Below are 57,671 nucleotides of genomic sequence, written 5' to 3' on the forward strand. Positions count from 1 at the left end.
CTTGCCAGAACAGAAAGCATCCGATTCACTGCCTTTCCTCATCAAAATAGAAACCATTTCCCAAAGATTATTCAAAAAACATATGTAAATTCCACAGATGCCGTTACAATCATAATAACAGAAATTGTTCATCATCCACTATGCATGACCACTCCGTCATCTCAGCCAGCAATACGAACAACAGATTCCAATGACAAATTGCTTGATCATCTTATTAGGGGAAGGTGTCACATGTCGAAGCACAGCACGGGAATACAACGAAGAATTACATGGATCACAGGAACCATCTTGGCGGCAATCGTACTGCTAACTGCCTGGATGCTGCAATCCAGAGCATCGGAACAGGCATACGCAGCGCCGACTGCTCATTACGTCGCTCCTACTGGCAAAGATACCAATAGCGGCACGTTGCAATCACCATGGCGCACGCTGCAATACGCCGCCGACCATGCCGAAGCAGGCAGCACGATCTATATTCGCTCCGGTACGTACCGCGAACGACTAAACATTACCCGCTCCGGTTCGGAGAGCGCGGGCGTTATTACATTTACAAACTATAACAAGGAACAACCGATTCTGGATGGCACCGGTCTGAGCGTAGACGGCATCCAAGGGCTGATTGAGCTGAACAATGCCAGCTATATTACCATTAACGGTTTGTCAGTACGCAACTATACGACAACCAGCCGCGATAATGTACCGGTGGGTATGTATGTGCACGGTGCCGGGAAGAAGATCAGCTTGCTTAACAACAAGGTCTATAACATCCGTAATACTGCTACACCGGCAGGCAGTGATTTGTCGGGACGGGATGCGCATGGTATCGCCGTGTACGGCACGGCAGCTCCAGCTTCCATTCAGCAGTTAACCATCAGCGGCAATGAACTGTACAATCTGGTACTTGGCTCCAGCGAAGCGATGGTTATTAACGGCAATGTAGAGCAATTTGAGGTTACGAACAATGTTGTGCATGATAGCGACAATATCGGCATCGACGTGATCGGCTACGAAGGTACATCGCCCAATGACCAGTACGATGCTGCACGCAATGGCACCATCGCTGGCAATACCGTATACAACATCTCTGCCAACCAGAACCCATCGTATGGCAAAAAGCTACCGAACAATTGCAACTGCGCAGGCGGCATCTATGTGGATGGTGGCAAAAGTATTGTCATCGAACGCAATACCAGCTATGCGAACGATATCGGCATCGAGCTGGCATCTGAGCACAAGGGCAAAGTGACGAAGGATATTACCGTGCGCAGCAATGTCGTTTACCAGAATCGCTATACCGGCATCGCCTTTGGCGGATATGACGAAGAGCGTGGTACGACAACTGGCTCGGTTATTATTAACAATACGCTGTTCGGCAATGATAGATTGTCTAGTGAGAGCGGCGATGGAGCTGGGCAATTGCTGATTCAGTACGGCACCTCTGGCAATACTGTGCTCAACAACATTATGGTATCGTCCGCATCTGGCGTACTGATTCGCAACGATTATCCATCCAGCAACAACAAAGTCGATTACAATCTGTACACGCTGAATGCTAACGCTGACACCGCCTATTGGATCTGGCAGGGCGATACGTACGAAGGGCTACCAGCATATCAAAAGGCAAGTAAGCAGGATGCCCACTCTCGTCAAGCAGCACCGCAATTTATCAATGCAAGCACAGCCGATTTTCACCTGCAAGCTACGTCACCCGCACGGAATAGCGGCATGTGGAATGATATTCTCAAAGGCACTTCGGATCGCGACGGCAAAGCATGGGTACCATCATCCACCGTTACAATTGGCGCATACCAATAACGTTTCGGATGATCCAAACGCTACTGCAAGCATGAGTCTGTGCTAATCCGCATATGATCTACACCTTTGCTCCGTCTATGATCTCCATATAAAGTGGTATAATGGACAGCGACATACAGGAACACATCATCAATCGATGAACACAATCGGCAAAGCAAACATCAATCAAGGAGGCAATCACAGTGGCAATGAATCCGGCAGAAACGGCAGTAGGTTTTATCGGTATTGGTGTGATGGGCAAAAGCATGGCGCGTCATCTCAAGGAAGCGGGCTATCCGCTGCATGTGTATACACGTACCGCAGCTTCGGCGCAGGAATTGGTAGATGAGGGCGCAATCTGGCATGAATCACCGGGCAAGCTGGCATCGGCAAGTAACGTGATTATCACGATGGTCGGCTATCCGCAGGACGTAGAGGACATTTATCTCGGTCAAGACGGTATTCTGAACAATGCCGCCTCTGGCTCGTATGTGATCGATATGACTACATCCAGTCCGCAGCTGGCACAGCGGATCGCCGAGCTGGCAAAGGACAAGGGCATTCATGCGTTTGACGCTCCGGTATCCGGCGGCGATGTGGGCGCGCGCGAAGCCCGTCTGTCGATTATGGTAGGCGGCGAGCAGGCAGCATTTGCAGAGATTCAGCCATTGCTGGAAAAGATGGGCACCAACATCGTGCTGCAAGGCGGTCCCGGCGCTGGTCAACATACGAAAATGTGTAACCAGATCGCCATCGCCTCGAATATGCTTGGTGTATGCGAAGCGCTGGCGTATGCCAAATTCGCTGGTCTGGATGCGGAAACGGTGCTGAAAAGTATCGCCACTGGCGCAGCAGGCAGCTGGTCGCTCAGTAACCTCGGTCCACGTATGATCAAGGGCGATTTTGAGCCAGGCTTTTATGTGAAGCATTTTATTAAAGATATGGGCATCGCTCTGAACTCGGCAAAAGAGATGGGATTGGATACGCCGGGACTCGCATTGGCAGAGTCGGTCTATCAACAGCTGTCCCAGCAAGGATATGACGAGAAAGGCACACAGGTGCTATACCGATATTTCACGGCACAATTTCAATAAGCACAGAGAAGATATCGTTGGAAACGTAAAATCTCTATATCGCAAACGCTCAACACAATCGCAAACGCTCAACACAAAGCCGCTGTTCCTCCCAAAGGACAGCGGCTTTTATCGTTGTTATAACTGTACTCATACTAGTTTGTCGCTATCATGAGTCTGTTTACACTCAATCGTTCACACATCATACTACGAATTTCCGTTCAAAATCTCATCCACCAGCTCACTCATGCCCTGCCATGAATCCTTCATGACAAATTCGGATTGGATCGGCTGGTTCCACGGGCGCGGAATGCCAATCGTCTGTTTGCCAGCGTCACGCGCGGCGAGCAGATTATGCGGACCATCGTCGATCAGCAGATCGAATTCTAGCAAGTATTTGCGTTTGGCGACAAAGAAATTATCGTACGTAATAAACGGCAAATGCTGCTGCAACCAGCGCCACTTTTCAGGTACAGATGATGGGCGCGCAGCGGTAACGATAATCAGATCGTGCTTGGCATGGATTTTCTCCACTTCGCCAATCGTATATTCATCAAAAATCTCCAATTCCTCATACAAGCCCGGTCGTCCGAAAAAGATCTCCTCCGAGCATTCATGATGCCAGATGCGGCTCATATCAAAATTCACAATCTGCTCCATACTGAGTAGCAGATCGGGATACAGCGCATTATGATAATGAATCGCCCGCGGCAGTAGATGGCACAGCGTATCATCCATATCGATGGCGACAATTTTCCTATCCAATGGAACGTCCTCCTTTATACCGTGAACAAGCGGTCTGCCATCTTCAACGTGACAGACAATATCCAAATTGTAGCGGAGCCTTTGGGAAATAGCAAAACGAATGAGGAAAGGCAAACAAAAAGCAGGCTCGCTCAGAGCCTGCCAGTATATACGTGAATGATTGCTCTACTCAGTCGGTTCTTTTTACACCTGTCCATTGTTCGCCGGACAGATATTTTTCTGTGAGGATCGACAGCAGTTGAATACCAACTTCGTTATGTCCGCCTTCAGGAATGATCAGGTCGGCATACTTTTTGGAAGGCTCGATGAATGCTTCGTGCATCGGCTTCACCGTCGTCAGATATTGCTGGTGAATCGACTGGATGCTACGTCCGCGTTCTTCGATATCGCGCAATACACGGCGCAGGATGCGAACATCCGGGTCGGTATCGACGAATACTTTGATATCCAGCTGTTCGCGCAGTTTCTCGTCGGACAATACATGCAGCCCTTCTATAATAACGATATTGTTCGGCTGCAATTCCAATGTCTGGTCAGTAAAGCGTGCATGCATCGTAAAATTATACACCGGCGCATGTGCGACCTGACCTTGCTTCAGCTCGCCGAGATGTTGGATCAGCAGCTCATTGTCAAAGGCAAACGGGTGATCATAGTTGATCAGCGCGCGTTCTTCCAGATTCAGATGCGTATGATCCTTGTAATAATTGTCCTGCGAAATAAACGTGACTTCCTTGCCTGCACTCAAGCGTTCAATGACCGAGCGTGCGACTGTTGTTTTGCCTGAACCGGTGCCACCGGCAATACCAATAATGAGCATGGCGTTAACATAAACCTCCCTGGGATAAAAACACAATATAGTGCGGCGCGTAGATTATATCATTCGGTTATGGATATTTCCGTGATCCGGTGATCGTTCAGAAGCCTGCCAGCTGTCGAAAATGGACATGATACTGGCGAAACCGGATTTTACACACTACTAATATTTTAGAATAGCACAGCTGGCGCGATTTTTCACCTGATTTCAAAAGGTTTGCACTGGAAATATTACATTTTGTCAAATGACATTCACAACGATTGCTTTAGTATAGAAGATATGGAAATCGGCGGGACCTTGCGTTTCGGCATCCCAAATCTGGAGAGCGGAGTGATACAGATGAAGCAACAGCAACAATGGTTGGTCAATGTGCAGCGATTGGAGCAGACGATTGAGCGATTTGCAGATTACGGACGTACCGAGCAGAACGGGGTCACCCGGCTGGCGCTGAGCGAGCAGGATCTTGCAGTGCGTCAGTATTTTCGGGAGTGTTGTGAGGAGCTGGGGATGCAGGTTGTTGTGGACGATATGGGCTGCATGTACGCTACACTGGCAGGTACAGAGCAAGCACCGCCGATTGTGATCGGGTCGCATATGGACACTGTCAAAAAAGGCGGGCGCTTTGATGGTATACTCGGCGTGCTGGCGGGGCTTGAGATCGTGCGCACAATGAAGGATTACGGCATTCAGCCGCGCATTCCTATTACGATTATGAATTTTACCAATGAAGAAGGTGCGCGCTTTGAGCCGTCGATGATGGCTTCTGGTGTGTTGGCAGGACGCTTTGATAAGGCAATCATGCTAAGCAAAACCGATCCCGACGGGATTACATTCGGCGAAGCGCTGGAACAGAGCGGGTATGCCGGCGATGTCGCCCACCGGATCAAAGAAGCGACTGCCTATCTGGAGCTACATATTGAGCAAGGACCGGTACTGGAGCGAGAACAGCTGAGCATCGGGCTGGTGGATTGCGTGGTTGGCATGGTTTGTTATGAGATTGAAGTGATTGGCGAATCGGATCATGCGGGAACAACTCCGATGGATATGCGGCGAGATGCCTTTTTTGCTATGAACGATCTGGTGACGATATTGCGAGGGCAGCTAGAGCCGCTGGATTCGGAATTGGTATATACGATGGGGCGCGCCAATGTGTATCCGAATATCCACACCGTCATTCCGAACCGGGTCGTCTTCACGCTGGAAGCACGGCATAAGGACGAGCAGATTGTGCGGAAGGTCGAGGAGATGATTCATGCGCTACCGAAGCAACAGGGCGGCTGCGAGGTGAAGGCAATGCGGCTGTGGAATCGCGATACCGTCTGGTTTGACGAGCAGGTATGTGCTGCGCTGCAACAGGCAGTGCAGACGCTCGGATATTCACACAAAACGATGGCAAGCGGCGCGGGACACGATGCGCAGTTTGTAGCTGATTTCCTGCCGTCGGCAATGGTATTCGTACCGAGTGTGAACGGTAAGAGTCATTGTGAAGAGGAATTTACATCGTATGAAGAATGCGCACAGGGCGTGAATGTGCTGCTAGAAGCGATCATGATGTTGCAGAACGATGCCAAGCTCTAATTCACAGTAGCTCGTTGAAGGTCGCTTATTTTGGACGCACCACTACCACTATCCACCATATCATACAAAAGAGGTATAACCGCAGCTATAGGAGCCGGGTTATACCTCTTTTAAAATAATACAATGCCCATGATCGCTGAGCCGAGGATGACCAGTAAAGGATGTGCTTTGTATTTGATAATCGCCAGAAATACACCCGCGCCGATGAGTAGTGTTAGCCATGTTTTCCATTGCAGCAGTGCATCCCAGCCGCTACCTAGTCCAAAATGGATCGCCGCGTAGACGATCAGCCCGGTTACAATCGGACGTAATCCGTAAAAGGATGACTTCACCATGCGGCTGCTGCCCAATCGGTAAAATAGCCCTGTCAGTGTAATGACCAGCACTAGCGATGGCAAGACGATCCCGGTCGTTGCGGCAAATGCACCAGCAATCCCGGCGACATCATAGCCGATGAGTGTGGCGCTGTTCGTTGCAATCGAACCGGGCGCCATGCCCGCAATGGATACCGTCTGGCGAAACGTATCCGCACTCATCCAGCCGAACTGCTCCGCATCATGCTGAATCAGTGGAATGACCGCATAACCGCCGCCAAAGGAAACAAATCCAATTTTCAAAAAAGATAAAAATAGCTGCCATACCAGCATGGGTACACCTTCTTAAATATAATATTCAATATACGCCTGTGACGATGCATTCGCATGACGTTGCTTTTCCGTACGTGTTTGTAAACCAAGCGCTTGTTTTACGCGAATCACGACCCAGCCGATGACCAGCCCAGCAAGGATCAGGAACACTGGATTCAGACCAGTCAGCAGTAGAATCATTAGCGATCCGGCAGCTACGACAATCGTCGTCCAGTCAAACAGTGAATTCCTGCCCATCCGGTACGCAGCGACAGCAATCAGCCCGATGACTGCACCACGGATACCTTGGAATGCCGCCTGTACCTTCGGCTCATTCTGGAAGAACGAGTAAAACAGACTTAATCCGAATACGATCAAAAAGGTCGGCAGCGTAATGCCCAGCGTCGCCGCAATCGCCCCACCAATACCTGCCATCCGGTAACCGACAAAAGCAGACGCATTCACACCCACACCACCGGGTGCCGAACCAGCAACTGATAGCAGATCATTCATCTCCTGCTGTTCCATCCAACGTCGCCGCTCCACCACCTCGCGTTCAATCATCGGAATCATCGCATACCCACCGCCAAACGTCGCTGGTCCAATCTTGAAAAAGACTACAAACAGCTCAACCAGCACGCTCAAACGCTCCGACACCCGCGTCTGCCAGGAACTAGCAATTTTCATCATCATCCGCCCTTTCTATATACATCTAGTATATCATCTTTTTTTCAAAATGAAATTAACTTATTGGTGAACAAGCACAAGGAGATGGATTCATCAAGTGAACGAACAGTTATATCCTGCCCAATATCGTGTCTCACGTTCCAATACGTAGCATTGTGCTGCAAATGAGTGTTTTTATTTGAAATATACGTACACCTGCTGTCTCATACTGCCTCGTAGCGGTACACCGTCATTCCTTTTCACGAAAATCAAACAGAAGGATCGTAAGTTTTTTTGTTTCTGGTAAAAAGTCGTCAAATTTGACAAGCGCTTGTGGCGGCACGTATCATAGAACCCAAAATCCAGCGAGATCTATATACAGAAAATGATGAAACCGCAGATCGTCAGTGCTGCTGCCATATAGTAACCAACCATCTGCTCTCGTCATCACAAGGAGGAAGCAACCATGCTGTCATTTTTCAAAAAAGGTAAGATTGAACAGATTGAGGCACTATCACCGATTACAGGTCAAGCCGTTGACCTATCGAATGTTCCTGATCCCGCATTTGCTGAGAAGTTGATGGGACAAGGTATCGCCATTGAACCAAAAGAGGGCAAAGTACATGCCCCATTCGATGGCAAAATCGCACAGCTATTCAAAACCCGCCATGCCCTGCTAGTAGAACATAGCTCTGGCGTACAGGTGCTCATCCACGTCGGCGTCGATACCGTTTCGCTCAAAGGCGAAGGCTTTACCGCTCACGTAGCAACCGGTGACAAAGTAAAACAGGGACAATTGCTGCTGGAATTTGATATTGCACATATTCAGGCGGCAGGCTATCCGGTCATCACACCGATCATCGTACCGGATGGACAAGAAGCGGTGAAAAGTGTTGAAGAATACACCGGTAGCGTAACTGCGGGGCAAGATAAAGTCGTACAGGTGAATCTGTAACTTTTATTCATCAGACCACCTTATGTCTTGTTCGCTCTGCTTGTTACTGCATAATATTCGTCTCACCTATATTGATGTGAATACAAAATCCTGCTCTTGCCGTTTAGGCTGGCAGGATTTTGTATGTATATATACAAGAGAGCATATTGCCGAATCGGTATTCTTAATCTATACCAAGAAAAAGGGGGCAAGCATCGTGGAACCTATGCCGCATTATGATTCATTGTCTGGTGCGTCCGTGAGTACTCCTACGCAGCGCATTACGCTCGGATTGGGCTGCTTCTGGGGACCGGAAGCATGGTTGGGCGCGCTGGAAGGCGTGGTGCATACTTGTACCGGATATGCTGGTGGAACGACGCCACACCCGGTCTATCGACAGATGGGGGATCATTCAGAAACGATTCAGCTGGACTATCGTCCAGACGTATTGCCGCTCGAAACACTGCTTCAACTGTTCTGGGAACGACATCGTCCCGAAGGGATTAACACCTATAAGGACAGCCGCCAATATCGTTCGATCATTCTGTACGACCAGCCGTTTCAACTGGATATCATCCAGCGTCTGCAAAATGAACAGCAAGCTCGTCAATCTACCGAAGTTCAGTTATGCACTGCCTTTTATCCAGCAGAGGAGCGGCACCAGAAATACTATTTGCAGCGTCGACCGGATGTACTGGCAGCGCTGGAATCTCTATTTACCAACCGGGAGCAGGCGCTACAATCGCTACTCGCGGCACGATTGAATGGATGGAGCCGGGAAGCGTTAACGGCAGCGGACATCATCGCGGAGCTGGATCACTGGCAGGAACCGCTGGATGAACAGCAGCGGGAACAATACCGAGCATTGCTGTTATCGCTTACGTGATCTTCATGCTGCGATATCTCTGGATATATAGTGGTAACGTTTACCATTATTCCTGTATAATAAGCACAACTACAGGCACGGCATGTCGGCATTAGCGGCTGTGCCTTACATAGAACTCGTTATCTCTTACATAGAGTTAGTCAGGAAACAAACGTATGAGCAAGAACGTACACATGCAATTATTTAGTGATACAAGCATTCAAGCATAGAGCAACGGTATGACACGCTGTGACGGAACATGCAGCGATGCTCTTGCCTGTTCGCCTATATACAGTTTCAAATGAAATATCCAGCCTGTATTCTTAGCAATGGGAGCGTATACCATGATGAAACCGAGTATTTTTGATGTAGCGAAACGGGCGGGATTATCTGTCGTGACCGTATCCCGTGTATTGAACGGAGCAGGAACGGTACGGGAGAAAAACAGGCTCAAGGTGCTGGAAGCGATCCGTGAGCTAGATTATCGCCCTAGTGCTGCCGCGCGCTCGCTGGCACGCGGGCGGACAGGCACGATTGGATTGATTTTGACGACATTGCACGATTCCTTTTTCGATTCGGTTGCCAAAGAGATTAACGATCTACTTGCCCTGCAAGGATATTATCTAGCGATTTCGGTATCGACCGGGCTAGGTGAGCAGGGTGAGCATTATATGATGCAGGAGGATCGGCTGGATGGATTGATTCTACTCTCGCCGGTAGAGGAGAAGGAGTTTGTCGATGAACTGGCAAAACGGGACATTCCGTATGTACTTATCGACAACCAGCTGCCGCAGCATAGCGCAGAAGCGATCTCCATCGACAATGCGTATGGCGGGTATATCGCTGGACAGCATTTGCTAGAGCTGGGGCATCGGCGGATTGTGCATGTGTGCGGGGATGAACTGTTTTTGAGTACCCGTGAGCGGCGCAGCGGATTTGTTCAGGCGCTGGCGGAAGCTGGAGTGGAGCCGATAGTAGAGCAGGGAACGTACAGTATTGGCTTTGGATATGAAATCGGTCAGCGTTGGTTGCGAGAGGGAACATTGCCGGAAGCTGTATTCGCCGGGGATGATTATATTGCAATTGGACTGATCAACGCGCTGACGAATGGCGGTGTTCGTATTCCGCAGGACCTGTCGATTATCGGTTATGACGATCAGATTATTGCGTCCCAGCTGCATCCGCTACTGACGACAGTACGTCAACCGGCAGACGAGATTGCCCGCACGGCGGTCGAGCTGCTATTGAACAAAATGAATCAACAAGAGCAATCAGTGCAGGGCATGCGCATTCGTCCGCAGCTGATGATCCGTGAATCGACCGCTGTCCGCTGACAGCGGTTTTTGACGTTGAGGCATCGTATTCACGTTCAGACTGCCTACATTCTGCGGGTGGAAAAAGGAATATGGTATGATGGGAGACAGCGAAGTTACAGTGGCAACACGATATAGAAAGAGCAGGTGGAGAGAATCATGAAACTGTTAACCTTGAATGCGCACGCCTGGCATGAAGAGAATCAATTGGACAAAATCCGCGAATTGGCGGCTTTTATTGATCAGCATTCCTTTGATCTGATCGCCATGCAGGAGGTCAATCAGCCTGCCGCTCAGCCGCCGTTATCGGTAGAGAAGCTGACTCGTTATTTTGCTGCAGATCACGATGCAGTGATCCGCCGGGACAACTATGCGCATATACTAGTATCGCATCTTCAGACCGCGTATTATTGGACATGGGTTCCGGTGCATGCCGCGTCCAGAGGTCGACTGGATGAAGGATTGGCGATTTTGTCGCGGACACCGCTGACAGAGGCGATACTCGGTCACGTCTCTACGCAGCATATTTATGAACATTACAAAACGCGCAAAGTGCTGGCGGTGCAGACGGAATATCAGGGACAGCCGCTATGGTTGGCGGATGGACATTTTGGCTGGTGGAATGATGAGGTAGAACCGTTCCGTCCGCAATGGGATCGAGCAGAGGAGTTGCTGGCGCCGTGTCTGGATGATCAGGTGTTTTTCTTGGGCGATTTTAACAATGTGGCAGAGATTCGCGGCGAAGGCTACGACTATATGATGAAGCATATTTGGCATGATACGTATACACTCGCAGAGGAAAAAGACGGCGGACATACCGTAGTGAAATCCATCGCTGGTTGGGAAGGCAACGAACGTCCGCTGCGTATTGATTACATTTACAGCAATCGTCCAATGCGAGTCCAACGTTCTCAAGTTGCATTGAACGGGGCAAACGGAGCTGTCGTATCCGATCATTTTGGTGTGATGGTAGAACTGGATTGCACGAATGCAGAGTAACGATGCTAGGCAAACATAGCTGCAAGCTCAATAACCATACAAAAGAGAAAAAACGCTGATTCCTCGAAATGTTTAGCCAACAGGCAATCATTAGGAAACAGCGTTTTTATTTGATCAAATACTAAGTGAATAAGAAAAGCAAAACCAGAATACGCGTGTTCGTCTACATCACCATATCCTGCTTCATAGTCAACGACAACATCCTCCCTTTCATCGCTACAAGCAACCATAAACAAACAGACCAATACAATCATGGCAACACGAAAGAAAACCTTCATCAAAAGCTCCTCTCGACCACTTCATGTCTAAGACCTGCTACTCCAACAAAGTAGGAAATTGCGTTGGTGCTGCGATGAGCACGGAGCGGAGGGGAGGGAATAAGGGGAACGGGACGACTTTGGAGGTGCGAGAATCTACCTGCACTCCTAATCCATAGATTCTCGTACCTCCACTCGAGTCCCGTCCCCTTATCCCTTCCCGCAGCGGACTCTCACCCACCACCACCGTCAATTTTCCCCACACCACCTCACACATCAACCCACTCACGCCGCAAGCTGAACAAGCTCTGCAACTCATCGTTCGACAGTTCCGTAATCCAGCCTTCCGAAGTGGAAATAATATTGTTACTTAGCTGCTGCTTACTCTCCAGCATCTCGTCAATTCGCTCTTCCAGCGTTCCGAGCGAGATGAATTTGTGCACCTGCACATCTCGCTGCTGACCCATCCGGTACGCCCGGTCGGTCGCCTGATTCTCGACCGCTGGATTCCACCAGCGATCCACATGGAACACATGGTTGGCTGCGGTCAGATTCAGACCGACGCCGCCCGCCTTGAGCGACAGGATGAATATATTCGGCTCGCCCGGGCTTTGGAATTGCTCAATCATACGGTCGCGCGCCGTCTTGGACGTACTGCCGTTCAAGTACAACACCGACTCGTTCATATCCTCGCTCAATACTTTCTGGATGATCTGACCCATACCAATATACTGGGTGAAAATCAGACACTTCTCGCCTTCCGCACGCAGCTCACGCACCATCTCCACCAGTCGTTCCAGCTTGGCAGAGCGACTGATGAGCGTATCGATGCTCCAATCTGTCTGTTCTTCCTCGCCATCCTCCTGCGGCGACACAGTATGCACGAGTGCCGGATGGTCGCAGATTTGCTTGAGCTGCGTGAGGGCAGACAGAATAGCACCTTTGCGCTTCATGCCCTGTAGCTGGTTCATCTGCTGCATCAGCTGATTGACCGCCTGATCGTACATGACGCCCTGCTCCGGGGTGAGGTTGATATACGTCTTCATCTCGTTCTTTTCCGGCAGATTGAGCTGGATATTCGGATCTTTTTTCGTCCGGCGCAGCATGAATGGCTTAACGAGCTGTTGCAGATTCTGGGTACGTTCCTCGTCATGCTCCTTCTCAATCGCCGTTGCAAAACGATCCTGAAATCCCTTCATACTGCCCAGATAGCCGGGAGTGATGAAGTCGTAAATGGACCATAGCTCGGCAAGCCGATTCTCAATCGGTGTACCGGTCATAGCGACCCGGTGCAAAGCGTGTAGACTGCGTACTGTCTGCGATTGGCGGGTTTGTGCGTTTTTGATATTTTGTGCTTCGTCCAGACAGATCGTTGCCCATGTAACAGTCTGTAATAGCTCCTGATCTAGTGAAGCCGTCGCAAAGGACGTTAGAATCACATCGTTCTCCTCAACCGCTTGCTGAAAAGCATCGCCGCTCAAGCGTTTGCTACCATAATGCAGGGCAACACGCAGAGAAGGCGCGAAGCGAAGGATCTCCTTTTGCCAGTTTCCGAGTACGGATGTCGGACAGACAACTAGCGAAGTCGGGCTGGACACCGAATAACTGACTAGCAGCGATGATTCCGTTTCCGACATACTGGGTGTAGAGTTGGAAGAAGGAGGATGTGAAAATTGTGCTTCCTCGCCGCTCTCTTGCATCGTACGCGTAAGATCCTGCTGTTGTAGCGATTGCTCGGAAGAGATCGCTGCACCGCTCATATCTGGTGCATGGATATTTTCGTTTACAGCAGTTGTCTTCGTATCGATTGGCGGCTGCTTCATTACTGCTGCCAGCTGTGTATGCTGTAATTCCTGCGCATCATTTTGCTCCATACTTTGCAGCACGATCTGGTGTAATCGCTCTGCTTCGGTTTCAGCATCTTCCTTAATATGCAGCAGATACGTGATGAGCTGGATCGTTTTGCCGAGACCCATATCGTCCGCCAGACAAGCGCCAAGCCCAAAGCGACGCAAGAAGCTGAGCCATGAGAAGCCTTCCTGCTGATATGGTCGCAGCTGTGCATGCAGCCCAGCAGGAACCGGAATGAGCGGCATATCGTTCTGCTGACTAATCTGGCTAATCAATCCATTCAGATGCTCGTTCAATTCCACTTCGATCTCAATACGTTGAAATTCTTCCTCTTCGGTGTCAATTTCTTCTTCTTGTTCGCCATTTTTCTTGCTACGCCGCATCAGATGCAGTTGCAGCACATCTTGAAATGACAACCCGCGTCGCCGATCGATTCCTTGCATTGCGCGGCGAATCTGCTCTAGCAGCTCGGGATCTAGTACGATCCACTGACCGCGGAACAGAGCAAGCCGTTCTTGCTTTTCCGCTAGTTCGAGGAATTCATCCTCGGTCAGCTCTGTCTCGCCGATCGCGATCCGCCAGTCGAAGTCGATTAACGCGTCCAATCCGAAAAAGGACTTGCCGGTACGCTTTTCCTCTTCCTCGCTCACTTTGGCTTTTAGCTTCGGACGCTTGCGGCGCGCCGCTTCCCACCATGCAGGCAGCAGCACGAGCCAGCCCGATTGCAGCAGTCGATTGCTGTACTGCGACAGAAAGCGCCACGCCTGCTCATTGTTCAGACTGCGCCCGATCATGTCCTGCTCGGTGCCAAACTGGTTGATCGGCAGTACAGCGCGCAATTGCTCACGCCAAATGGCAGAGCGATCTAGCACATGCTGCTGCCATGCTGTCGGCCAATCCCCATCTGCCTGACCGCTCATACTCAGGCGCACTGGCACCAGATGAGTTTCATCCGTTTTATCCTGTAAAATCAGGCGCAATTGCCAGCCGTTATTCTCCTCTTCCGGCTCGACTAGCTGCAATGCCGGACGGAAAGGTGCAGAATCACTTTTCCAGCCAATCGATACGAGCCAGCTATTCTCATCCATTCCCGCCGTGCTGTTGTTCCGGTCAAATAGCTGCGGATATTCGCGCCGCAGATCGGCAGCCTCGGCTTCGGTATTGTAATACCGCTCCGACACATTGGCGGAAAAGGACGCCTGCAACCCTTCCAGCAGCTCCGGCTCCACGCCTGTTTGCAGCAATCGCTGCAATTCCTGCCGCTTCGTCCGCGATACCGATTTGAGCAAATAGTCCGGGTCCCATTTCCACTGCAATTTGCCACGTCGGTATGCGCCGAGCGATGGCAGATACTTTTTATCGTTCAGACAATTCAGTAGCGCAGGGGCAAGCTGGCGCAGGGCATCGGCGTCACCTTCCCAATTCCACTCCACATGATGGAGCAGCTCTGCCTCTGCGAAAAAGGGAATTACCTGCTCGGCAGGCAAGACGATCAGCTCCACCTCTGGCGTCTGCTCGATCTGTAGCTGAGTTCCGTAAAAGGAAGGCTTGTGCCACGCAAACAGCAGATGCTTGAGGTACAGCGCTGGTACGAAGCCGTATGATTCCTTGGTGCCATAGATTAGCGCATCGCCGTATTCGCTCATACCGACGCGGATTTGAATATGTTGTAGATGATGACTCATGGAATCAGCTTTCCTTTCCGTAATTCTTCCTGTAGCGCCCGCAAGCGGCTATGCTGGGCGGCGAATTGCTCTATATACTCTCGCCAGACTTCATCCTGCTTCAGCTTGGCATATAGCTTGGATAGTCGTTTGAGCAGCTTTACCGCTGCTTTGTAGCCATCCCGGTTTTTGTGCGACATATGCCGTTCTACCGCCTGATGGTAAAAGGGCAATAGCAGCTCCGGTGCATTGCTTTCCAGCGGTTTCAGTTCGGTCACTTTGTAATTGGCAGGGTCCTTGCCTGCGGATAACTGATAATCCATCCACTCCCGGTACTTCCCATACGCCAGCAGGCGCTCTTCATAAATACGTCCACCAAGCGGTAGCATACGTCCCAGCGCTTGCCACATCTGTGACTCACGATCTGGCAACTGCTGGATTACCAATTCCCAGTAGTCGCCGTAATGCTGGAGGTCGGAATACTGTCGGCGCAGCACCGGAACAAGCTGCTCCAGCCACCATGACAGCCGTTCCCATTGCTCAGCTGCCGCCAATTCGCCCATTAGATCAGGCATCCGTTCCGGGTAAAAGTCATGCCGCTCTGCCGCTTGGCGAATCCAGTCCAGCGCCTGCTCATCTTCATTGGACAGAAAATATATATAACTGCGCGCCAGCATCCCGGAATTGTAAGCAAAGCGTGGCGCCTGCCGATTGTCCTTTTGCTGATCTGCCTGAGCAAAGGCGCGTTCCAGCAGCTTCAATTCGCGCTCTAATAGCGGCACCGCCTGTGGCAAGGACATCAGCCAACCGCGCCAGAGCAAATAATAGCAAGTCAGCAGTACATGCGTATCTCGTACTTCGTACAGCATACTTTGCCGTAATTCCTTGAGCAATCCGCCCAGTACGACGCGTTCTTCCGCTTGTTCCAGTGGAGCGAGTGGCGCGGATAATAAATGCTGTAACCGATTCTGTACTTCTGTTGCCGCCAGTCGGGTATGATAACCGAGCGATAGCGTAGTGGAGCCGGTCGTGCGATGCAGTGGCTGCATGACCCGGCTATATATCGTTAATTCCACCAGTAGCCGATACAATTGCGCGGCAACCGGAGTTAGATTGGGCATGATGCGAAGACATTGCTCCAGCGCCTGCTCGGTATACGTAACATTGCGAATCTCCTGTTCCAGTGGAATCAGTTGTTGTTCAATCTGACGACGCCACCGATCCAGTATCGAATCCGCAACGGATTCATTGGAAGGTTGGTTCATATTTATCGTTCTCCTGCATTCCTAGGCTTTGTGGTATCCCTTTATTATACCATTTGCCTGTAACACGACGACTGTGTTTTCATGAAAATTTATTGTTTTTCCCGTCAAAATGGGGCTTTCAGCGCTGTAAACTGTTATGACTGCCGCCGATATAATATATATTATTGATGTGTTTATCTTTTCTGAGTCGCGCTGATCCATTTTTCTTCATTCCCTAGCGGCGATTCAGGATCATTTTGCGGAAAGGAGGATTCTTATGGAATTCTCCAATGAGCTTCTGGTAGGTTGCGAGAATGAGTCGCAGCTACGCTTGCTGATTGATATGATACCGGAGCTGATTGTACTCAAGGACGGCGAAGGTCGCTGGCTGCTATGTAACCAGATGGTACGAGAGGTTCATAAGCTGACCGAGTCTGAATATATGAATAAAACCGATCTGGAATTGGCGGAGATGCGTCCGGAATTACGATCGATTTTTGAATTTAATACAATGACTGATGAACAAACGTGGCAAAAAGGCTCCACGTTAATCGTGGAGAAGTCGTTTGTCGGGTATGACGGGGTAGAACGTACGTGGGAAGTCATGAAGACGCCGATCTTTTGCGGTGTGCATGAACGGAATCGTCTCATTATCGTGAGCCGCAATATCACCGACCGTAAACTTGCCGAAGTTGCGCTGCAACAGAAAAAGGAACGTTACCAGCTGATCGCCGAAAATATGACCGATGTGATCACCATTCTCGGATTGGATCGTACCGTGCAGTACGCATCGCCGTCCATTTCGCGTGCGCTGGGTTATACGCCGGAAGAGTTGATCCAAACCGAACGCTTTCAACTGGTACATCCCGAAGATATTGGGAAGTTTGCCGGTTTATTGAACGAAATACTGGTAGAAAAGAAAGTGCATGTCGTGCATGAATGTCGCTATCGTCACAAGGATGGTCATCATATCTGGTTTGAGATGAATATGTCGTATGTGCAGCAGGAAGACAAAGACGATTATCTGCTGACCGTAGCACGCAATATCGAGGAACGTAAAATGCACGAGCAGCAGCTCAAATCGCTTGCCTATATCGATCCGCTGACCGGCGTGCCGAATCGTCGCTATTTGCTGACTCAACTACATCAAGATATTGAACTGGCACATCAGAATCAGACGATGCTAGGTATATTGTATCTGGATATCGATCGATTCAAGCAGGTAAACGATACACTTGGTCATGAAGCGGGCGATTCGCTGCTCATTCAGATGGTTCAGCGAATCGCGAGTGAATTGGGTCCTATGGATACGATTGCTCGGATTGGCGGCGACGAATTCATCGTTGTATTGCCACTCGTGAGCAGTCGTGGTCAGATTGGCTGGATGGCAGATACGATCTGTCAGGCTTTGCAAAAACCGTGGCAACTGGACGATCAGGAAGTGATCACTGCTTCGTCGGTCGGCGTTGCGATGTATCCGAATGACGGAACAGGGGCTAAACATCTGTTAAGTTGCGCCGATCTAGCGCTGTACGAAGCGAAGCGCTCTGGGCGGGCACAGGTTGTGTTTCATGAAGATATAGAACATACGCAGTAAAGTGGTTTTTTATATTTTTTGCGTAATAATTATACTTTTAAATGAATATTTATGTATATTGATTTCAAGTCAACCCTGTCGTAATAGCTATGAGTAGCTTATAAGGTAGGGTTGACTTTTTGCGTTGAAGGATTATTATTCAATATAATGTATAAGAATGGAATACATAGTACAGGAGGGTGAAGCATGCTGGATATGACAACGGTGATTGGCTTTGCACTGGTGGCGCTTGGTATGGTATGTGCGCCTGGACCGAATATGATCTATTTGTTATCGCGTTCAATTACACAGGGGCGAATGGCAGGCGTAATCTCATTAATGGGCATAATGCTGGCATTTACCGTGTATATTACAGCAACGATGTTTGGACTGTCCGCGCTTTTTCGTGCGGTGCCGCTGTTGTATGAGCTGATTCGCTGGGCAGGCGCTGGTTATTTGCTCTGGCTCGCTTGGAAGTCGATTGCACGAGGTCAATCATCGCCGCTGGAACCGCAGCAGCTATCGGTGGATTCCCCGCGCAAGCTATTCATGATGGGCTTTATGACCAATCTGCTCAATCCGAAAGCAGCGGTACTGTACATATCGTTATTGCCACAATTTATCGATCCGTCGCGTGGGTCGGTATTGCTGCAAAGTATGGAGCTGGGACTGATTCAGATCAGCGTTAGCTTTATGATCAATCTGCTGATCGTTCTCACTGCCAGTGCTGTAGCGGCATGGTTCTCCACGCGTCCACTCTGGTTACAATGGCAACGCTGGCTTATGGCGGGCGTGCTGACCGGGCTGGCGGCACGAATGGCGCTAGATCGTAGCAAATAACATCAACTCCTACTTTATATGTACTGCCAATACCCGTGATGTGCTCAAGACGACATGACGGGTATTAGCTATGTATCGGTAGCGATGTACAATCCTGTGCCGCTAGTGACCATAAAACATTTTGTGCCGCAAATCCCCGTTTTGTGATAGCATAAAAAGACAAAATCAGACAAACATTATCCCTCTTTTATGAAAACGTTATCAGAAATAACTTCGCAAAACGCCATATTCGCGATCCATCCCATATAATGAAGATAGATGATGAGAATCACAGCAACGCTAGCGTAACATCCAGTCTTATAGGGAGTGTCCTAATGAAAGAATTATGCAAAATAGTAATCGTCGATGATGAGGTGCTGGTTCGGCAAGGAATCAAGCATTATCTTGTCTGGGAGCAATATGGATTCCAGATCGTGGGCGAGGCGTCCAACGGACGCGAAGCATTGGAGCTGATGGACGAGCTGCGCCCGCATATCGTCATTACCGATATCGTGATGCCTATTATGGATGGCGAGGAATTTACCCGAATCGTCAAGCAGAATTATCCTGCGATTGAAGTCATCGTGCTTAGCAGCTACGGTGAATTTAATTATGTGCGCTCCACCTTCCAGAACGGAGTAGCAGACTATATTCTCAAGCCCAAGTTAGAAACACAAGAGTTGCTACAAGTGCTGCAAAATACCGCCCGTCGCATCCCGGCGCTCCAATATGACGAGCAAACGGGCGGCGAACAGATCACCGTCGACCATGTACTGGAAAAGCTCATCGCTGGCTTTGACGCCGACTATGAGCCGGAATTGTTAACGACACAGTTTCCATATGCTCACTGTTATCTCGTTGGTGTGCAGCCGCGCCTGACGCATGGTGGCAATGGCGATGCGTCGAGTCAGCAGCGCAGCAACCAGATTGCCAATATCAGTTCCAGCATAGCGGAATGTCTGGAACAGTGCGGAGTGCCCCTGGCGTTCCGTCCAGTAGCTACCGATCCGCAGATTGTTGTCTTTTTGCTGAATACGGATGATGCACATGCTGACGAGCTTATTCATGTATTGCGGAAGCTGGCATCGCACGGCGAGCAAGAGGTCGAGACAGCGCAGCATGCGTGGGCGCTAACTGAACCATTTGCACAGCCACAGCAGATTGGTGAGATGTACCAGCATTTGCTGACATTGCTGGAGTACCGGTTTTATTTTCCCGATCAGGCGTTGATGATTGAGCATGAATTGCCAGAGCCGATAGAGGTGAAGGGTGGCTTCAATCTGAAGCAGTTTACCGAGGAATTGCGGCGGGAGCAGTTTGACAGCGCCTTTGCAGCGCTACAGGAATATGTGCAGACGCTGGCTGGCAATTACCGGGCAACGCCGTTTGAATTGAAGTCGTTTCTTGGCAATATTATTTTTAACATTATTACGCTGCTGGGCAATCAGGATTACGATGTACGGCAGCTGGATCAGGAAAAATATGATTATTTCCGCGATATTAACGATGCGCTGGACGTACAGCAGACGCTGGCGCTACTGAACGGCTTTCTGGAACGGGTGCAGGCAAGCATCGCTGAGCGTTCTGGTCAGCAGAGTGGCTCCAATATGAAGATGCTGCTGGAATATATACAGCAGCATTACGCTGAACCGCTCAGTCTGACCGGATTAGGGCAGCATTTTCATTTTAATCCGTCGTATTTGTCGAGTTATTTTACGACTCATAACAAGGAAGGCTTCAGTGAGCATTTGAACAAGATTCGGGTGCAAAAGGCTGCCGAGATGCTGACGGATGATCGGTATGCGATCTCCGAGATCAGCGATAAAGTGGGCTATTCCGATCATAGCTATTTCACCAAAGTATTCAAAAAGTGGACCGGTCTGTCGCCCAGTCAGTACCGCCGGCAGCATATGCGCTAAACGGCAGGATCTTATGAAGATGAGTGGGAATGAGAAATGAATATCAAAAACCATATGCGCCGTTTTGAGCAAAAGGGACTGTTTTTTAAGCTGTTTATCGTTATGGTTGTCAGCATCATCACCGTCTGTCTGTTCACTTCATTAGTGACGATTCGAATGTCGGAGCGGCTGTTTACCGAGACGTTCAGCATTACCAATTCCAAAGTGCTGAATCAGATCAAGAGCAGTATGGAGTCGTTCAACGATTCCATCGTTAATGGCGTCAGCCATGCGTCGCAGAACGGGACGGTGAAAAGTTACCTGACTGGCGGTGAAGGGGATTCGTTGAGCGCGTCTGTGACCTATTTTGGCATGGGACAGCAGATGAAGCAGATCAAGTCGAATGTGGATGCGTACGATGTCGGTGTGACGCTTGTCGGTGTGAACGGGCGCAGCTATACGTCGGACTGGTCATATTGGCCCGTGCCGACCGAACAATTGGCGAAAAGCCGGATTACCGAGCGTACCGTAGCAGAGCCGAAGCGGCTTATGTATCAGTATGACGAGGAGACGGCGAAGAATGGCAAGGAAGATTATATTATCGCGTCCAAAGCGCTAATGGAGCGCACGAGCGATTACCTGTATGGCACGATCTATGTGGCGATTCGAGAGCAGGAGTTCAAGCGCTTTTACAGCAATTTCACGAGTACGGGCAACGATGTACTCATTCTCGATGCGTACGGACGGATCGTGTCGTCCAACCGCGAAGACCTGATCGGCACCTTTTCCCCGGAATTGTTAAAAGATGTGACCGACATTCAGGATCAACAGCTGAGCTACAAGAACGACGATGTGATGGGCAAAAATCATATCATTCTCGCCAATTACATCCCGTCGTACAATTTCTATCTGGTGAATCTGATCGACCGCGAATATGCCGTCGGACAGATTATTAACGTGCGCGATATCGCCCTGATTTGTATCGGCATCGTACTGGCAGCACTGCTGACCGTGTTCCTGATCTCGCGTCGACTCACACAGTCGCTCACCCGACTGGTGCGCCAGATGTCGACTATTACCGAAAAGGACTTTGGCAACTATGTGCATGTGACAGGCAGCTATGAGGTGCAGGAGCTGAGCCGGGCGTTCAACTACATGCTGGATGAGCTGAACGAGTACATCGCTCGTCTGTTGGAAACGCAAAAAGAACAGCGTAACGCTGAACTGGCGGCACTCCAGCGGCAGATCAATCCCCATTTCCTGTACAATACATTGGCGTCGATCAAGATGCTCGTGCAAAAAGGCAATAAAGAAACTGCCGCCGAGACGATCAATGCCCTGATCTCCCTGCTGCAAAATACGATCAGCAATGTGAGCGAGACGATCACCATCGAGCAAGAACTGAACAATATGAAAAATTATGTATTCATCAACCATGTGCGTTACGGCAATAAAGTGCAGGTCAATTATTTCGTCGCACCAGACTGCATGGACTATCAGGTGCCAAAGCTGATCATCCAGCCATTTATCGAAAATGCCTTTTTCCATGCGTTTAATGAAAAAGGAGCAGGCGTCATCTACATTATGGTATCGCGCTTGGATGACATGCTGGTATGCGAAGTCGTCGACAACGGCGACGGTATCGACGGTTTGTCCGATGACGAAGATAGCCAACTGCCCAATCCGAAGTCCAAACGCCAACTATTCACCGGCATCGGGATTCAGAACGTCAACAACCGTATTACGTTGCTGTACGGCGATCAATACGGCGTGAGTATTTCTAGCAAGAAGGGCGAGGGGACGAAGGTGAAGATTACGTTACCGCTGATTGTAGAGCAGCAGGAGTTGTTTGATCGTTCTTGATAGTGATTGGTAAAGATGCTTGTTCATGCCGATGGTTGCTAATAGTTGGTTTCCCTTTTGTTCTCATTTGAATATTCAACTACAAGTAGGATACGACGTTCTGAAGTGGAAATTGTTGTATTTTATATGATACTTTGGATATAGATTATGGCAAAAAGGGGGAGGAAGATGAACATCGGACGAATGAATACTCGCAAACTCATCTGGAGCATCGTTGCTGCTGTAGTGATCCTGGCGGTAGGGTTTGAATTGTTCATGCTGCTTGGGTACGCGATGGTGACTAACAATCCGTCGAGTTAATGTTTAACGGTAGCTACAAGTATGGTGGCAGCTTGCTATTGGCAACGATGTTGTAAGCCACCTGCTACTATAGACCAAGTGCAGAATCATAATCATGCAAAAAAGAGCCGTATGGAAAAATCCATATGGCTCTTTTGCATACATAAATGGAATGATATGAGACTGTTTTGGAATATTTAGAATGTAAGATGTATATAATAATCGAATGACATACAACGCACGGAACGGAGGAAAGGAAATAAGGAATAAGGGCGACTTTGGAGGGGCGGGAATCTTCATTCCTTCCTCATCCTAAGATTCCCGCGGCTCCATCGGAGTCCCGCTTCCTTATTCCTTTTCGGAGTGGTTTAACCACAATCAAGCTACACTATTCATTTCGCCTGCGCCTTCTTATGCCGTCTCACATACCAAACGATAAACCCAATCCCCACCACAGCAATAATCGCATACGCAATATTCGAATACACATCCATAAACTCCGTAATCCGATGCCAGTTCTCGCCCAGACTTGCTCCAATAATGACTAGAATCGAGTTCCAGATCACCGTACCAATCGTCGTAAATAATAGAAACAGTCCAAATTTCATATTAGACATGCCCGCTGGAATGGAGATCAGGCTGCGTACGAGTGGCACCATGCGGCAGAACAGCACTGTCCAGTAGCCATACTTGTCAAACCACTTGTCCGCGCGGCGAATATCTTCCTTTTTCACTCGCAAAATATGACCCCAGCGGTCGACAATCTTCTCCAGCCGCTCCACATCAATCAACAGCCCCACGCCATACAAAATCACTGCACCCGCTACCGAACCAATCGTAGCCGCGATAATAACACCAATCACGGTTAGCGACGAGTTGGTCGTCATGAATCCGCCAAACGGAAGTACAATCTCCGATGGAATCGGCGGAAATACATTTTCCAGTGCAATAATTAGCGCAATACCGACATAGCCGAATTGCTCCATGAAATTCGTAATCCAATTTTGCAAAGTAATCCTCCTCCAATATAGTCTCTACACATCCTATTGTCTGTTTGTCATTCTCTCTATTACGTCATCCGTGCATATGTCATACTTATTTGTACAAAATGACATATACAGAATGGAATTCACTTTATATCTCTTCTGTTTATACACCGAAAGTCCCGCACTTGAAGCGCGCAAATACAGTCATATCAACATAATCATAAATAAAAAGTGTCATATTCCGATCATTTTGCTGAGATATACGGTTTGCATAAAATATACAGCATCGCTTCTCCATATGCAAAGTTTGCAGCGAGCGGAACATTTCAATATAACTGCATGTACGTATGTTACGCATGTATCGTTTCTATTATTATTCATCTCATGTATTTGTCTCACCACTACCACTTTTCCAAACGATGACAGAATTGAAATTTTATGAATATGGCATAGCGGGTAAGGATACATAAGCAGGAGCGCGGTTCCGCCATACCTTTGCCAGCTCGCTTAGTTGGCAGTCGGGGTATAAAAGATGATAAGATAAAGCTGGACAGTGGAATGCTCCGTTTCTGTATACACATGGGCAGCAAAGGATAGAGCTGCGGCAGAATCGGGCGACTTTCGGCATACGGATGGAGCGGGAACCGCAAAACACGGCGTTGGCATACAAACAGCATGTGCAACATTTACGTGCACGGCAGTGTATTGGTTTGTATGACGATCAATGGAGGAATAGAATATGATGAAAACATTTTCCAGGCTGATTTTATCGATCGCGCTCGTTTTTAGTATGGGAGCCGGTACGGTTCAGGCAGCAGCGGCATCACCGGACATTCAGGTTATCGTCAACAATTCGACCGTTTATGTCGGTGTGACCGCTTACGTGGACCGCGGTACAACGATGATTCCCATCAAGGCGCTACAGTACATACCGGGCAATTCAACGATATGGAACAATATTAATCAAACGGTAACCGTCAGTCAGGACGGCAATGTGATCACGCTGGTCATCGGGCAGACGACCGCAACGATCAACGATCGCACGATTCAACTGCCGGTTGCGCCGACGATTCGTGACGGACGGGCAATGGTGCCGCTGCGCTTCATCGCAGAAGCCGCACAAGCGACGGTGTACTGGAATGCGACATCGCGCATCGTCTATGTTGCCAAAACACCGGATCAGAATTTGCGTCAACTGAGCGGTACCGATCTGGCAACAGCGCGTGAGGCAGCAGTGACAATCCCGCGCATTAACCGACTGAAGAGCTTCACTCCGTCTGAGGAGAGCGGCGGCATCTACCGCTATTATTTCCCAGAAGGACAATACTACCCATTCTTTGAACAACGTGGAGATGTCGTTTCTTACTATGAAATGAAGGACAATCACAGCGAGCTGGTATGGACAGCCAAGCTGGATCTGACCAAACAATCATCGAACAATCTGTTCTTCTTGCCGTACAGCATTGAGCAGGAAGATGGAACGATGCCGAGCATTTTGAGTAAAGTGGTATTCTTCGACAATCTGACAGCTAACGGCGTATCGCGTTACGGGTATATCGATAATCCGATTCAGCCGTCAACAACAACGACTCCTACTGGCACGACACAGACAGAAAATCGCTTTACCAACATACCGGAAGAGAAGCCGGTCAAATAAGCATAGCCAGTATCTACCTCGTGTTCGCTTCCTGCATAATGTAGACGGGGAAGCCGAACAGACAGACAGCGCTAGCAATACTGGCAGCATATACGATCCGCCGCGCCCGGCGGTTCATCATTCATCCGATTGTCCTGATCACAGCCGAACCTGCGCAGCAGTATGCAGGTTCGGCTGTTTTTTGCTGCCAAAGCCAGATGCAATTCTTGTAATCGCCAATATTCAGTCTGTCATTTCCACATCTGTAATGAAAAAGAAAGATAAAAGCGGATACAAAGTCATATCTATTTTAAAATATATCTAAAAAATGTACCAAAAAGTAAATATAGTACCAAATGATAACGCTACCAATAAAAATAGAACCAATAATATCACAAATCCGCATAAAGATATTCCTAACGACCGACGGAACGGGAATGGTAAGATAAATTTGTCAATAAGCAAGCGCTTTCAATCAAGTTGGTATTCCATCATATAAGAGCAGGGGTTGAACAGAAATGAAAAAATGGATGTTCCTTTTACTAGCAAGCGTACTGTTGTTGTCCGCATGTTCCAGCGGTGGCGGCAGCAGCGCAAGCTCCGATCCGGGCAAAAAAGAAATTACTGTCTGGGCATGGGACCCGAACTTTAACATCGCCGCATTGAATCTTGCCAAAGAAAAATACATGGCTGACCATCCAGACGTAACGATTAATATCGTCGAAAATGCACAAGCGGATATCGTACAAAAGCTGAACACCGGCTTGAACTCCGGTACGACCAAAGGTTTGCCAAACATCGTACTGATCGAGGACTATCGTTCCCAAGGTTTCTTGCAAGCGTATCCTGACGCATTCCGCGACATGTCCGATTCCATCAAAGCATCCGACTTCGCAGATTACAAAGCAGGTCCTACTAGCTATCAAGGCAAACAGTACGGTGTACCGTTTGACTCTGGCGTAACTGGTCTGTATGTACGTACCGACTATCTGGAAAAAGCAGGCTACAAAGTAGCTGATCTGCAAAACATCGATTGGGATCAATTCATCGAAATCGGTAAAAAAGTCAAAGCCGCTACTGGCAAAGACATGCTGACCCAAGATCCCAATGACCTCGGTCTGATTCGTTCTATGATTCAATCCGCAGGCTCTTGGTATCTGAAAGAAGATGGTACTACACCGAATATCGCGAACAATGCTGCACTGAAAACGGCACTGGAAACATACAAAGCGATGTACGATGCTAACATCGTCAAAGCAAACTCCGACTGGAGTCAATTCCTGGCTGCCTTCAACAAAGGCGATGTAGCCAGCGTTCCAACTGGTAACTGGATCACACCTTCTGTAAAAGCTGAAGCGTCTCAATCCGGCAAATGGGCAGTTGTTCCTTACCCTGTACTGAAAGGCGTAGCTAATTCCGTACACGCTTCTAACATCGGTGGTGCTTCTTGGTACGTCATGAATATGGACGGACAAGACACAGCCGCAGACTTCCTGAAATCCACGTTCGGTTCTGACAAATCGCTGTACAACGATATGCTGACCAAAATCGGTATCATCGGTACACTGAAAACCGCTTCCGAAAACGAAGCATATGACAAACCAGACGAGTTCTTCAGTGGTCAAAAAGTATATGCGGACTTCGCAAAATGGACGAAAGAAGTTCCAAACGTAAACTACGGTCTTCACACGTATGCAATTGAAGACATCATGGCAGTCGAAGTTCAAAACTACCTGAACGGTAGCAAAGACGTCGATACGATGATGAATGATGTACAAGCACAGGCTGAAGCCCAGCTGAAATAATCGCAACACGCAATGAACGAGAGATAAAACCTTGGGCTTAACGGTTCAAGGTTTTATTTTTCCGTATCGATAGGTTGAGATGGATATACCGAAGGAAACCGCAGGCGAGCCACTACACATAGACAAGCAGCAAACCGGCGATATGAGGGAGATGAAACCAGATGAAGACAGCAGAACCCGCTCTGAATCCGAGCAAAAAATCCACCCGTTCCCGCATGGGCAATCGGGTCAAAGAAGGCGTAACCGGCTGGCTGTTCGTTGGCGTAGCCGCCGCTATGATTGTGATCTTTTACTTCTATCCGATGATCCAAGCGCTGATCCTGTCGTTCCAGACGGGAACCGGCATGAATTTGAAATTTAACGGTATCGAGAACTATACGCGTCTGCTAACAGATAGTATGTTCCTGACCGCCGTCAAAAATACATTTATTTATCTCATTTTCCAAGTGCCACTGATGGTACTGCTGGCACTGTTTATCTCGGTGCTGCTGAATGACAAAAACCTGAAATTCAAAGGCTTTTTCCGTACGGCGATCTTCCTGCCGTGTATCACATCGCTCGTTGCTTATGCAGTTGTATTCAAATACCTGTTCGCACCGGATGGACTGGTCAACTCGTTGCTGATGAATATTCATGTCATCGGCGCACCCATTCAATGGATCACTGATCCGTTCTGGGCAAAAGTAACGATTATCCTCGCGATCACATGGCGCTGGACGGGTTACAATATGATCTTCTATCTGTCTGGTCTGCAAAATATCGATAGCTCCATTTACGAAGCGGCACGCATCGACGGTGCTTCGGCAGTACGTCAATTTTTCAGCATTACGGTTCCGCTGCTCAAACCGATCATTCTGTTCACGTCCATCACATCCACCATCGGTACACTGCAATTGTTCGATGAGGTTGTGAATATTACGAAGGGCGGACCGGGTAACGCGACGACGAGTATTTCGCAGTACATCTACAATCTGTCGTTTAAATATTCACCGGACTTCGGTTATGCGGCAACGGTATCGTATTCGATCGTCATTATGATTATTATTCTTTCCTTTATCCAGTTCAAAGTGGCAGGTGAGCGCAATGGCTAAAACGAAATTAACCTTTACGTATGTGTTTCTGATCATCGCCGCATTTGTCTCGATCTTCCCGTTCTTCTGGATGATCGTCAGCTCGACGAACTTATCGGTGGATGTGACTGGCGGACGACTACTGCCGGGCAGTCATCTGATCGAGAACTTGAGCAAGCTCGCTAGCTCGGTCGACATCTGGAATGCAATGTGGAACTCGGCGAAGATTGCGGTATCTACAACGATTCTGGCACTGCTGATCGCTTCGCTGGCAGGCTACGGCTTTGAAGTTTATCGCAGCAAAGCGAAGGATATCGTATTCAACATCTTGCTGCTGTCGATGATGATTCCGTTCGCGGCGCTGATGGTGCCGTTGTACCGGATGTTCGGCAAAATTACGAATGTAGTTTCGTTTATCGGGATCGATACGCCAGCGGCTGTCGTGATTCCGACGATGACGACTGCGTTCCTGATCTTCTTTTTCCGTCAAAGTACGAAGATGTTCCCGAAAGACTTGCTGGAAGCGGGTCGGATGGATGGGCTGAGCGAGCTAGGATTGTTCTTCCGCGTATATATGCCGACGATGAAAACGACATATGCGGCTGCGGCAATCATTACGTTTATGTCCAGCTGGAACAACTATCTGTGGCCGCTCGTTATTCTGCAAACGCCGGAGAATCAGACGATTCCGCTGCTGATCTCCAACCTCGGATCAAGTTATGCACCGGATTATGGTGTGATTATGATTGCGATTGTGATTTCGACGATTCCGACAGCGCTGGTGTTCTTCTTAATGCAGAAGCACTTTGTGGCAGGTATGGTTGGATCGGTGAAATGATGTTGCGCTGGTTTTATGGAAAAGATGGGTTGGGGGTGTGAGCTGGAACGCTCCGGGGAAGGGATTGTCCTGAAGTGTCGCCGTTAAGGACTGGATATTTTGAATTTCCGCTTAGGCGGAGAATATCCAGTCCTTACATGCGAGCGCTTCGCTCTTTTCAGGACAATTCCCTTCCCCTCCGCTCCGGCGCACACTCCCAACCCTTTTCCATGCACAGCGTAAATGATTTCACTCTGGGTGAGGAAGTAGGGAAGGGTGTTAAGGGCTAGAGCTTGGAGTTGGGTTTGGGATTAGGTAGTTTTTTGGCTGGCGGGGAGAGTTTTTTGTTTTGGTTGTTGGGTGGGAGACACTTTTTTTGTGTGGCTGTGTGGCTGTGTGGCTGTGTGGCGTTTGAAGTAGGATAGTACATTGACAGCTTTTGATGGATTTAAATTTACGTTGTATAAGAATAAGGAACTAATATATACACGATTTTATTATATTAAAATGGTTGATGGTGGCGGGATATAATAATTGGGTGAGTATTTTAACGGGATGGAGTGGATGATATGAGTAAGGCGGAAGTGCATGTTCGTGGGAAGCAGCGTGTGAGTGAGGCTTCGCTGGAGTGGTTGGCGGATACGTCGGTATTTGCGGTGAATCGGGTGGATGCGTATTCGGATCATCGGTATTATGCGTCGGCGGAGCAGGCGCAGGCTGGTAGGGAGATGGATTGGCGGTATTCGCTGAATGGGAATTGGAAGTTTCATTATGCGATCAATTCGGCGGCGCGTCCGCAGGATTTTTATAAAGACGGATTTTCTTGTGCGGGTTGGGGCGATATTGCGGTGCCGGGACATATTCAGACGCAGGGCTACGGGCAGATGCAGTATGTGAATACGATGTATCCGTGGGATGGCGTGGAGAATTTGCGTCCGCCGTTTATTTCGGAAGATTATAATCCGGTAGGCAGCTATGTGAAGCATTTTGTGCTGCCGGAGCAGCTGGATGGGGAACGTCCGGTGTATATTTCGTTTCAAGGTGTGGAATCGGCGTTTTACGTATGGCTGAACGGGCAGTTTGTTGGATATGGGGAAGATAGCTTTACGCCGTCGGACTTTGATCTGACGCCGTTCATGCAAGCGGGCGAGAATCGTCTGGCAGTGGAAGTGTATCAACGCAGTACCGGATCATGGTTAGAGGATCAGGATTTCTGGCGGTTCTCCGGTATTTTCCGTGAGGTGTATCTGTATACGGTGCCAGAGGTTCATGTACGGGATCTGCATGTGCATGCTGGTCTGGATGATGCCTATACGCAGGGACAATTGAACGTGAAACTGTCGCTAGAGCAGGGACAGTCTGCGAATGGTGCCAAAGCGGTACTGGAATTAAAAGATGCTGCTGGCAATGTAGTGACATCTGGCGAAGCGGCATTTGCGGATAGTGAACAGGGTGGACAAGCCAGCTTCCACGCGACGGTGGACCATGTATCCACTTGGAATGCGGAGCAACCGTATCTGTATACGCTATACATTTCTGTGTACAATGCGGCTGGCGAATTGACCGAAGTGATTCCGCAGCATGTAGGTTTCCGTCGTTTTGAAATGATTAAAAAAGTGATGTGCATTAACGGCAAACGCATTGTGTTCAAAGGCGTCAATCGTCATGAATTCAACTGCCGCACCGGACGTGCAGTGACCGAAGAGGATATGCTGTGGGATATTCGTACCATTAAGCAAAATAATATGAATGCAGTACGTACATCACATTATCCGAATCAGACGCGTTGGTATGAGCTTTGCGATCAGTATGGTATTTACCTGATCGACGAGATGAATCTGGAAAGTCACGGTTCGTGGCAGAAGTTAGGTGCGGTAGAGCCGTCGTGGAATATTCCGGGCGATCTGCCGGAATGGCAAGATATCGTGATGGATCGTGCGATCTCGATGGTCGAGCGCGATAAGAACCATCCGTCGATCCTCATCTGGTCATGCGGTAATGAGTCGTATGCTGGTCAGGTGATCCTGAATGTAGCAAATTATTTCCGCGCAACCGATCCGACGCGTCTCGTGCATTACGAAGGCGTATTCCACAATCGCGACTTTGACGATAGCAGCGATATGGAGAGCCGCATGTACGCGAAGCCAGCGGATATTGAGGAATACCTGAACAATGATCCGCAAAAGCCGTATATTAGCTGCGAATATATGCACGCGATGGGTAACTCCGTCGGCGGCATGCACAAATATACCGAGCTGGAAAACAAATATGAGCTGTATCAAGGCGGCTTTATCTGGGATTATATCGACCAAGCGGTGATGAAGAAAAATCGCTACGGCGACGAATATCTCGCTTACGGCGGCGACTATGACGACCGCGCGACCGATTATGGCTTCTGTACGGACGGTATCGTCTACGCTGACCGTAAGGTATCTCCGAAAATGCAGGAGGTCAAATTCCTGTATCAGAATCTGAAGCTGACCCCGGATCAACAAGGGGTGACTGTGCGTAACGAGAATCTGTTTGCCGGAACGGACGAGTATACGCTACTGTATCGTCTGTACCGCGAAGGTGTGCTGGTGCATGAGCAGCAGCTGGATGTACAGGTGGCGGCAGGCACAGAGCAGCATGTAGCAGTTACATTACCACAGACAGCTCAGCTGGCAGGTGAATATGCCATCCATGCGTCCTTCGTGCTGAAGCAGGCGACGCTATGGGCAGAAGCTGGGTATGAAGTGGCATTTGGTGAGCATGTGTTTATCGTGGAACATACACAGCCACAGCCGAATCCGGTTCGTATCGGTGAGTTGCGTATTGCTGAGGGCGATGTGAATGTGGGCGTACATGGTGACAATTACAGCATCATGTTCTCGCGTGGTGCAGGCAGTCTTACGTCGCTGCGCTACGATGGACGCGAGTATATTTCCACACCACCAGCACCGCTGTTCTGGCGTGCGACGACGGACAATGATCGCGGAACGGCGCAGGGCTTTACGTTAGGCGCATGGTTTGCCGCCAGCCTGACTCGTCGCTGTACCGGTATGCAGCTGGACAAAGGGGACGACCACGTTACGTTTACGTTCCAATATGCGTTCAGCATTCACCCGGATGTGAGCATGACGACTGTGTACACTGTGTACCGTGATGGCAGTCTGCATGTGAAATCTAGCTATGCTGGTGCCGCTGGTCTACCGGATCTGCCTATCGTAGCATTGTCGTTCAAAATCCCGGCGGATTATCATCATCTGAACTGGTATGCAATGGGACCAGACGAGAACTATATCGACCGCGCATTTGGTGCCAGACTGGGCACTTTCCAAAATGATGCTGCCGATAATGTATCTGGCTATGTTGTACCACAGGAGAGCGGCAATCGTACGGGAGTCCGTCGTGTGGACATTACCAACGATAACCGTCAAGGTCTGCGCATTACGTCTCCGGCAGACGCGCCGGTAGAGTGCAATATCTCGCCATACACCGCATTTGAACTGGAAAGTGCTGCGCATCTGTATGAGTTGCCACCTGTGCATTATACGGTCGTCACAATCGCAGGCAAGCAAATGGGCGTCGGCGGCGACGATAGCTGGGGCGCACCAGTACACCCGGAATACCGTATTCCAGCAAATACCGATCTGAGCTTTGCATTTACGATCACGCCATTCCGCGGCTAATCTACAAGCAAATACGAGCTATCTACTACTATCCCTGTTGTGTCACCATCGACATAACAGGGTTTTTTTATACCAAATATAGACTTTCAAAGTTGACATACCAAGTAAGCATATTATATAGTAGTCAAGATTACATTCCTAAAAATATACATAAAAGGAATAAGAATCAAAATAGCGGTTGAACGGAAATGCGAGACGATGCGAAGCCAATCAGCCGACTTTACTGGAATGATAAAGGAGAATACATATGATGAAATCTGTAATAAACATGCGCTTGACGATCATTATAGCGCTGCTTGTTTCGTTGACTGGATTATGGGGCAATGCGCCGTCTGCCAGCGCGGCAACGACACATACACCGATTATTTTCGTGCATGGTTTGGGCGGTTCTGCGAGTAATTTTACAGCGATTGAGAGTTATTTGACTCGTCAGGGCTGGTCGTCGAATGAGCTGTACGCGATTGATCTGCCTACGAAGAACGGTGTGCAAACACTGAACGCCGCAGCAATCCGCAGTAAAGTAGACGATGTACTGGCACGCACCGGTAGCACCAAAGTTAATATCGTCGCGCACAGCATGGGCGGCGCAAACAGCCTGTATTACATTCTGAACTACGGCGGTGCTGATAAAGTCGACAAGCTGATCACCCTTGGTGGTGCGAACCGCCTCACAACGAATAGCGCACCCGCAGGTGTGGACGTAACCTCGATCTATACGCTGAACGATCAGGTAGTTAGCAACTATCTGTCCATTCTGGATGGTGCAAACAATATCCGTATCGTTGGCGTCATGCACATTGGTCTGCTGTTCAACTCCAATGTGAATAGCCTCATTCTGGAAGCTTTGCAAAAGTAGCATTTGTATATTCGCACATCAACTTTCCAGCTTGCTGCATACGTAGAGTGCGCTATTATGACGTGCTTGCTTTGGTAGAGCGATCATAGCTTTGCGATGGCTTGCTCGTTGGATGGCGATACGAATAGTCGTCAATGAAATGTGCACGTATTACGGTCGGTCGGGCAGATGTTGCCTGAACCGATCCTTTTTTTTATACTGAGAAGAACGTAATAGATGCAACGGACAAAGGGGGGAAGATTGCATGGCAGATGTATCCTTTTACCGTCATCCGCAGTTGCCTTTTGTGGAGGGGAAACGGTGCCGGGCGGACGAGTTAGCGTATCATCGGCATTTTCATGAGGAGTATTCGATTGGGCATATTCATCGCGGGCGTACGCATGCGTGGTGCGATGGGCAGGAGTTGCAGGTGGAATCGGGACGGATGATTAGCTTTCCGCCGCAAATGCTGCATGCATGTCACCCGGAACAGGGGATGGCGTGGAGCTACGACATGTTATTTATCGACCCGGACTGGTTAAACGGAATGGAGCGGCGACAGGTAGAGCAGATTCATATTCCGTATTTGCTGTCAGAGGGAAAGAACCGCAATTGTCTGCTGCCAATGCAGCAAGCGATGCAGACGCTAATGAACGGCAGCGAGCCGCTTGAAACGGAAACGGCATTAATCTCGCTGCTGCACAGAATTACCGGCACAGAGCAGGGCGATCTGGAGCATGAGCAGATGTCTAATCAGCAGGATCGCAAGTATATTGGTATCGTGCGCGATTATTTGCATGCACATTTTGACCGACCGGTGCTGCTGGAGGAATTGGAGCAGGTGACGGATATTAGCCGCTTTCATCTGATTCGGCTGTTCAAGCAGTGGCAGCATGTGCCGCCGCATGCGTATCAAAATGTGTTGCGCATCAATTATGCCAAAGCTGAGCTGCATCGTCAGCGCCCGATTGCTGAAGTGGCGGCGGAAGCGGGATTTTACGATCAGAGCCATTTTACCCGTATGTTCACGCGGATTGTCGGTGTTACGCCGCGTCGGTATAAAGTATCGGTGTAAGCCAAAGCTCTAGTTGGATTTGTAGGATACAGATATTTCACGATGCAGCAGGGACACGTCGATGATGGATAGATGGTAGATAATAAAAGTTACTTGTTGTGACTGAGCATCATCTTGTAGACGATTGTCAGCAGTACAACGTTTTACAATGTGTCTGAGATCGTCGTCAGAGCAATTTTGTACAATATTTTGTCCTTCTCTTCCGGTAAGGTGTACGGAAAGGGAGGGATTTGGTATGAATCCAATCAATAGAGAGCAGCAAGTGATGACCGAAGCGGCGGTAGCGTTAAAATCCATTGCCCGCCGACCAGATGTTAAATCCAGTGTGGAGCACAATCCGCAGCTATATCGACTGTTACAACGTGCAGCGGCGCGTTATGTGACTGGAGATCAGCAATCACAGGCGCTGGCAGTGGCACAGCGTCTACGTCATGACGGATATGCCGTCTCGCTGGAATATATCGGGGAGAATACACGTACTCTTGCTGAATGTGAACATGCTACGCAAGAATTGGCAACATTGATCACGAGCATGGGGCAGCAGGGCATAAGCGGTCGAGTGTCGTTCGATCTGTCGCATATCGGACTGCTGTTGGACAAGGAGCTAGCGCTCCAGCATCTACTACAGCTCGGGGAGCTGGCACAGCCGCTAGGCATTGAGTTGTTCATCAGCATGGAGGAATCGGCGAAAACGGAATATATTTTGCATATCTATCAGCAAGCCGTCGCGAAGTATCCGTTGATCGGCATTACGCTACAAGCACATTTGCATCGTACGCTGGAAGATGCAGCAGCAGTGTTATCCGCTGGTGCCTATGTGCGGCTAGTCAAAGGGGCATATGAGGAGCCAAGCGACATATCGCTATCGCGTTCGGCAGAGCTGGATCAGCGCTATATAGAGCTGTTCCGACTGGCAGTGGAGCGTGGTTGTCATGTTTCGGTAGCTACGCATGATGAGTCGCTGATCGCATCGTTACTGGAGCTGGAGTGGAGTGGTGCAGCGAGTGTTGAGTTTGAATTGTTGTACGGCATTCGCCCAGAATTGTGTGTGCAGCTGCGGCAACAAGAACAGCCCGTACGTGTGTATCTCACCTACGGGCAGGAGTGGTATTTGTATCTGTGTCACCGGATTGCGGAGTATCCACCCAATTTGTTTCAGGCGCTGATTGATATCGTAGACGGACAGCGGGAAGAACCGGTGATGCAATATGTAACGTCAAGCTTTGATCCTAATCATTCCACCCATAGCGCCACGTAAATAAAGGTGATAAATAATAGCACAGGCGTAGCAGCTGCTAGCAGATATAATAAGGCTACACGCGGATTACTAAAATATTCTTTGAGTCGTTGCCAGTCGCTTTTTAGATATTGCGCTGTAACGTCGGCGTTGGCAGTATTCGGCGAATGAGTTTTCAGTGTGTGGATCATATTTTGTAATACGGTGATTTGTTCTGATTCACTTCTGCGTTTGAGTTCTTGTTGTAACTGTGCTTGTAATTCTATAATTGAGGGCTGTGTTGAAGAGTTCATCATTCGGACTCCTTTCTAATCATTTCCAGTTTCTATCAATATACCATACTATTAACAGCATACTGGTACAATACAAATACACACGGATCACCGACTTGAGCGGATGATCCGTGTGTATTTGCGTGTAGTCATCATATCGCTGAGCACGACAATTATTTCAATTTCAGCAGCTTGACCAGCTTATCGTGAATGGCGGTGTTCTGGTAGTTCCCGCTAAATTGATCGGAGCCGGGACCCAGTGCGGTCAATGCTACATCTACCGCACTGTGACCACCAGTTGTCCAGTCGATATAAAATTTCTCCTGCGAATTAGCTACGGTAAACGGTCCATCTTCCTTGGAATCGCCATCGCCAGATTCTTCCTCATCGTCGGCACCTTCGATTACCATGCCGCCAGTCTCGTGATCGGCGGTAACGAGGACAAGTGTGTCAGGGTGCTTTTTGGCGTAATCTTTGGCAACTTTGACCGCTTTATCGAGCTGTTGACCGGCTTGGATCGTTAACTCCGCATCATTGTCATGCGCCATCTCGTCGGTGCCTTCTTCCTCCACCATCAGGAAAAAGCCCTTCTTGTTGCTGGATAGCACATCTAGCGCTTTGGTAGTCATATCTGGCAAGGAGACGATTGGATTATACTTGTTGCCCAGTTCGTTATGTGCCTGAAACATCTCTTCGTTGGCGAACAGACCGAGCAATTTGCTACCTTTGGCTGCTTGTAACTCGGTGCTGTCCGTCACATAAGTATAGCCGAGTTGCTTGGCACGTTCGACTAGATTGCCCTGTGTACCTTTGCTGGCTTCGGTTGGATCTTCAGCTGGCGCATCGGTATGAGCACCGGGCGTTCCTTTCGGATACCAGAAGTCTTCCCCGCCACCGAGCAGCACGTCGATCTTGCTGTTCTCGATATACTGCTTGGCAATATCGCTCTGCGCGGAACGATTCTCCACATGTGCGCCAAAGGCGGCTCCGGTCGCATCCGTTACTTGGCTGGTGGTTACGACGCCGGTCGACATACCGGCTTTTTTTGCCAGTTCCATAATGGTTGTCACTGGTTTCTTGTTAACATCGACACCGATGGCGCCGTTGTACGTTTTCACGCCAGTGGCGATTGCGGTCGCTGCTGCTGCGGAATCGGTCACCAGATTGTCGCTGGAGCTGGTGCGTACGAGTCCGCTGACGGGTAGACTGTCCATTTCCAGCGTGCCATGTTTGCCGACAGTGGCGTAGCGGATCGCATTACGACTCGCTTCACCCATGCCATCGCCGATGAAGAGGATGACATTTTTGGGCGTGGCGACTTTGGCGGTGGTTGACGTTGGAGCTTTGGCAGGCGTCGTTTGAGCAGTTGTAGCCTTGGTTGTCGCTGCTGCGTCGGTTGTTGGTACGGTGCCTGCTAGCAGTGGCACACTTAATACTGCTACAGCGCTGGCAGCCAGTGCCGCTTTTTTCAGAGAAGATTTGTTCATCATTCACACCCCTATATGTATTCATATGATGTATTGATCATATAAGAGTACTGTTATGTCTACATGTTTATTTTGTAAATTACATATGAAATTGCTTACAAATAGAAGGAGTGTCATTATTTTCTTCTCATTGGAATCATATATTCAGCCAAATAGCCAGCATAGTGCAACAGCCAGACCGCGGTAGATTAGACTGGGAAAAGACAAAACTAGATCGACGGTCGCATCCAGCCATGACTGCTTGCTCCAACGGCGTTCCATGATCGGTTGTGACATAGTAAAAGCCCCTTTCGATGAACTGAGAATAGGTCTGAAAATGAACAATGGACAAGGTAGCAGTATATAGCTTGGGTATAAGTATTTGGCATGCAGTATCCTTTTTTGTAAAAGGATGTAACCTTTTATACGTTTGAATATAGCGAAGGTTTGCATAAATATTTTGGTATAGCAAAAAGTCTACTGTTCATATTCATGGCAACAGATGATGGAATATCGCTTGCTTTGCAAGTTCATGTAAACGGAATATAAACAAACTCAACCTGTAGGTGGAGATACATTCCATCTATCGGTAGAGTTACATGTCCCGCGGCAGCTGTATCATAAAGACATACCTTTGATACGGGAGATGAGAATGATGTCCAATCTGTCCAATATGTTGTTGAATCGCTCCACCCTGCTTACGCTTGTGATCAATGGGGTATTGCCGTGGTTAGTGTACATGTGGTTACTGCCGCATACTAGCGGATTGTTCGCGTTATCGATCGCTACGCTGATTCCGCTGCTGGACAATGTGCGCAGTATATGGAAGCATCGCAAACTGGACGTATTTGGCGGATTGATGTTATTCGGATTTGTACTCAGTCTGGTGATGGTATTGCTGGGTGGCAGTGAGAAACTGCTACTGATGAGAGAGTCGTTCATTACTGCCGCCGTTGGATTGTTGTTTCTAGGATCGCTGTTGATGCCACGCCCGCTAGTCTTTTACATGGTAGCGCGGTTTGCCCGTTCGGTATCGCCGGAGGAGAACTGGCAGTATTCGTACTTCCGCCGTGTCATGCGCAATATGACATGGATCTGGGGCATCGGACTGCTGCTAGAAGTGAGTGTGAAGATTCTGATGATCCATCATCTGAGTACGACGCAAGTATTAGCGCTCTCGACACCAGTATCGCTGAGCATGATTGGTGGAATTGTACTGCTCAACATTGTGTATCGTCGCCGTGCAGCCGTACACATGAGACAGTTAAAAGAACAAGCGTAACCATATGGATCAAATCCATACTAAAACAATTCAAAGTATTTTCACGTATACCCATCATATTGTGATTATATTCACAATAGTGCCTATCCCACCGTGCTATCATGAGAAAGTAAAGACAATCAGTCACAGTCAAAGCAATTCAAAATAGATAGCGGAGGGAATAACGATGAGTACGCATGTGGTATATGTGCCAAGTACAAATCTGATGGGTAAAGGCTGTTTGGCGGAACTAGGTAATTTTATAACGGAACCGGGTTTTCAAAAGGCGCTGGTCGTGACGGACCATTTTTTGAATCATAACGGAACGGTATGCAAGGTGCTGAATATGCTGGAGGGCGCGGATATTGACTACAAAGTGTACGATAACGTCAAGCCGAATCCGACGATCCGCAATGTGTATGACGGTGTCACATGTTACCGCGATCATCAATGCGACTTCATTATTTCGATCGGCGGCGGTTCTCCGCAGGATGCTGCCAAAGCGATCGGTCTGTATGTGAATAACGGCGGCGATCTGCGAGATTACGAGGGCGTTGGCAAAACGCAAAACAAATCCGTGCCGATTGTAGCGATCAATACCACCGCAGGCACATCAAGTGAATATACGATCAACTATGTGATCACCGACGAAGAGCGCGGCGTGAAGATGGTGATGGTCGACAAAAATTGTCTTGTTAGCATCTCGGTCAACGACCCCGAGCTGATGGTGGACAAACCAGCAGACTTGACCGCTGCAACAGGGATGGATGCACTGACTCATGCGATTGAAGCGATTGTTACACCTGGCGCTTTTACCGTTACCGATGCGACTGCGCTGGCAGCAGTGGAGATTATTTTTAAATATCTACCGCGTGCTGTGCGCAACGGACACGATATCGAAGCACGCGAGCAGATGAGCTATGCGATGTTCCTCGCTGGTCTGGCGTTCAACAATGCTGGTCTTGGGTATGTACATGCGATGGCGCATCAGCTGGGCGGCATCTATGATCTGCCGCACGGTGTGTGCAATGCGATGCTGCTGCCAATCGTCGAGAATGAGAATGCCAAGCACGACGCAACCAAATTCCGCCGGATCGCCTGTGCTGCTGGTATCGACACTACCGACAAATCCGATCTGCGCTGCGCCGAAGAACTGATTGGCGCCATTCGCATACTGGCGGAGGAAGTAGGCATTCCTTCCAAACTAAAACAACTTGGCGTCGAGCAAGTCGATCTGGAGCTGCTCGCCGATCATGCGATGCAGGACGCCTGTGCGCCCGGCAACCCGTATCAGCCGGACAAGCAGGAAGTCATTCGCATGTTCCAAGAGATTCTGTAATCCAGAGATCGTATCATGCCAAACATTCCATCATACCAAACATGCCTTCATCCAGATCGATTTCTTCGCCTGCTATGGACATCCAGTAGGCAGTGATCGTTGTACCAACAAACTCATACTTCTCTACCAGCCGCCTTTTGTTCCTGTATGGAGCAGAAGGCGGTTTTGTGTTTCAGTGCGATATGATCATTGGCTCGGAGCAGTCCACAATTCCCGTCACCACACATACCTTTTATAAAATAATGCAAAACATACATTCCGTACTTTAAACTTACGCTCACTATTGTTAGCATAGAACTACAGATCAAACCGAACAAATGCACCCCTATTCACGTCTACACCCTATAACCCATTTTAGAACTCAGTTCAGGAGATGACCGATGACCGCAAATATTACTGTTGAACATGTATTGATCGCCGATAGCAAGGGCAGCTTTGTAACCCGTCCGCTGCCAGAAATTCAAGTGGAGCTGGCAGGCATTCCGGGCGACCGCCATTACGGATTGCTGCGCCCCGCCGATGTACGCCAGAAAATATACAAACGCGGCACGATGATTGCCAACCGCCGCCAGATTAGCATCATCTCGTATGAAGAATGCGCAGAGATCGCTGCCCGCATGAAGCTGCCGGAGATTCAGGCAGAATGGCTGGGCGCCAACATTATGCTCAAAGGGCTAGAATCGCTCACCACATTGCCGCTCGGTACACGAATACTATTTCCCGATGGCACGGGGCTGATCTGCGAAGGCGAGAACCCGCCGTGCATATTGCCCGGTAAAGTGATCGAGAGCGTCAGCGGCATCGAAGGCATCAAATCGCGCTTCGTTCCCGCCGCCAAACAACGCCGCGGCATCGTCTGCTCGGTAGAACGCGAGGGTGTTATTCGCTCCGGTGATGAAGTCCGCATTATTTTGCCCAAGTAAATAAATATTCAGCGGCGCAGCAAGGAGGGGAGTTCCCATTATGAGCCAACAACTTCGATTGTCCACCATTCAGCAATGGTGCGGCAAGACGTCCTATACCAAAGGCATGTCCTACTACCGTGATGGCAAAGTCGGCTTTACGATGTATGACGATCATCTGCTGCAATACGAAGCGGACGTACAAGTCAAAGCCAGCGAGATTGAGCATGTATCGCTACGTATGGAAGAGGGACGCGATGTGCAGGCTGTGTGCACCTGTCCCACATTGTCATCGTATCGCTATTATTGTCAGCATATCGCGGCAGTTCTGATTCATGTACATGAATCCAGATTACATCAGGAGCCGCCGCAACTGATTGCGCCACGAACAGCTGAGTCGACATCCACATCGGCAACAGCAACACGGAATCGTGCAAAGCGGATCAATGAGATGCCTGACGATCATACTAGACGTACAGATTTGCCTGACGAGAACACGCGCGCTATCGTTCATCATCCTATTCATCGCTCTGTTCATTCTACCAATGAGAATGAGGCACATGCTGCTGGCGACTTATCAGCTATGAATGAGCAGCAGCTTGCTAGTGAACTGCTGACTCTGTTTGCCGGACCGCCCCAGCGTGCGGCTGGACGACGGCGATATTTGGAAACACGGGATGAGCTGGCGGTGCAGTTTATTTGCCGTCCAGTCGCGTATGGCAACGGTCAATATCGGCTAGGTATCGAAATGAAGGCGGGACCGAAGCGACTGTATGTCGTGCGTCAATTGCGCAGTCTGCTAGAGAGTATCCGCCGCCGCGAAAGCTATCCGCTGACAGCACGCTTCAGCTATGACCCGGAACTGCATAGCTTCACTTATGCAGATAACGAAGTGATTCGTCACTTGCTACAGATTGCCGAGGATGAACAACCGGACGAAGCATACAGCCACAATAACAGGCAACGTCGCACTTCAGCATCGATACGTACAAGCCAATGGGATCGAGCAGAGGGGAGCAATAGCTATACTCGCGCCATCCCATTATCTACACAGGCAAACAAGGCAGGCAAAAGCACTCTGTCTGCCATCAACGAACGGATGCTGATCATTCCCGTATCTCACTGGCACAGTCTGCTGGTCGCTCTACGTCAATGTCCGTCAGCACGCATCGCGGTTGGCGAACAGGACTTGCCGCTTCTTTGCCAGCAGGGCATGTTACCGCTGCATTTTGCATTGGATGCTGTGAAGACTATCCGCACGAGGAACGGTAATAACGAGCAAAGCAAAGATGATCGCCGCAGTGAGCTAGTCGTGCGCGGTTTGCAGTCTATGATCGTGCTAGAAGCATATGGTGCAGTGTTAAATGGAGCTGAGCTATGGTTGCTGGACGAAGATTTGTGCCGCCGCTTGAGTCGTCTGCAAACGTTGCTGCATTACAGCAATGAACAGAACGGCGAACAGCGGCTAACTTTATCGCCGGAGCAGCTGGAGCCATTTGTCCAGCAGGTCATTCCCGGTCTGATGAAGCTAGGCACGGTACAACTGACCCGCGGCGTCTCCGACCGGATTGTACAGACACCGCTACAAGCGAGGTTGTATCTGGATCGGGTGCGCGACCGATTGCTGGCAGGATTGGAATTTCAATATGGCGATGTTGTGCTGAATCCGTTAGAGCCGGAACAGGGCAAGGATGAACAGGAACGCATCCTGCTGCGTGACGGAGAGCGGGAAGAACAGATTTTGCAGATCATGGAGGAAGCGGAATTCACCGCGACCGAAGGTGGTTATTTTCTGACCGATGAAGATGCGGAGTATGAATTTCTGTATCGTACCGTGCCCAAGCTGGAAAAGCTGCTGCATGTGTATGCCACCTCTATCGTCAAAACACGCATCCAGCATCCACTATCTGCACCGCGTCTGAGTGTGCATACCGATCACCGGCATGACTGGCTGGATTTCAAATTTCAGCTGGATGGTATTCCCGAGGCGGCGATTGTGGAAGTGCTGCAATCGCTGAAGGAGCAGCGGCGGTATCATCGGCTGCCGAACGGATCGTTTTTGCCATTGGAGGATGAGGCGTTTCAACAGGTCGCCGATTTTATCCGTAAAACAGGAATGGCGCTGCCCGATGATGTAGCAGAGCCACTGGAACAGGGCATTCTGTTCAAACTGCCTGTTATATACGGCATCGAAACGCTGGATGTGCAGGATGAGAATGAATATGTACGCTTCGACCGCTCGGTGCGCCGACTGCTCGACAGTATCAAGCATCCGGGTCGTCACGATGATCCGGTCCCACCTTCGCTGGAACCTATATTGCGCGATTATCAGCATGCTGGATACCAGTGGATGCGAACGCTGGCACGATACGGTTTTGGCGGTATTCTGGCGGACGATATGGGACTAGGCAAAACGCTGCAAAGTATAGCGTTTATCCTGTCAATGGCAGATGATATTCGTCGTAGTGGGCGTCCCGTGCTAGTCGTTACCCCGTCGTCACTCGTATACAACTGGCAGTACGAATTGAACCGGTTTGCCCCAGAATTGAAGGTGCTGTTGATCGACGGCAGTAAGGAAGTTCGCACAGAGCGCTGGCAGCAGGTGCTGTCCCAAGAGCCGGACACGTACGAGCAGAATGTCGGTACAGAGCAGCAGCCATTCGATGTGATCGTCACCTCGTATCCGCTGCTGCGCCGCGATATTGAGTGGGCTAGCACGCATGCGTACCATACGCTGATCGTCGATGAAGCGCAAAATTTCAAAAATGCGCTAACGCAGACTGCCCGCGCGGTGAGCAAGATTCAGGCGAAGCACCGCTTCGCCCTGACTGGTACGCCAATCGAAAATTCCGCCTATGAGCTGTGGTCGATCATGCATGTGATCATGCCGAAGCTGCTAGGCACGCGCAAGTATTTTGCCGATCTGGATCATGCGGTCATTGCGGCGCGTATTCGCCCATTTGTACTGCGGCGCATGAAGTCGCAGGTGCTGCACGAATTGCCGGACAAGCAGGAGACGACATTGGTATCCGAACTGCTGCCAGAGCAGAAGACGCTATACGCTGCCTATCTCGCGCAGCTACAGCAGGATGCGCTGGAACATCTGCATGAGAAGAATTTTGCTGAAAATCAGATCCGCATCCTCGCTGGATTAACCCGCTTGCGGCAATTGTGCTGTGATCCGTCGTTGTTTGTAGAAGGATATGAGGGTAGTTCTGCCAAGCTTGAGCAGTTGCTGGAAGTCGTGCAGGATTATCGAGATTCCGGGCGCCGGATGCTGATCTTTTCCCAATTTACCAGCATGCTGAAGATTATTGGCAATCGCTTGCGGGAACAGCAGACGTCTTACTTTTACCTGGATGGGAATACTCCTTCTGCTGAGCGGTTGGAGCTGTGTCAACGATTCAATGAAGGGGAACAGGATGTATTTCTAATTTCGCTAAAAGCGGGAGGAACCGGGCTGAATCTGACTGGTGCAGATACGGTCATTCTATACGATCTGTGGTGGAATCCGGCGGTGGAGGAACAAGCTGCCGATCGGGCGCATCGGATGGGGCAACGCAACAAAGTGCAGGTGATCCGTCTAGTCGCTCGTGGAACGGTAGAGGAGACGATGCTGGAACTACAACAAACGAAGAAAGAGCTGGTACAGCAAATGATCCAGCCCGGTCAGGCAAAATTATCGGCGCTGACAGAGCAGGATATTCGAGAATTGTTGATGATTTGAGTCTTCGCAATGAATCACGGTCAAACGGTTGGTGAGGGCATATGCGAATTCATGCCTTCTACCGCTGTGATCATAACCGAATGATGGGCGAGCAGATCAAGGTCAAATGGAGCCGTGAGACGCTCGCCCTGTTCGTCGAATAAGATACGCACGATAGGACGCTGCGGAATCTCGGAATGAATATGCACCACTACACCTTTGAATCCGGTGCTGAGTGTGACGGTTACACCGATAGGGTAAATGGCAACCCGGCTTTTGAACACTTCCAGCATGGAACGGTCGTACAGCGTGCCAGAACCGGAATATAGTACATCCAGCGCCTGATGGGGCAGCATAGCCGCACGATATACCCGGCTGGTTGTCAGCGCATCATACGAATCGGCAATGCCGATCCATTTCGCATACTCATGAATATCCGGTTCCTTGATGCCGCGTGGATACCCGCTTCCGTTCAGACGCTCGTGATGCTGGTACGCACAATGAGCAGCTAGCAGTGGAATCCCTGGCTCGTCCTTGAGGATTTTGAATCCGTATTCGGTATGCAGCTTGATCGTATTATATTCGTCATCTGTCAGCTTGCCCGGTTTGAACAGAATTTCATTCGGGATATGTGCTTTGCCGACATCATGCAGTAAGGAACCGATACCAAGCACGCGAAGCTCATCCGTAGAATAGCCATGCACCTTGCCTAGTAACAATGTATAAATACAAACATTCAGTGAATGATGATACAGATAATGATCCTTTGTATGCATGCTCATCAGCATAACCATCACTTCTGGATTGCTGCTCAGTTCTCTCAGAATCGTATCTACGATACCGGCAAATGACTTGCCAATGACGGGATACATCGTCTTTTGGGTGTTGGGATCAGCCAACCTGCAAAAGTGTGTACGTATTTCCTTGAGTGCACGTCGTTTCGTTTCAGCGGAAATAATGTCTTCCGCCATAACATCATCAGTGTCCTTGTCCTGAATGTAGACATAATCCAGCCCGTGGTTATACAGCTTACGGATGATGCCGGTAGTCAGTTCAGCACTTTCTGCTAGCAGTACGACACCTTCGTCATTATATATTTTTCTTGCCAATCGCATCCCGGGTTGGAGCGAGGTAATGGGTAATAGCCTCAATATGGTCACTTCCATCTATTCAGGAATTATCATGATCAGTATGCAGAGTGCGTCCATAGAGTTATAGCTGCTGAAGCATGATATGTATGTATGGGGAACGATATAAAGGAAGATATGTGCAGATCTAGTAGAACGTTATCAGAAATGTATAAAAGAAAAGATATACTATATATCGTCAGACAAGCGTAAATCTATAATGATTATAGGACGGATTTTTAAAATACGATAGACTTCAGGGGCAAAGTTTGACAAAGAACTAGTAAATTTAGCATCTCATATATCTGTAAGTTCCTAATGTGTATAAAAATGGATATATGGATTTTCCTATTTTCACCAACACCCCATTAAAGGAAACAATAAATGGAAAAAGGAGAGAGATTATGGAAACGAATCTATATGGGAAAAGTGTGTTTGTTGCCGCAGGCAGCAAAGGATTGGGACGAGCAAGTGCATTGGAATTTGCTCGCGAAGGTGCGAATGTAACGATCGCCAGTCGAAATGTAGAACACCTGCAACAAGCAGCGGCGGAGATTAAGGAAGTTACCGGACGCGATGTTCATTACGTCCTGATGGATGTGAGTGACGGCGAGCAGATCCAGAACGCTGTGAATGCGGCAGTGCAGCATTACGGACGGCTGGATGTGCTAATTACGAATGCAGGCGGACCGCAAGCGGGATCATTTGCCGATATGGATGATGCGGCATGGCAGCGTGCGTTTGAAAGTAATCTGCTCAGCACGATCCGTCTGATTCGTTCTGCGCTGCCATTTTTGCAGGAGGCAGGTGAGAGTCGAATCGTCAATATTGCCTCCAGTTCGGTCAAGCAGCCGATTGATGGATTGATCCTGTCCAATGTATATCGGGCAGGGATTCAGGCACTGACGAAGACTCTATCATCGGAATATGCAGCGGCAGGTGTGCTGATTAATACGGTAGCACCCGGGCGCATTGCCACCGAACGAATGCAGGAGCTGGACAGCCGCCGTGCACAGACAGAGGGCGTTGCAGTAGAGCAAGTGCAGGCGCAATCGCTACATTCCATTCCTCTTGGTCGCTTTGGCACGCCGGAAGAGTTTGGCAAAATGGTGATGTTTTACGGTTCGTTTGCCAATACGTATGTGACGGGACAATCGCTGCTGGTGGATGGCGGCACGATTCGTGCATTCTAGATTGATTCATTGTCACAAACCAACATAAGCACACAACAAACTCACATATAATCCAACAATGAAACACAACTATAATGTGACGATATTGTGTCATGTTTATGGAATAATGGATAAAAGTAGACCGAAATCTGCGGATTTTGGTCATTTTTTTGTCTTTCAAACGATAAAAATCGACTTTTTTCAATAAATGTAGTATAAAATAACTACAAACACATTTTATTTTTTGTGATTTAATACACTATATCTTTGTTTTCAAACATGTTATTATGTGTATCAGTCGTTTCTGTGGATATGATTTCATTGCGTTGTAGATTGAAGGTAGGTTTTCATACATAAATACCGTAAATCGGTTATTTAAATTACCATCAATCTAACATCATTTTTATAAAAAAGGAGCTGGGTACTGTGAGTAATGTAAGCCTGAACAATGTTGGGATCTGGGAGCTGGTTGAACCTGGTGTTCGCCGTAAAGTGTTCGAACCGGGACAATCGCTGATGATGATGGAAGTGCACTTTGAAGCGGGTTCCAAGAGCAGCGAGCATGCTCATCCACATGAGCAGATGAGTTATTGCATGAAAGGGCGTTTCCAATTCGTCATTGATGGCGAAGTTCACGAGCTGCACGCCGGGAAAGCACTGGCTATTCCTGCCGGAGCACTACATTCCGCGAGGGCACTGGCACCGGGAATCCTGCTAGACTCCTTTACCCCGCTACGCGAAGATTTGCTGAGCTGACTTTAACAAAGACGATCTTATTATCAAAGCCCGCATTCCCCAACCGACGAAGGGGGATGCGGGCTTTTCTATAAGTATTAAGAAATGAATGATCATCCTGCTGTTGTTGTATGCGGGCTGGAGGATTACCAATTAGAGTATGACACTAACAAGTATTCTCTTGCTCTTGTTCTGTATGATCTGTTTGCTCCATATCGTCTACGTCATATGTGAATCGCTCCAACTGCACACGTCCATCTAGCGTGAATTCCACGCCTTCTTCCTCCAACCTTGTCCGCTGCTCAAACGCAGATTCATCATCCTGAATGGAGATCTCGCCTTGCTTATTAATGACCCGGTGCCATGGTAGATGGTATGCAGCGCTCATCGAGTGCAGTACCCGTACCACTTGACGTGCAGCACGCGGACTACCGGCTGCTGCTGCAACCTGACCGTAACTCATGACCCGCCCGGTCGGAATGGAAGAGATTACTTCAATAACCCGTCTCGTAAAAGGTTGCATGATGATACCTCCTGTATGCAAACGCCGAAGTAGAAACATTCATATTGGCTTCATTATATCAGCAAAGCAGACCAGTTCAAAAGCGCATAAATCCGCTAGGAATAAGGATTATAAACAGCGCATATCTATTCCGGTGACTTATTTATACATATTTTGGAACAAAGTTAAAAAATTTATAAAATTTCGCGAAAAATGTTTCAAAAAGTCGAATCATAGTTTAAAATTCTTATAAACTCATGAGTCTAAAGTTTTAATTTTATAATAAAATAGTTCCTGATACCTAAAAATAGACTTAGCTTATAAACCATAATTTTATTATATGTTGCTGTCATATTTCCAAGTTACCTACTTTTATGCACGACCATTTCGTAAAACGCCGTAGTAATGAATCCGGCGGTTTAAAGGAGAAGACAATATGTCCATTTTTGCCCCAAGAAAGAACTCGTCCGCTGTACAGGAATTGCTGGAAGCCAGTCGTCGCCTCGCTCAAGATCCAACAGCACCATTGCAACTACAAACCGAAGATCCTGTTATGCGCGAGATTGTCGAAAATATCAGTCAGGCTGTGCATATCGTTCGTCAAAGAAAGCAAGGTATCGCGATGCGGATGAATCTCGTTACCAAAGCGATCCATGTCGGTCTGTGGGATATGGAAGTCGAAGCGGGCGATCCAGTCAATCCGAACAATGCATTCACGTGGACAGATGAATTCCGCCATATGCTTGGCTACCAGAATGTACAGGATTTCCCGGATGTGCTCGACAGCTGGGCTTCCCGTCTGCACCCTGAGGATACCGATTGGGTATTGCAAGCACTGGCTGATCATCTGCTGGATCATAGCGGACGTACACCATACGATATCGAATACCGTCTTAAATTGAAAAATGGCGAATATCGCTGGTTCCGTGCAACAGGTACAACAGTACGCGACAACAGCGGTGTGCCGCTGCGTATCGCTGGAGCACTGTTCGATGTGCATGAGAGACGCACGAGAGACGAAGAATTGCAAATGCTCGTTACTCGCTACGATCTGATTAACAAAGCACTGGTAGAAGCTCCTTGGGATATGGTCGTTGAAGCGGGTGATCCGATCAATCCGAACAATGAGTTCTGGTGGTCACCACAATTCCGCCAGACACTGGGTTTCCATGATGAGCGCGATTTCCCGAACGTATTGAGCAGCTGGAGCGATCGTCTGCATCCAGAAGACAAACAAATGTCCCTAGACGCATTTGCTGCGCATCTGAACGATCATACGGGGCGTACGCCGTTTTCCATCGAATACCGTTTACAGCTCAAGAGCGGTGAATATCGCTGGTACCATGCAGGCGGTACAACGAATCGCGATGCGAAAGGATTGCCACTGCGTGTTGCCGGTACGATTCGCGATATTACGTTTGAAAAGAACAAAGATCATGTCGTCGATGCGATGACTGAGCGTATGTCGCAGCTGTCGCAATCGATTAGCGAAATGACGATTGCGATCAATTCCGTTACTGGGCAGGCGCAAGATCTGGCTGCCGCACAAGAGCATTCCACCGAAGCTGCCAACAAGGCGAAAAGTAGTGCGGATGAAACGAAAAACATCTCTACCTTTATCCGTGAGATTGCGAACCAGACTAACATGCTCGGTCTAAACGCATCCATCGAGGCTGCCCGTGCTGGTGAACTGGGACGCGGCTTCTCCGTTGTTGCCGACGAAGTGCGCAAGCTGGCGATCCATAGTGCTGATGCTACCGAGAATATTGAGAAAAGTCTGACCGAAATGAAAGATCAGATTGAAGAAATCCTGCAACAGATTAGCAATATGACAACGCTCACGCAATCGCAAGCAGCATTAACACAACAGCTCAATGCGTCGATGGACGAGATCAATCATATGTCCCAATCGCTGACAGAGTTTGCGAAACAGATCTAAGCTGCCACTTTCGATATGGTGATTTCGCAGATTGAGAAATGTAGATAACGCGATAAACCTACAACGTGATAGCAAACGTAATAGAACTATAATGCAATAGAATACCGATAACAAAAAGCACTCTACCTAATGGCAGAGTGCTTTTTGTTATATCACGCCACCATACTATCCGGTGGCAGCAAATGAATAGAGAGCAGATATAATATAGCTTGCATATACGTTGAAATGAAACTCGTTATATTACACTTGTTGAATTTTGAGCAGGTTGGTATTACCGGATTGACCGATCGGTACGCCTGCGGACAGGACGACGATATCGCCAGCAGCGATATGACCAGTTGTTACCGCATTGCGAATTGCAGAGTCAAACATTTCGTCCGTGCTGGATACTTCTTCGCCATGTACCGGAATGACGCCGGACAGCAGACACAGCTTGTTCAGTACGGCTTCGTTATGCGTAACGGCGATGATTGGTGCATTAGGGCGATATTTGGAGATCATACGAGCAGTAAAGCCGCTTTCGGTAGAGATGATAATTGCTTTTGCATTCAACTCCAGCGATGCGCTCACTGCGCCTTGGCTGATCACTTCAGTGATGTTCGTCGATTGTTGTGCTCTTTTACGGGAGAATTGCTCCTGATAATCGATCATTGTCTCGGCACGACGTGCTACAGCAGCCATTGTTTGTACCGATTGCACCGGATATTTACCAGCAGCAGATTCGCCGGACAGCATGATGACATCAGCGCCTTGCAGGACAGCATTTGCTACGTCACTCACTTCGGAGCGAGTCGGACGCGGATTCACCTGCATCGATTCCAGCATATGAGTAGCTACGATAACCGGTTTACCAGCTACATTACATTTGTCGATCATTTCCTTTTGCAGTGCCGGTACGTCTTGAATTGGCACTTCTACCCCGAGGTCGCCACGTGCAACCATGATGCCGTCGGATGCTTCGATGATATCATCGAGATTTTCCATTCCTTCGGCGTTTTCGATTTTGGAATAAATTTGTACATCTTCGGCGTTGTTTTTCGCCAGAATGCTGCGAATTTCGCGGATGTCATCGCCTTTACGGACGAAGGAAGCAGCGATCATCTCGATCTTTTGCTCCAGACCGAAGTGGATGTGCATCACGTCGCGCTCGGTAACGCCCGGCAGGGACGTGTGGATACCCGGCAGGTTCACACCTTTGCGCGGTTTGATCATGCCGCCGCTGACGATTTCGCAGACGATCTCGCTATCTTTTACTTCCAGTACGGTCAGATCGATCAGACCATCATCCAGCAGAATGCGGTCGCCTTCATTTACATCCTTGTTCAATTCTGGATAGTTGACACCGATACGCTCGGAATCACCCAGAATTTCTTCCGTTGTCAGAATCAGCTTGTTGCCGGTACGAAGTTCAAAAGATGCCTCTTTTAGCTTGCCAATCCGTACTTCTGGACCTTTGATATCCATCATGATCGGGATAAACGTGTTCATCTCGGCAGCAGCCTTACGCACGTTGTTGATACGCATCACATGATCTTCCAGTTCGCCGTGCGCCATATTCAGACGCGCTACGGTCATGCCCGCTTTGATCATTTCTTTCAGCATATCTACCGAATCACAAGCAGGTCCCATGGTACAAATAATCTTCGTTCTCAACATTACAGATGTTCCTCCTCATATTGGGCGGCTGTACGTCGACAGCCCATCATATTGGCGGCTGTCACACACCTCCTGAAACCCGGGGCAGGCAAGGACGATGTACCGACAACCTGTATTATCCATTTCATTGTAGCTGTAATACACACAGATATCTATGAAATATAGTACGGTAATTGCAATATAGTACGATCTATATCGCGAATATTGTAGAATTTCATCTATAATGAAAGCATACAATAGCGGAACGGTGAACAAAAGGGGGGAATACGATGCTGCAACTAACCAGCGTGCATGAAGATCACCGGATGGAATGGTACGAGGAACGGCAGTTAGACCCACACAGTTATATTGTTAGTTTGTGTACATATGGCAATTGTGTGTACTGGGTAGATGGGCAGAAGATGATCGTGGACAAAGGCGAATTGCTGCTGATTCCACCAGGCTGCTTTTATTATGGGAAAAGCATTCCGACCCATGTGCATACGAAGCAGGTGCTTCATTTCAGCACGGGCAATGATGTATCGGCGGCAGCAGTGCAACAGAGGGGCGAGAGAGGGACAGCCGTTCCGGCAACCAAGGACGTAGATGTAAACGTGGAAGTAGACGCCCCCGATCAGCAAGCATATAGTGAGCAGAATGAGCATGCTATGCAAGGCAGCAAAATGCCTGTGCCTGTACAGCCGCTCCAGCTTCAGCCGACAGGCTTGCCGTTGCTCGAACGCAGCCATGTACTGCATATTAAGCCCGGCAGCTATGAGCGATTGCACGACATCATCAAGCAGATTGTTGTACAATGGCGGGAAAAGCCTGCGTATTATGAGTGCATGAGTGAAGGGCTGCTGCTGCAATTGCTGGTGGAGATTAACCGCGAATATGACCGCGGACAGATGCGCGATGACAAGCAGCGGCTAGTGGAACAGATGAAGCGTCATATTCAGCAACATTACAGTTCGCGTATTACGAAGGAGCAGCTGGGCGATGTGATTCGCCGGACACCGAATTATGCAGCGACCCTGTTCAAAGATGTCACTGGGCAGACGATCAGCCAGTATATGCACGACGAACGGATGAAGCGCGCCGTCTATATGCTGACCGAATCACAGCTGACGGTGGCGGAGATTGCGGAGTTTCTCGGCTATGCTGAAGTGTCGTACTTTTACCGGATTTTCAAAAAGAAGATGGGCGTACCGCCCGCCGAGATGATGCAGGAGCGTCCACCAATGCGATAACGCGTGCAGCCATGCAGCCATGTATGCACGTCGTTGTGCACATCATGCAAGAGCGTCTGCCAGCATACGATCGCATATATGGCAGTTTGAGGTTGATCTTGCATATTGCTCTTCGGTTGCTTGGTTGCATCGTTCAGTTCGTCTGACTGCGCATATGCTTGGGAGAGACGCCCTTGAGCTTTTTGAACATTTTGGAAAAGAGAAACGGATCATCGTAACCAACAGAGCGCGAGATTTCCCCGATAGACAGTGCGGTATGTTGAAGCAGCTCGACCGCTCGATTCATGCGATATTCCAGCATAAATGCCTGCAAGGACAACCCGAATTTGTCCTTAAACAGACTGGATAGATACGTACGATCCAGTCGTACCGAGCGAGAGATGTCCAGTACCGTGATCTTCTGGCTGTAATTCGTTTCGATATAGTCGATGGCTTGCTGAATATGCAGCTCCTTGGAACGGGAACGACCTTTACCATGATCCGGCACGGGCAGTCGGGAGATCAGTTCATACATGACCTGATACAGAATACCCTGCGCATGAATATCTCCGGCAGGCTGTTGCGAGGTGGATAATAGCTGCTCGTAAAAGCTGCCCAGTGTTGGCGATATGATCGGTGGCACTGAGTCGTCGGGAACGATTTCCGTAGCTTGGGCATGAGGGTATGAATGAGAAGCACGAGTATGAGTCAAACGGTACACTGGCTCCTCCGGTGTCAATCCAGCACGCTCCATCAGTGTTCTGGCATGCAATCCGCGAAAACCGATCCAGGAATACACCCACGGCTGTTCCGTATCCGCTTCATATTGCACAACAGTATCTGGTGGAATGAGAAAGCCTTCATTGGCACATAATCGGTATTCCCCATCACCTAGTCGAAACATACCTGTTCCTTCATGAACATAATGCAAAATATAATCGTCCCGTACGCCGGGTCCCCAAGCGTGTCCAGGCAAACATTCTTCCTTACCAAAAAAGATCAGCTTCAAATCCATCGGCTGATGTGCCTCGGATTCGGTATAAATGGTATGATTCAGCGGCATTGTACGTTAATCCCCTTTGTACCTGTATACTCATATTATGACATGAGGTGCATGAGGTGAAAAGCCTGCAAACCGAATATAATGATAATTAAACATGTGATTATGACATGCTAGCCATGGAGGATGTATTCATCTTCGGCTAGAATATTCAGCATAGCCTCATACAGAATCAAGGCATATGGTGTATGCACAAAGGGAGCTGCTTATCGATTCGCTACACCGTTGATTTCAGCAGCAAATGACTCCTGATAACATCTGGAAGTGTTTTACAACGAGAAAGCCCAAAATGTTTGTGTTAGTATGAATGACATAACCTATATTTTCGGAGGGAGCGGGAGCATATCGAAAAGAATCTGCTTGGCACATGTATCGTTGTTTTTTTGCTGATCTGTGTCTTTTCTTATTTCAAATTTGCCCGCCCGCCGCGTCAACAGGAAGATGGCGAGACTCGTGATCCGCTCGATAGCATCATGAAGCCGTTCAGCCTGTTTGACCGGGTCTCCATGGCAGTGATTTTATCGCTTGGACTACTCATTGTGGTGGCGGCATCGGCGTTTGCGGCATATGCCTTTTTTTATCTGGCATCCTTCATACATCTGATTGGCTTTGCGAATCGGAGTACTGCGATGCTGTATTCGATCTGGACGAGTGCGGGATTGTCGATTCTAGCTATTTATATTCAACCTGCTGCTGCGGAATGGATCTATCCCATTCTTCGTCGTCCGCTACGGTTCTGGCAAACGCAAGTCGTTGCGATTGTACGCAATACGCTGCTGTTGTACACACTGGCAGAGATCATTCGCGGCGTAGATACGCATGGCATCTGGGGAGCGTTGGGCTTGGCTTGTATCTTTCAACTGATTCAGTGTATTCGGTTTGATGAGGATTTGGACGTGAGATCGGGCGATAATGAGGAACGCTAAGCTGCACAAGTGAAGCAAGAAGAACGAAGGATATTCCATTGGTCGATGCAAGCAACTTCGGCAATAGCCTGGCGTATACATACAGACGCACCAATACAGACTGCGATCCAACGGATGCAGGAGAACGTCAGGGTATATATGTCAACAACAGGGAGATGACAGGATGAAGGAAACCGTACCATCGTTAAGAGCGGCAATCACGCTTCGCCGTATTCTCACACTCTGGATCATGAGCGTATTGCTCCTGCTAGGAACACTGTTGCCATCTGGAGTACATGCCGCCGAAGGAGGAAGTACCGCTATGCAAGAGCAAGATTGTACGATTAACAGCCAGACTCGCAAGCATTATGTTAATGTGGCAGTTGCTACGCTGTGGACGCAGCCGGGACTAGCGCGTAAGCTGGATCAATCGTCTCTATCGACTCCGGTAGACATGGAGCAATGGACTGCCGATATGAACACTGCCGACAAGCGGCGCTGGCTGACTGGCAAAACGGAAACGCAAGCGTTGTATGGTCAGGAAGTTCGTTTATTGCAGGTGAAGGGGGATTGGGCATACGTAGCAGTTGTTGGACAATCCACACCGAAGAGTAAATACGGATACCCTGGTTGGCTGCCCAAAGCTCAGATTCTGACCACTACGACGGGCGCTGCTTATAGCGAATGCCCTACCGCCATCGTGAAGGACAACAAGGCACAGCTGTATGGCGAAGATCGTCAGAGCAAGCTGCTGACGTTGAGCTTCAATACACGGTTGCCAGTAACGTCTACGGTCAGCGGTTGGGTGCAGGTGCATACCCCGGACAACCAATCTGCTTGGCTGAAAAGTAGTACAGTAGACGTATACAAGCAATTGTCGAACATTCCTGCACCAACTGGAGCTGATCTAATTCGTACAGGTAAGCAATTCCTTGGACTGCCGTATCTGTGGGCGGGCATCTCAGCATATGGATTTGACTGCTCTGGCTTCACATCGACGATCTATGGCTTCCACGGCATTAGCCTGCCGCGTGACGCATCCGCTCAGATCAAGGAAGGAACTGCGGTGAGCTGGAGCCAATTGCAGCCGGGTGATCTGATGTTTTTCGCTCATGATAACGGCAAAGGCAGTGTGCATCATGTGTCTATGTATATCGGTAACGGTCAGATGATGCACTCGCCCAAAGCAGGCAAAACCGTCGAGATCATCTCGATCAACACCCCTGCTTACAAAACAGAATTTGCTGGTGCAAGACGGTATATCCAGTAAATACAGGCAACGTATCGTTAGCAACAATAGTGGATCATGTTTTCTGATCTGAGACTGAAACTGAAACATCCCCTATCTTCGTAGCTTCCATCGTACAGGTGAAGGAATCATCTGACATGAGCAAGCGCGCAAGATAGGGGATTTTTATTATGATCATGTATATTTAATTTATGTTTTTGTTTATAATTCGCTTTTTTATAAATTTAATGCTTGAAAAAGAGCAGAATGTTCCTTTATGATAAATCTATCTTCACTGAGCAAAGTGTATATTACCAAAGCATCCATACGTAATACCACATTTATGTAAGCGCTTAAAAAAATAATAGAAAGGAGCATGCTGATCTAGGTTCCGAGCTATGCCCATTGCCATTCCTGTGCAACACCAATCCTATCGCCAAATGAGAAAGGAAGACACTTATGACATCTCGTTTCCGTAAACAAGCCAGTATGACTGTTATCGCAGCAACTCTGGTGATACCGATGCTGCTGCCGTCAGCAACAATCTTCGCCGCTCCCTCTGGCACTGATTCGTTACAACCAGTGAATACGCCACTGCTGACAGATCATCTAGTTGCCAGTGGAAGTGGGCAGGCTGGTACAGTTGCCGCAACGTCGAGCGCAAATCATACCAGTATCGCTTCATTATCCCCTGCCTCTACATGGAACGCCATATCTACTACTGCGACTGCATCTACTGGTGCACCAGTGTATCAGGAAGCTTCTGTACACGATCCATCGGTCATCAAAGTCGGCAATGAATTTTACATATTCGGTTCCCATCTCGCCTCCGCCAAATCATCCGATCTGATGAATTGGAGTATGATCTCCTCCGGCGTCGCGGATGGCAATCCGTTGATCCCGAATGTCACTACCGAATTGAAGGATGCCCTGAGCTGGGCGCAAAGCAATACCTTATGGGCAGCCGATGTTATTCAGCTGGCAGATGGCAAATTTTACATGTACTACAACGCATGCAAAGGCGACTCGCCTCGTTCCGCGATGGGCATAGCGGTCGCGGATACTATCGAAGGTCCGTATCGCGATACAGGCATTTTCCTCAAATCAGGTATGTGGGATCAGATTAGCGAGGATGGCACCATTTACGATGCGCGTATTCATCCGAATGCAGTTGATCCGGATG

At 48.9% G+C, this 57,671-nt stretch carries 47 protein-coding genes (2 of these 47 cut by a window edge); 31 read left to right on the top strand and 16 right to left on the bottom strand.

All coding sequences use genetic code 11. The features are described from left to right. On the bottom strand, positions 1-20 hold the beginning of the coding sequence (locus ACDE64_RS00980) for a DUF1304 domain-containing protein (RefSeq protein WP_411350200.1). Its footprint begins 346 nt before the window's first position; the window shows 20 of its 366 coding nt (coding positions 1-20); it begins with the start codon at positions 18-20; its stop codon lies beyond the left edge, outside the window. 211 nt (positions 21-231) lie between these two features. Here ACDE64_RS00980 and ACDE64_RS00985 point away from each other — a divergent pair, with 211 nt between their 5' ends. Together ACDE64_RS00985 and ACDE64_RS00990 are read left to right on the top strand one after the other, a co-directional pair. Then, complete coding sequence (locus tag ACDE64_RS00985) at positions 232-1,815, top strand: DUF5123 domain-containing protein (RefSeq protein ID WP_411348693.1); 1,584 nt, start codon at positions 232-234, stop codon at positions 1,813-1,815. Positions 1,816-2,003: 188 nt separating this feature from the next. After that, positions 2,004-2,888 carry an NAD(P)-dependent oxidoreductase gene (locus ACDE64_RS00990; RefSeq protein WP_411346657.1) on the top strand — a complete coding sequence of 295 codons (885 nt, stop codon included), beginning with the start codon at positions 2,004-2,006 and terminating at the stop codon, positions 2,886-2,888. 186 nt (positions 2,889-3,074) lie between these two features. Here the strand turns inward: ACDE64_RS00990 and ACDE64_RS00995 are convergent, their stop codons facing one another. Both ACDE64_RS00995 and udk read right to left on the bottom strand, forming a co-directional pair. After that, a complete protein-coding gene (locus tag ACDE64_RS00995; protein ID WP_411348694.1) occupies positions 3,075-3,632 on the bottom strand; it encodes a 5' nucleotidase, NT5C type in 558 nt (185 codons plus the stop codon). Positions 3,633-3,801: 169 nt separating this feature from the next. Further along, entirely contained in the window at positions 3,802-4,449 is a 648-nt protein-coding gene (udk, locus tag ACDE64_RS01000; RefSeq protein ID WP_411344697.1) for a uridine kinase, read from the bottom strand. 336 nt (positions 4,450-4,785) lie between these two features. Here udk and ACDE64_RS01005 point away from each other — a divergent pair, with 336 nt between their 5' ends. Then, positions 4,786-6,024: a Zn-dependent hydrolase gene (locus ACDE64_RS01005; protein ID WP_411348695.1), complete on the top strand. Its 1,239-nt coding sequence runs from the start codon at positions 4,786-4,788 to the stop codon at positions 6,022-6,024. 110 nt (positions 6,025-6,134) lie between these two features. Here the strand turns inward: ACDE64_RS01005 and ACDE64_RS01010 are convergent, their stop codons facing one another. Together ACDE64_RS01010 and ACDE64_RS01015 are read right to left on the bottom strand one after the other, a co-directional pair. Next, entirely contained in the window at positions 6,135-6,671 is a 537-nt protein-coding gene (locus tag ACDE64_RS01010) for a chromate transporter (RefSeq protein WP_411348697.1), read from the bottom strand. Positions 6,672-6,683: 12 nt separating this feature from the next. Beyond that, complete coding sequence (locus ACDE64_RS01015; RefSeq protein ID WP_411348698.1) at positions 6,684-7,343, bottom strand: chromate transporter; 660 nt, start codon at positions 7,341-7,343, stop codon at positions 6,684-6,686. 439 nt (positions 7,344-7,782) lie between these two features. Here ACDE64_RS01015 and ACDE64_RS01020 point away from each other — a divergent pair, with 439 nt between their 5' ends. The 4 genes from ACDE64_RS01020 to ACDE64_RS01035 all read left to right on the top strand — a co-directional run bounded on the left by ACDE64_RS01020 (position 7,783) and on the right by ACDE64_RS01035 (position 11,427). Then, the gene (locus tag ACDE64_RS01020; RefSeq protein ID WP_411348699.1) at positions 7,783-8,271 is read left to right on the top strand and encodes a PTS glucose transporter subunit IIA; all 489 of its coding nucleotides are present in this window, start codon (positions 7,783-7,785) and stop codon (positions 8,269-8,271) included. A 205-nt stretch (positions 8,272-8,476) separates the two neighbouring features. After that, positions 8,477-9,136, top strand: coding sequence for a peptide-methionine (S)-S-oxide reductase MsrA (locus ACDE64_RS01025; RefSeq protein WP_411350201.1), 660 nt, complete (start codon positions 8,477-8,479; stop codon positions 9,134-9,136). A gap of 323 nt (positions 9,137-9,459) precedes the next feature. Further along, positions 9,460-10,449, top strand: a complete 990-nt coding sequence (locus tag ACDE64_RS01030; RefSeq protein ID WP_411348700.1) for a LacI family DNA-binding transcriptional regulator — start codon at positions 9,460-9,462, stop codon at positions 10,447-10,449. Positions 10,450-10,587: 138 nt separating this feature from the next. Next, positions 10,588-11,427, top strand: a complete 840-nt coding sequence (locus ACDE64_RS01035; RefSeq protein WP_411348701.1) for an endonuclease/exonuclease/phosphatase family protein — start codon at positions 10,588-10,590, stop codon at positions 11,425-11,427. Positions 11,428-11,432: 5 nt separating this feature from the next. On the opposite strand, the gene ACDE64_RS01040 is transcribed toward ACDE64_RS01035, so the two are convergent. The 3 genes from ACDE64_RS01040 to ACDE64_RS01050 form a co-directional block, all read right to left on the bottom strand. Continuing rightward, positions 11,433-11,705, bottom strand: coding sequence for a hypothetical protein (locus ACDE64_RS01040; RefSeq protein WP_411348702.1), 273 nt, complete (start codon positions 11,703-11,705; stop codon positions 11,433-11,435). A gap of 248 nt (positions 11,706-11,953) precedes the next feature. Then, on the bottom strand, positions 11,954-15,220 hold the full coding sequence (locus ACDE64_RS01045) for a DEAD/DEAH box helicase (RefSeq protein WP_411348703.1): 3,267 nt from the start codon (positions 15,218-15,220) through the stop codon (positions 11,954-11,956). Continuing rightward, positions 15,217-16,464 carry a hypothetical protein gene (locus tag ACDE64_RS01050; RefSeq protein ID WP_411348704.1) on the bottom strand — a complete coding sequence of 416 codons (1,248 nt, stop codon included), beginning with the start codon at positions 16,462-16,464 and terminating at the stop codon, positions 15,217-15,219. Before ACDE64_RS01050 ends, ACDE64_RS01045 begins: the two co-directional genes overlap by 4 nt. Before the next feature lie 256 nt (positions 16,465-16,720). Between ACDE64_RS01050 and ACDE64_RS01055 the strand changes: the two genes are divergently transcribed. The 5 genes from ACDE64_RS01055 (at position 16,721) to ACDE64_RS01075 (ending at position 22,899) form a co-directional block, all read left to right on the top strand. Continuing rightward, complete coding sequence (locus ACDE64_RS01055; RefSeq protein ID WP_411344710.1) at positions 16,721-18,040, top strand: diguanylate cyclase domain-containing protein; 1,320 nt, start codon at positions 16,721-16,723, stop codon at positions 18,038-18,040. Positions 18,041-18,226: 186 nt separating this feature from the next. Continuing rightward, positions 18,227-18,859: a LysE family translocator gene (locus ACDE64_RS01060; protein WP_411348705.1), complete on the top strand. Its 633-nt coding sequence runs from the start codon at positions 18,227-18,229 to the stop codon at positions 18,857-18,859. Between the two features lie 314 nt (positions 18,860-19,173). Continuing rightward, positions 19,174-20,757: a response regulator gene (locus ACDE64_RS01065; RefSeq protein ID WP_411348706.1), complete on the top strand. Its 1,584-nt coding sequence runs from the start codon at positions 19,174-19,176 to the stop codon at positions 20,755-20,757. A 36-nt stretch (positions 20,758-20,793) separates the two neighbouring features. Continuing rightward, positions 20,794-22,599, top strand: a complete 1,806-nt coding sequence (locus ACDE64_RS01070) for a sensor histidine kinase (protein ID WP_411348707.1) — start codon at positions 20,794-20,796, stop codon at positions 22,597-22,599. Between the two features lie 168 nt (positions 22,600-22,767). After that, positions 22,768-22,899 (top strand): hypothetical protein, encoded by a 132-nt coding sequence (locus ACDE64_RS01075; protein ID WP_411344714.1) that lies wholly within the window; start codon positions 22,768-22,770, stop codon positions 22,897-22,899. Between the two features lie 371 nt (positions 22,900-23,270). Here ACDE64_RS01075 and ACDE64_RS01080 read toward each other — a convergent pair whose 3' ends face one another. Beyond that, positions 23,271-23,888: a DedA family protein gene (locus tag ACDE64_RS01080; RefSeq protein WP_411348708.1), complete on the bottom strand. Its 618-nt coding sequence runs from the start codon at positions 23,886-23,888 to the stop codon at positions 23,271-23,273. Positions 23,889-24,603: 715 nt separating this feature from the next. On the opposite strand from ACDE64_RS01080, the gene ACDE64_RS01085 reads away from it, so the two are divergent. The 8 genes from ACDE64_RS01085 to ACDE64_RS01120 all read left to right on the top strand — a co-directional run bounded on the left by ACDE64_RS01085 (position 24,604) and on the right by ACDE64_RS01120 (position 36,031). Then, entirely contained in the window at positions 24,604-25,521 is a 918-nt protein-coding gene (locus ACDE64_RS01085) for a copper amine oxidase N-terminal domain-containing protein (RefSeq protein ID WP_411344717.1), read from the top strand. A gap of 497 nt (positions 25,522-26,018) precedes the next feature. Beyond that, positions 26,019-27,305, top strand: a complete 1,287-nt coding sequence (locus ACDE64_RS01090; protein WP_411348709.1) for an ABC transporter substrate-binding protein — start codon at positions 26,019-26,021, stop codon at positions 27,303-27,305. A gap of 161 nt (positions 27,306-27,466) precedes the next feature. Then, a complete protein-coding gene (locus tag ACDE64_RS01095) occupies positions 27,467-28,396 on the top strand; it encodes a carbohydrate ABC transporter permease (RefSeq protein WP_411344719.1) in 930 nt (309 codons plus the stop codon). Further along, the gene (locus ACDE64_RS01100; RefSeq protein ID WP_411344720.1) at positions 28,389-29,213 is read left to right on the top strand and encodes a carbohydrate ABC transporter permease; all 825 of its coding nucleotides are present in this window, start codon (positions 28,389-28,391) and stop codon (positions 29,211-29,213) included. Before ACDE64_RS01095 ends, ACDE64_RS01100 begins: the two co-directional genes overlap by 8 nt. Before the next feature lie 548 nt (positions 29,214-29,761). Continuing rightward, positions 29,762-32,863: a glycoside hydrolase family 2 TIM barrel-domain containing protein gene (locus tag ACDE64_RS01105; protein ID WP_411348710.1), complete on the top strand. Its 3,102-nt coding sequence runs from the start codon at positions 29,762-29,764 to the stop codon at positions 32,861-32,863. A gap of 250 nt (positions 32,864-33,113) precedes the next feature. Then, positions 33,114-33,719: an esterase/lipase family protein gene (locus ACDE64_RS01110; RefSeq protein ID WP_411350202.1), complete on the top strand. Its 606-nt coding sequence runs from the start codon at positions 33,114-33,116 to the stop codon at positions 33,717-33,719. A 244-nt stretch (positions 33,720-33,963) separates the two neighbouring features. After that, positions 33,964-34,773 (top strand): AraC family transcriptional regulator, encoded by an 810-nt coding sequence (locus tag ACDE64_RS01115; RefSeq protein WP_411348711.1) that lies wholly within the window; start codon positions 33,964-33,966, stop codon positions 34,771-34,773. Between the two features lie 235 nt (positions 34,774-35,008). Then, positions 35,009-36,031 carry a proline dehydrogenase family protein gene (locus tag ACDE64_RS01120; RefSeq protein ID WP_411348712.1) on the top strand — a complete coding sequence of 341 codons (1,023 nt, stop codon included), beginning with the start codon at positions 35,009-35,011 and terminating at the stop codon, positions 36,029-36,031. Here the strand turns inward: ACDE64_RS01120 and ACDE64_RS01125 are convergent. The 3 genes from ACDE64_RS01125 to ACDE64_RS01135 form a co-directional block, all read right to left on the bottom strand. Beyond that, positions 36,007-36,306 carry a hypothetical protein gene (locus tag ACDE64_RS01125; RefSeq protein ID WP_411348713.1) on the bottom strand — a complete coding sequence of 100 codons (300 nt, stop codon included), beginning with the start codon at positions 36,304-36,306 and terminating at the stop codon, positions 36,007-36,009. The genes ACDE64_RS01120 and ACDE64_RS01125 overlap by 25 nt on opposite strands. A 149-nt stretch (positions 36,307-36,455) precedes the next feature. Continuing rightward, the gene (locus tag ACDE64_RS01130) at positions 36,456-37,769 is read right to left on the bottom strand and encodes an alkaline phosphatase (RefSeq protein WP_411350203.1); all 1,314 of its coding nucleotides are present in this window, start codon (positions 37,767-37,769) and stop codon (positions 36,456-36,458) included. Between the two features lie 144 nt (positions 37,770-37,913). Next, the gene (locus tag ACDE64_RS01135; protein ID WP_411344725.1) at positions 37,914-38,045 is read right to left on the bottom strand and encodes a hypothetical protein; all 132 of its coding nucleotides are present in this window, start codon (positions 38,043-38,045) and stop codon (positions 37,914-37,916) included. Positions 38,046-38,400: 355 nt separating this feature from the next. Here ACDE64_RS01135 and ACDE64_RS01140 point away from each other — a divergent pair, with 355 nt between their 5' ends. From ACDE64_RS01140 to ACDE64_RS01155, 4 genes are all read left to right on the top strand, one after another. Then, entirely contained in the window at positions 38,401-39,030 is a 630-nt protein-coding gene (locus ACDE64_RS01140; protein ID WP_411348714.1) for a VC0807 family protein, read from the top strand. Positions 39,031-39,196: 166 nt separating this feature from the next. Further along, positions 39,197-40,348: an iron-containing alcohol dehydrogenase gene (locus ACDE64_RS01145; RefSeq protein ID WP_411348715.1), complete on the top strand. Its 1,152-nt coding sequence runs from the start codon at positions 39,197-39,199 to the stop codon at positions 40,346-40,348. A gap of 380 nt (positions 40,349-40,728) precedes the next feature. After that, positions 40,729-41,271 (top strand): MOSC domain-containing protein, encoded by a 543-nt coding sequence (locus ACDE64_RS01150; RefSeq protein ID WP_411348716.1) that lies wholly within the window; start codon positions 40,729-40,731, stop codon positions 41,269-41,271. Between the two features lie 40 nt (positions 41,272-41,311). Next, on the top strand, positions 41,312-44,977 hold the full coding sequence (locus tag ACDE64_RS01155) for an SNF2 helicase associated domain-containing protein (protein WP_411348717.1): 3,666 nt from the start codon (positions 41,312-41,314) through the stop codon (positions 44,975-44,977). Positions 44,978-44,997: 20 nt separating this feature from the next. Here ACDE64_RS01155 and ACDE64_RS01160 read toward each other — a convergent pair whose 3' ends face one another. Further along, positions 44,998-46,071 (bottom strand): HD-GYP domain-containing protein, encoded by a 1,074-nt coding sequence (locus ACDE64_RS01160; RefSeq protein ID WP_411346660.1) that lies wholly within the window; start codon positions 46,069-46,071, stop codon positions 44,998-45,000. Positions 46,072-46,487: 416 nt separating this feature from the next. On the opposite strand from ACDE64_RS01160, the gene ACDE64_RS01165 reads away from it, so the two are divergent. Both ACDE64_RS01165 and ACDE64_RS01170 read left to right on the top strand, forming a co-directional pair. Then, positions 46,488-47,276: an SDR family oxidoreductase gene (locus tag ACDE64_RS01165; RefSeq protein WP_411348718.1), complete on the top strand. Its 789-nt coding sequence runs from the start codon at positions 46,488-46,490 to the stop codon at positions 47,274-47,276. 420 nt (positions 47,277-47,696) lie between these two features. Next, entirely contained in the window at positions 47,697-48,011 is a 315-nt protein-coding gene (locus ACDE64_RS01170) for a cupin domain-containing protein (RefSeq protein WP_411350204.1), read from the top strand. A 145-nt stretch (positions 48,012-48,156) separates the two neighbouring features. Here ACDE64_RS01170 and ACDE64_RS01175 read toward each other — a convergent pair whose 3' ends face one another. Next, positions 48,157-48,513: an MGMT family protein gene (locus ACDE64_RS01175; protein WP_411348719.1), complete on the bottom strand. Its 357-nt coding sequence runs from the start codon at positions 48,511-48,513 to the stop codon at positions 48,157-48,159. A gap of 421 nt (positions 48,514-48,934) precedes the next feature. Here ACDE64_RS01175 and ACDE64_RS01180 point away from each other — a divergent pair, with 421 nt between their 5' ends. Next, a complete protein-coding gene (locus tag ACDE64_RS01180; RefSeq protein ID WP_411350205.1) occupies positions 48,935-50,431 on the top strand; it encodes a PAS domain-containing protein in 1,497 nt (498 codons plus the stop codon). Positions 50,432-50,671: 240 nt separating this feature from the next. On the opposite strand, the gene pyk is transcribed toward ACDE64_RS01180, so the two are convergent. Then, positions 50,672-52,087 (bottom strand): pyruvate kinase, encoded by a 1,416-nt coding sequence (pyk, locus tag ACDE64_RS01185; protein ID WP_411344732.1) that lies wholly within the window; start codon positions 52,085-52,087, stop codon positions 50,672-50,674. Between the two features lie 269 nt (positions 52,088-52,356). On the opposite strand from pyk, the gene ACDE64_RS01190 reads away from it, so the two are divergent. Beyond that, on the top strand, positions 52,357-53,316 hold the full coding sequence (locus tag ACDE64_RS01190) for an AraC family transcriptional regulator (protein WP_411348720.1): 960 nt from the start codon (positions 52,357-52,359) through the stop codon (positions 53,314-53,316). A gap of 133 nt (positions 53,317-53,449) precedes the next feature. Here the strand turns inward: ACDE64_RS01190 and ACDE64_RS01195 are convergent, their stop codons facing one another. After that, the gene (locus tag ACDE64_RS01195; RefSeq protein ID WP_411348721.1) at positions 53,450-54,358 is read right to left on the bottom strand and encodes an AraC family transcriptional regulator; all 909 of its coding nucleotides are present in this window, start codon (positions 54,356-54,358) and stop codon (positions 53,450-53,452) included. A 380-nt stretch (positions 54,359-54,738) separates the two neighbouring features. Between ACDE64_RS01195 and ACDE64_RS01200 the strand changes: the two genes are divergently transcribed. The 3 genes from ACDE64_RS01200 to ACDE64_RS01210 form a co-directional block, all read left to right on the top strand. Continuing rightward, a complete protein-coding gene (locus tag ACDE64_RS01200; RefSeq protein WP_411348722.1) occupies positions 54,739-55,281 on the top strand; it encodes a hypothetical protein in 543 nt (180 codons plus the stop codon). Positions 55,282-55,444: 163 nt separating this feature from the next. After that, positions 55,445-56,530, top strand: coding sequence for an NlpC/P60 family protein (locus tag ACDE64_RS01205; protein WP_411348723.1), 1,086 nt, complete (start codon positions 55,445-55,447; stop codon positions 56,528-56,530). Between the two features lie 417 nt (positions 56,531-56,947). Then, positions 56,948-57,671, top strand: the 5' end (the start) of a protein-coding gene (locus tag ACDE64_RS01210; RefSeq protein ID WP_411348724.1) for a LamG-like jellyroll fold domain-containing protein. 1,811 nt of this gene lie beyond the right edge of the window; 724 of the gene's 2,535 nt are visible here — the first part of the coding sequence; it begins with the start codon at positions 56,948-56,950; its stop codon lies beyond the right edge, outside the window.

Origin of the sequence: Paenibacillus sp. WLX2291, from assembly GCF_046603665.1 — a bacterium.
Classification (GTDB): Bacteria; Bacillota; Bacilli; order Paenibacillales; family Paenibacillaceae; genus Saccharibacillus.

Excerpts from the sequence above, each read along its gene's own strand:
- ACDE64_RS01075 (WP_411344714.1), top strand. The coding sequence starts at position 22,768 with ATGAACATCGGACGAATGAATACTCGCAAACTCATCTGGAGCATCGTT.
- ACDE64_RS01160 (WP_411346660.1), bottom strand. The coding sequence starts at position 46,071 with ATGCGATTGGCAAGAAAAATATATAATGACGAAGGTGTCGTACTGCTA.
- ACDE64_RS01130 (WP_411350203.1), bottom strand. The coding sequence starts at position 37,769 with ATGAACAAATCTTCTCTGAAAAAAGCGGCACTGGCTGCCAGCGCTGTA.
- ACDE64_RS01040 (WP_411348702.1), bottom strand. The coding sequence starts at position 11,705 with ATGAAGGTTTTCTTTCGTGTTGCCATGATTGTATTGGTCTGTTTGTTT.
- ACDE64_RS01125 (WP_411348713.1), bottom strand. The coding sequence starts at position 36,306 with ATGATGAACTCTTCAACACAGCCCTCAATTATAGAATTACAAGCACAG.
- pyk (WP_411344732.1), bottom strand. The coding sequence starts at position 52,087 with ATGTTGAGAACGAAGATTATTTGTACCATGGGACCTGCTTGTGATTCG.
- ACDE64_RS01060 (WP_411348705.1), top strand. The coding sequence starts at position 18,227 with ATGCTGGATATGACAACGGTGATTGGCTTTGCACTGGTGGCGCTTGGT.
- ACDE64_RS01025 (WP_411350201.1), top strand. The coding sequence starts at position 8,477 with ATGCCGCATTATGATTCATTGTCTGGTGCGTCCGTGAGTACTCCTACG.
- ACDE64_RS01055 (WP_411344710.1), top strand. The coding sequence starts at position 16,721 with ATGGAATTCTCCAATGAGCTTCTGGTAGGTTGCGAGAATGAGTCGCAG.
- ACDE64_RS01120 (WP_411348712.1), top strand. The coding sequence starts at position 35,009 with ATGAATCCAATCAATAGAGAGCAGCAAGTGATGACCGAAGCGGCGGTA.
- ACDE64_RS01140 (WP_411348714.1), top strand. The coding sequence starts at position 38,401 with ATGATGTCCAATCTGTCCAATATGTTGTTGAATCGCTCCACCCTGCTT.
- ACDE64_RS01030 (WP_411348700.1), top strand. The coding sequence starts at position 9,460 with ATGATGAAACCGAGTATTTTTGATGTAGCGAAACGGGCGGGATTATCT.
- ACDE64_RS01145 (WP_411348715.1), top strand. The coding sequence starts at position 39,197 with ATGAGTACGCATGTGGTATATGTGCCAAGTACAAATCTGATGGGTAAA.
- ACDE64_RS01050 (WP_411348704.1), bottom strand. The coding sequence starts at position 16,464 with ATGAACCAACCTTCCAATGAATCCGTTGCGGATTCGATACTGGATCGG.
- ACDE64_RS01095 (WP_411344719.1), top strand. The coding sequence starts at position 27,467 with ATGAAGACAGCAGAACCCGCTCTGAATCCGAGCAAAAAATCCACCCGT.
- ACDE64_RS01195 (WP_411348721.1), bottom strand. The coding sequence starts at position 54,358 with ATGCCGCTGAATCATACCATTTATACCGAATCCGAGGCACATCAGCCG.
- ACDE64_RS01175 (WP_411348719.1), bottom strand. The coding sequence starts at position 48,513 with ATGCAACCTTTTACGAGACGGGTTATTGAAGTAATCTCTTCCATTCCG.
- ACDE64_RS01020 (WP_411348699.1), top strand. The coding sequence starts at position 7,783 with ATGCTGTCATTTTTCAAAAAAGGTAAGATTGAACAGATTGAGGCACTA.
- ACDE64_RS01135 (WP_411344725.1), bottom strand. The coding sequence starts at position 38,045 with ATGTCACAACCGATCATGGAACGCCGTTGGAGCAAGCAGTCATGGCTG.
- ACDE64_RS01100 (WP_411344720.1), top strand. The coding sequence starts at position 28,389 with ATGGCTAAAACGAAATTAACCTTTACGTATGTGTTTCTGATCATCGCC.
- ACDE64_RS01015 (WP_411348698.1), bottom strand. The coding sequence starts at position 7,343 with ATGATGATGAAAATTGCTAGTTCCTGGCAGACGCGGGTGTCGGAGCGT.
- ACDE64_RS01110 (WP_411350202.1), top strand. The coding sequence starts at position 33,114 with ATGAAATCTGTAATAAACATGCGCTTGACGATCATTATAGCGCTGCTT.
- ACDE64_RS01150 (WP_411348716.1), top strand. The coding sequence starts at position 40,729 with ATGACCGCAAATATTACTGTTGAACATGTATTGATCGCCGATAGCAAG.
- ACDE64_RS01190 (WP_411348720.1), top strand. The coding sequence starts at position 52,357 with ATGCTGCAACTAACCAGCGTGCATGAAGATCACCGGATGGAATGGTAC.
- ACDE64_RS00985 (WP_411348693.1), top strand. The coding sequence starts at position 232 with ATGTCGAAGCACAGCACGGGAATACAACGAAGAATTACATGGATCACA.
- ACDE64_RS01035 (WP_411348701.1), top strand. The coding sequence starts at position 10,588 with ATGAAACTGTTAACCTTGAATGCGCACGCCTGGCATGAAGAGAATCAA.
- ACDE64_RS01165 (WP_411348718.1), top strand. The coding sequence starts at position 46,488 with ATGGAAACGAATCTATATGGGAAAAGTGTGTTTGTTGCCGCAGGCAGC.
- ACDE64_RS01070 (WP_411348707.1), top strand. The coding sequence starts at position 20,794 with ATGAATATCAAAAACCATATGCGCCGTTTTGAGCAAAAGGGACTGTTT.
- ACDE64_RS01045 (WP_411348703.1), bottom strand. The coding sequence starts at position 15,220 with ATGAGTCATCATCTACAACATATTCAAATCCGCGTCGGTATGAGCGAA.
- udk (WP_411344697.1), bottom strand. The coding sequence starts at position 4,449 with ATGCTCATTATTGGTATTGCCGGTGGCACCGGTTCAGGCAAAACAACA.
- ACDE64_RS01105 (WP_411348710.1), top strand. The coding sequence starts at position 29,762 with ATGAGTAAGGCGGAAGTGCATGTTCGTGGGAAGCAGCGTGTGAGTGAG.
- ACDE64_RS01205 (WP_411348723.1), top strand. The coding sequence starts at position 55,445 with ATGAAGGAAACCGTACCATCGTTAAGAGCGGCAATCACGCTTCGCCGT.
- ACDE64_RS01155 (WP_411348717.1), top strand. The coding sequence starts at position 41,312 with ATGAGCCAACAACTTCGATTGTCCACCATTCAGCAATGGTGCGGCAAG.
- ACDE64_RS00990 (WP_411346657.1), top strand. The coding sequence starts at position 2,004 with ATGAATCCGGCAGAAACGGCAGTAGGTTTTATCGGTATTGGTGTGATG.
- ACDE64_RS01005 (WP_411348695.1), top strand. The coding sequence starts at position 4,786 with ATGAAGCAACAGCAACAATGGTTGGTCAATGTGCAGCGATTGGAGCAG.
- ACDE64_RS01090 (WP_411348709.1), top strand. The coding sequence starts at position 26,019 with ATGAAAAAATGGATGTTCCTTTTACTAGCAAGCGTACTGTTGTTGTCC.
- ACDE64_RS01065 (WP_411348706.1), top strand. The coding sequence starts at position 19,174 with ATGAAAGAATTATGCAAAATAGTAATCGTCGATGATGAGGTGCTGGTT.
- ACDE64_RS01010 (WP_411348697.1), bottom strand. The coding sequence starts at position 6,671 with ATGCTGGTATGGCAGCTATTTTTATCTTTTTTGAAAATTGGATTTGTT.
- ACDE64_RS01085 (WP_411344717.1), top strand. The coding sequence starts at position 24,604 with ATGATGAAAACATTTTCCAGGCTGATTTTATCGATCGCGCTCGTTTTT.
- ACDE64_RS01115 (WP_411348711.1), top strand. The coding sequence starts at position 33,964 with ATGGCAGATGTATCCTTTTACCGTCATCCGCAGTTGCCTTTTGTGGAG.